Here is a 56,286-nt window from a genome sequence, read left to right as displayed (position 1 = left end):
GGTCGAAGCGTAAGCCCCGGCGTTGGTGGAAATGGTGAAAATGCGTTGGCGTGATTGGGGAAATTGCGTTGGCGGAATCGGCTAAAGTGCGATGGCGAAATTGGTTGTTTTTACAGTAGCGCTAACAGTAGTCGTCGCGGGTCGTCGGGGTGATCCTGTTCATCTCCAGGCAGAAGTCGATGAACTTCTCGAGCGCCTCGGAAAGCGGCAGCGCGGCGTAGTCATCCCGCTGTTCGGCGGGAAGCCCGGCGCCGATAGCGGCCCTCGCCTCCTCGGCCTCGGCGAGTTCCAGCTCGACCTCCGACCTGAATTCCGCGAGGACGCGCATCGCCGCCGCCTTTCCCCGCGCGCTCTGCTTCAGGCAGGGCACGCGGGTGTTCCTGGTCCTCTGGACCTTCTTCCCGGTCATCTCGTCGGCCACCGTCACGACAGCCTGCCATTTGCCCTTGTTCTTCCTCACGCCGCCGGCTCCGCATACGCGTAAGGTTTTATTGCTGCATTTCTCGTTCTGCATGTCTGCTCCTAAATCCGCAGTTGATTAGAAACAGGCGGGCCCACCTGCGGGAACCCGGAGAGGCGACGATTCGGGGCTCCTACCCCCGTTGATTAAATCATCGGCTGCACCGCGCTCCTCGAAGCCGAAAATATGCTATCTGGACAGACCGAGCTGAGCTGGTAAAATTTGCAAATGCGGAAATGCGCTACTTGCGCTATCTGCGCGTGTTTTAACAAAATAAGCACAGGTCAGGGTCATTCTGACCTCGCTGGGGGTCAAGGGGTCGCTGGTTCGAATCCAGTCGTCCCGACCAGAAGTTTGCAGGTCAGGCACTTAGTGCCTGACCTTTTTTGTTTTAATCACCATGATTATTTTGCTTAAAGTAACAACGTTCCCGATCGATGTAATCACCGAATCAAAACGTGTACATTAGCCACCAAAATCGACATTTTTCGACATGTTTGGAGGCAGATGTACACGAATGCGAAATCCCCCGCCTAATAGCGCCCTCCACATGTCTGGACTCTCTATGGCTGCGCTGGATAGACATCGCCGGAACGGGTATAGTATCGAAAGTTTTGTCGTTAACCAGCGGGGGAGTCCTGTGGGCATCAAAAAGAAGATCAAAAAGGAGCTTATCGGCACTTCCGATTACCCGTCGAATAAGATCTTTACGATCTCCAATTTCATCACCTTTACGCGCCTGATCCTCACCCTGGTATTTCTGTACCTGTTTGTGACGGATAACAACCGCGTCATCGCCATCGTTATCTACGCCGTTGCCGCCTCCACCGACTGGATGGACGGCCAGATCGCCCGCATGACCAAGACGGTCTCGTGGCTTGGCAAGGTCATGGATCCAATTTGTGATCGCGCGCTGCTGTTCACCGGTGTACTGGGACTGGTGGTTCGCGGAGAGCTGCCCATCTGGGTCTGCGTGCTCATTATTGGCCGCGACATCTATCTGGGCATCGGCACGCTTATCGTTCGTCATTATCACCGTCGCCCCATCGATGTCGTCTTCCCCGGAAAGATTGCCACAGCGCTGCTCATGACCGGATTCTCGCTCATGCTGCTCGGTTTCCCCGTTGTTGACGGCCTGCAACTTTTACCTTCAACCCTCACGGCCTTCCCGGGCCTCAACGGAAGCTCGGTGCCCCTCGGCATCTTCTTTGTGTACGGCGGCGTGATCTTCTCCATGCTCACGGCTGTCATCTACTCCATTAAGGGCGGAGCGGCCATTAAACAGGCTCTCACGCATCCCGAGGATGAGGACATCGACTTTCTGAACCCTGAAATCGAAGACTGATTCGTTGGGGTATGATTACGTACGGTTCATTATTTGCGGCACGTCCGCGATAAGTTAGGGGTTGTCATGGACAACATGGTTAACAATATGCCTCAGAATGATAAGACTGCTGACGCTACCTGCGTATTCCGCGTGCCTTCAAGCGACGTCACCGTTCCCGACCTCATGGCCAACGTGCGCATCACCGCCCCCGTTCTGTCCATCGTCAAGGGTCCGCAGACTGGTGCCGCCTTTGAGCTCGAGGACGACGTGACCACCATCGGCCGCGATCCTGCAAACGGCATCTTCCTCAATGACATGACCGTTTCGCGCAGCCACGCGCGCATTATTCGCGAGGGCCTCGGCGCTCGCATCGAGGACTTGGGCTCGCTCAATGGCACCTGGGTCGACGGTGCCATCGTCAATGCAGCCCCGCTGCACGACGGTTCTTCCGTCCAGATCGGTACGTTTACGCTCATCTACCACGAGAGCACGCCGGAGCGCATCGAAACCGGTGAGTAGGGCATGGCCGAACGCAACTATCTGAGTATCGGCCAAGTCGTCAACCTACTTCGAGGCGCATACCCCGATCTTTCGAACTCAAAAATTAGATTTCTAGAGGATGAGGGGCTCATTACCCCTCATCGTACGCCTAAGGGATACCGTCAGTACTCCAAGGAGGACGTTGATCGCCTGGAGGTCATCCTGCACTTGCAGAAGACCCGCTACATGCCGCTCAACGTGATTAAGCAGCGCTTGGAAAACGCCACGGACCTGTCAACGCTCGCCTACGAGGTGGGCTTGCTGTCCGATGTTCCTCTCAAGACGGAGCCCAAGGAGACTAAACAAAAGCTGCATCCCATCGAGACCATTCCCGATATGTTGGGCGTCGAGATTTCGTTTATCCGCTCGCTCGCCGAGAACGACCTCATTCGCATCATCAAGAGTCCACAGAATCGTGAGCTCGTCGATGGTCGCGATTTTCCGATCATCCGCTACTGCTCCGAGCTGTCACGCTTCCATATCGAGCCGCGCAACCTGCGTCAGTACGTGTCTTCCGCCAACCGCGAGTCCTCGATGTTTGAGCAGGTGCTCGTGAGCATGCTCGGAATGGATACCTCCGATGACGAGCGCGACGCCAAGCTCGAGCGTGCGTTTAAGAAGCTTCACGACCTGACGGAGGGCGTGCACACCGCGCTGCTCAAGAACCGCGTTTTTGAGTCGCTCAACGCCGTGGTCGAGGACGCCGACATCGATGCACTCGATGAGGAAATCACTCGCTCCGAGTCCACCAAGGCCAAAAACGAAGAGACAGCCGCGCCGGCTTCGCACGAGGATTCTCTCGTAAAGCCGCTTAAGGTCGTCGCCCCTTCGCAATCCGGCACCGCCACCGCGGGCATATAACCGCTGCTGAAATTTCGGCAACCCATTGAAAGGTCATGCAATGTACGACTTCGAATCTCAAATCGTCGATATCCCCGACTATCCCGAGCCCGGAGTCATCTTTAAGGACATCACGCCGCTCTTTGGCAATCCCGAGGCGCTCAAAGCCATGACCGATGCCCTCGCCGAGCACTTTGCCGGCATGGGAATCACCAAGGTCGTGGGTCCCGAGGCTCGCGGCTTTATGGTTGGCGTACCGGTGGCTGTAGCCCTTGGCGCTGGCTTTGTTCCCGCACGTAAACCGGGCAAGCTGCCGCGTGAGACCGTAAGCCAGAGCTACGAGCTCGAGTACGGCACCGATTCAATTGAGATCCATGCCGACGCTATCAGCTCTAAAGATACCGTGTTGATTCTGGACGACTTGGTCGCGACGGGCGGAACCGTCGAGGCAACAGGTAAACTGGTGCGAGATATAGGCGCAAAGCTTGTCGGTTACGGTTGTATCCTTGAGCTTGCGTTTCTCAACCCGCGCGAGAAGCTCACGCCGTCTAATGACGATGTGGAGCTCTTTAGCCTGGTGACGGTGGACTAGCCGTTACCCTTAGTTACTGGAAAGGAAGCTACATGCGCACAGCAAACACGCACAAAAACATGGCACGCTGCGCTGCTACGGCAACCATCGCTTGTGTTTTGGGCTTGGGCCTCGCGGCTCCTGCCTACGCCGATACCGCATCCGACCTTGCCGCTGCTCGTACTAAGCTCGAGCAGATCGGTACCCAAACTCAGCAGATTTACGATGAGCTCGCCACGCAGACGCAGGCGCTCGATCAGACTGCCGGCGAGATCACGCAAAAGCAGCAGGAGATCGCCGATGGTCAGGCCAAGCTCTCGACCTATGTCGCCGGTGAGTACAAAACCGGCGGTCTGAGCCTACTTCAGGTTCTGACGGGTGTCGATGACCTGAGCGATATGCTCAATCGTCTGTTCTACTACGGCAAAGTTTCTGATAAGCAAGCTCAGACCATTCAAGAGGTCAAGGAACTTAAGCAGCAGCTCACCGATAAGCAGTCCGAGCAGGAAAAGAACGTCGCCGCCACGCAAAAGAAGGTCGACGAGCTTAACGCCCAGCAGGCTGAAGCCCAGAACGTCGTAAACTCTCTGGATTCACAGCTGCAGGCCGAACTAGCCACCGAGGCCGAAGCCAACGCCGCGCTGCAGGCCGGCATCAACGCCAGCACCGCCGAGAAAGCCACGGTGAGCAACGAGACTGCCGGTACGACCGAGAACACCAACAACGGTGGCCAGACCAGCAATAACAACAACCAGGGCGGCAACACTCCGGCTCCTACGCCGGCACCTGCTCCGACGCCGCAGCCCTCCACGCCTGCTCCGGCTCCGACGCCTTCTGCTCCGAGCCAGTCCGTCGATGGCGGTTCTGTTGTCTCGCGTGCATACAGCAAGCTTGGTTGTGCTTATTCCTGGGGCGGAATTGGCCCGAACAGCTTCGACTGCTCTGGTTTTGTTAGTTATTGCCTCACTGGTCGCTATTGCCGCCTGGGCACCACGGGCACCTTTATGGGCTGGACGCGTGTGTCCGATCCGCAGCCCGGTGACGTTGTGGTCAACTCATACCACACCGGCATTTACATCGGTGGTGGTCAGATGATTCATGCTTCCGACTACAACACGGGTGTTATCATCAGCTCCGTTGCCGCCGGCATGAACAATAACTACATCTTCGTACGCTACTAAGTCATCTTACACAGCGTGTGGATGTGGACCTCGTGGCTTTAAGTCGCGAGGTCCATTCTTTTTTTCTCTCTCATCTTAGACGGCTATCTAGTATTCAAAACTAGATAGCCGTCCATTCGGTTTGCAAGAAGGCTATAATTGTTGATGAACAATTAGAAAGGACCCTCTATGAGCTGGGCACTTATCTCCGATTCAAGCTGCAACCTCCGTGATTGGCAACCGACCGCGCCCCATACCACCTTTGCATTTGCGCCCCTCAAAATTCGAGTGGGGGAGCGTGAATTCGTCGATGACCTTTCGCTCGATGTTCATGAGCTCAACTGCGCTGTTCAGGCGGAGACGAACGCTTCTTCGAGCGCTTGTCCCAGCGTAGGGGAGTGGGCCGAGCTCTTCAAATTGGCAGACAAGACCATCTGCATGCCGATCTCTGAGGGCGTGTCGGGCAGCTACAACGCAGCAGCCACGGCTCGCGATATGGTTCTTGCCGAGGAGCCCGACCGACAGATTCATCTAGTCAATTCACGCGCAGCTGGCGGCAAAATGGACCTCATTTTCTTGCTGTTCGACCGCTATCTTGCAAGCAATCCGAATGTCTCATTCGAGGATGCTTGCGCATACTTCGATAGCCTTGAACAGAACAGCAAAATCCTCTTCAGTTTGTGCAATTACGAAAACCTCGCCAAAGCCGGACGTATCCCTAAGGCAGCTGGCGTCATTGCCAACAAGCTCAATATCCGCATTTTGGGCACGGCGAGTGAGGCCGGTAAAATCGAACTCGTGGGGCACACGCGTGGCGAAAAGAAGATGCTCAACAAGATCATCGACACTATGGAAGCCGAGGGCTTTACGGGCGGTGAGGTCGTCATCGACCATGTGGAGAACGCATCGAGCGCCCAGGCGCTGGCCGATCGCATTATTGAGCATTGGCCCGACTCCAAGACCATCATTATGCCCTGCAATGGCCTGGATTCCTATTACGCCGAGATGCACGGCCTCATCATCGGCTATGGCATGGGCGTAGCTTCGGGCAAATAAAGTCCAACCAGCAAAATACGGGCGGGACAAAGCGACAGATGGCTCTTTGTCCCGCCCGTTTTATACGTCGGCTAGCTATTAAACCCGTTGAACTTGAGATAGCTCATCAGGTACGCTTTCGAAACAAAGGATGAAACCGCGCTGCGCACAAGCAGCGACTCACGCGTTACCTGATGCGCCGTATCGGGAACCGGCGTCTGCTCGACAGAAAACGTCGAACGAATCGATGCCTCGAGCTGATCGACCACATAGTCGAAGGCCGTCGGGGCATCGTAGCTCAAACGCTGAATGTTAAAGAGCGCCTGCACCGCAGCAATAGGTAGCACCTGCTTAAAGATGCAGATAGCGATCAGGCGGGCAATCTGCTCGCGGCCATATTGCTTTTTGACCGGAGCAGGCACCAGGCCGACCTTCACGTAGTTATTGATCATCGAGGGCGTAATGACAGGCTGCTCAACGCAAATGGACAGCGGCTCCATCCACAGCGCAACATACTCAATGACCTGGTCGCGGTAGAGCGTCACATTGGGCAACTGGTCATAGCGCGGCAGACTCAACGTATTGAGTTTGCGCACGATATCGGACTGAATAAATGCATCGGGCAGCACAGTGGGCTGAATATCCTCAGGCTTAATGCTGACCGACGAATCGGACATCGGGATAACACGTTTGGCGTGGTTCATAAGGATCCTCCGTTCATTAGCTATATTGTATTCTAGGTTATCTAGTTTTGCATACTATATAGCAGGAAAGTAAAAGTGATTGGGCAGCACATTGCATTGATGCGCCGTCCAACCACTTTGTTTTAAAGATAGCAACATTACATAAGATATATTATCGTACTTATCCGCGGAGAAACGCGTATGCGCTCGTTGCTGCTATGGCTCCGTCAGAAACGGCGGTCACAACCTGACGTAAGCGCTTGGAACGGATGTCGCCAGCAGCAAATAGACCTGGCGTGCGGGTCGCCATGGATTCATCAGTCAGAATGCCGCCATCAGGCGCCAGATCGACTAGATGCTCAACAAGCTCGGTATGTGGCTGCGTCCCCGTATAGACAAAGATGCCAAAAGAGCCAGGTTCAAAGGACTCAGTGTGCATTTCACCAGTCGCATTGTCCTTGAATGTAATTGTCGTGGGCATCGCTTCACCAGAAAGTTCAACAATACTAGTTTGGTACCTAACTGTAATATTGTCCTTTTCGAGTACCTTCTGAACAACACCATCAGGTGCACGGAACTGATCGCGACGCAAGACGATGGTCACGCTGCTGGCGATTTCTGACAAGAACAGGGCTTCCTCACAGGCAGCATTGCCGCCGCCAATGACAAAAACCTGCTTGCCACGGAAGAACATGCCGTCACACGTCGCGCAATACGAAACGCCACGACCGCGATACGTATCCTCGCCAGTGAAACCAGCAGATCGCGGCGTGGCACCCATGCAAGCGATAACGCTCGAGGCAAGCGTATCGCCCATATCGTGATGCACCGTAAACAGCGCTGCATCGGCATCGTAATCGATACCCGTAACCATGCTCCATGTAACCTGCGCTCCCAGCCCCTCTGCATGTTGCTGAAAACGCTCGCCGAGTTCGGCGCCACTCAAGAGCGGAATGCCCGGATAGTTCTCGACTTCATTGGTCGTGGCGATCTGTCCACCCGACATGCCCTGCTCAATCACGGTCGTCGTCAGGTTGGCACGCGCAGCGTAAATGGCGGCAGCATAGCCCGCGGGGCCTCCACCGATAATCGCAACATCAATCGGCTGATCGGTAGTCATGAAGAATCCTCTCGTCGAAACGTTGTCGTTCTTTGCGCTCATACCCAAATTTACGTGAACATGACACTCATGCACTACAATGATAAATCGCGTAACAAAGCTGAAGGGGAGTTATCGATGGATCAAACGCAGACGAGCAATAGCGCTCCCCTGCCCATGCAAGCCACTCCCCAACCGGAGCAAATGACCGTTTCACATACACAAAAACCCCTGGTAACCATTGTGCACGCATCGGTTGGATCGGGCCACAAAGCCGCCGCCAACGCGATTGCACAAGCATTTGACCTTATCCGCGGCACCAAGGGAATCCCTGAGAATATTGAAATTGAAGTGCTCGATATCCTTGATTTTGGACGTATTAAATTCGACGGCAATAAGACCGCGGCTTCTTTTACGGGAGCCACACGCCCCATTTACGACCTGACCTGGCGATATACGCTTACGGGACATCTTCTCTGGGGTGGCGGCACGGCATGGTCGCGAATTATGTTCCCCGCCTTCAACGAATATATTCGTCGTCGCAGGCCTATAGCCGTGGTCGCAACGCACATCACAGCAGCCAATGTTGCCGTGGGCGCCCGCGTCATCACAGGTATCGATTATCCGGTCATCTGCGTACCAACAGACTATGAAGTCGAAGGCTTTTGGCCCCACAAGGACACCGACCTGTTCTGCGTGGCCAACGAGTTTATGGCCGAAACGCTGCGCCCGCGCAAAGTTCCCGAGTCAAAGATCCGCATAACGGGCATCCCCATCCGAGCCGGTTTCGATACCGATTACAAACGCGAGGATGAGCTGAGCAAGTTCAATCTCCCCATAGACAAAACCGTCGTATTGGTGATGGCCGGCGCCAGTTTGCCCCAACCATACGTGCGTTTCCGTGCCGCGATGGACCACACGCTCCCCTTCTTACGCAGCTTTGAAGACATGCACTTTGTCTTTTTACCGGGCAAAGATAAGGAATACGCCGCCCGACTCAAGACGCTCTTCGACGCCATGAAGCTCGACAACGTCACGGTTCTGGACTACGTGGACGACATGGCGGCCCTCATGCACGGCTGCGACCTGGCAATCCTCAAATCAGGCGGACTCACGGTCACCGAGTGCCTGTGCGCTCATCTGCCGATGATCCTGCTGGGCAAATCATACGGTCAGGAAAAGGCCAACACCACAATGCTCACCGGCATGGGCGCCAGCATGCATGTCACCACCGCACGAGAACTCATCGTGACGCTTCGTCACCTGCACGACCACCCTGAATCGCTCAAAGCCCTACTCATCAACGGCGAAGTACTACGCCGCCCCCACGCAGCCGAAGACATAGCCATCGCCACCATGGAGCTCGTAGGCAAACCCCAAAAGCGCAAACGAGCCTTCTGCCGCTTCTACTGGGGCGGAAAACCCGCGCATATCCGCTAGCACCGGACTGTCCGCCGTGGCGCAGGCCGCCCACACATATCATTCCATGCTCAAACATTCTCGCTTCGCTTCGCTCGCTGCGAAACTGCGCGTGGAACGATATGTGTGGGCGGCCTGCGCCACGGCTATACGTACGCACTAGCAGCCATATCGGTTAGCCTACTAAAAGCAGCGAAGGGAAACTCGAAAACAAGAAATCAAAGTAATCCGATCTGACAAAGGAGCCGTCTCTTTGTCAGATCGGATTACTTGTTAGACACAGCTTCTAGATACAGCATTAGGCTTCAGATGGGAAGCCATAACCGATTGCGAGCATGTAAACGTAGCTCGCCCCTGGGAGGCCCCTATATATCGTCCCGCGCGCAGTTTCGCAGCGCAGCGAGAATGTTTGAGCACGGGATGATATATAGGGGCATCCCAGGGGCGAGCGGACATTACGGCACTCCGTTCAACGAAGCAAAAGACTAAGCGACGCCGCTGGAGCCGAAGCCTCCTTTGCCTCGGTCGGTTTCGTCTAGTTCTTCTACTTCTATGAGGTTGACCGTGGGGACTTCTTGGATGACGAGTTGGGCTATGCGGTCGCCTTTGTTGATTTGGATGTTGTTGGAGGGATCCAGGTTGATGAGGATAACCTTGAGTTCTCCTCGGTAGTGGGCGTCGATGAGGCCCGGCGTATTGACTATAGACAGGCCCTGCTTGATGGCCAAGCCGCTGCGGGGCTGGACGAAGCCGGCGTAGCCATCGGGCAGGGCGATGGCCAGCCCGGTAGAGACCAGACGACGTTCGAAGGGCTTCAGGACGCAGTCCTCGTTGGAGCGCAGATCCAAGCCGGCATCGGTGGGATGGGCGTATTTGGGAAGCTCGACGGTGGGGTCGAGACGCTTTATGTTGACGGTAATGCAGGACATGGAATCACCTTAGCTTGTCGAGCTCTTGCAGAAACTCATCGACGTCTTTGAAATCGCGGTAGACCGAGGCAAAGCGGATGTACGCCACCTTATCGATCTTGGCCAAGCGCTTGAGCACCATGTCACCCAACTCATGCGACGTGACGGCCGTCAGCGTGCGAGAGCGCAGCTCGACCTCGATATCGTCGATAATCTCATTGAGCTTCTTAGTGTCGATATCGCGCTTGATGGTGGCACGCATCAAGCCGACGAGCAGCTTATTGCGATCGAACCGCTGCTTAGTTCCGTCCGACTTAATGACCTCAATTGGGTCTTCGCATCGCTCGAACGTTGTAAAGCGGTAGTTACACGAGCAACATTCGCGACGGCGCTTAATGGTGTTATTTGACTCCTGCATACGGGAATCAACGACGCGGGTATGTGCCTTGCCGCATTTAGGACAGCGCATGGTACCTCCTCTTAAACGATAACAAGAGTACCATGCGCAGCGCGATAATGATTACGAACGAGCAGGAACCTTAAGATGCGCACTGGCGGCGAGCGAACCATGCTCCAGATGATTGACGTTACGGATCATGTCGGAAGTCTCTTGCGTGGAAAGGCCTTCGATTGGATATTCCTCGGCAAGCGACCAAAGAGAATCACCAGGCTGAACGCGAATGGTCTCGTAGGTAACGTTGGAAACGGACTCGGCATACGCGGCGTGACGAGCGCTAAAGACCGACGTAGCGAGGACAAAAAAGAGCGTGAGCGCAACGGCGACGGCAACAATCGTCGAGACCTTCAGGGCAGCGGGAGTCGGCGCGGCAACAGCATACTGAGTGCGAGCAGACTTTACGGGCAAAGGCTGATAACCGGAACGTCCACCCTTGACAACAGTAAAAGCGGGCGCGGCAGGCGTCTCGAGCTTAAGGGCGAGGTTTCCCTGGACCATATTCGTTGCGTTCATCATGTTCTCCTCTCGCGTGTTTTGCTGAGAACAGTTTTATCAAGCCGCGCGGACAAAAATGTCTAGCGCGAGAACGAATGTTCGGTTATTATTATCTTCGAACAGTTGTTCCTGTCAAGCAAAATTCGAACATTTGTTTGACATGGGTAGAGAGGATGCCCTGATGGCTCGCAAAATTACCAAGCGTCAGCAGCAAATTTACGACTTCATCAAGGAATATCAGCAGGAGAAGGGTTATCCGCCCAGCGTGCGCGAGATGGCTTCTGCCGTGGGCCTATCCTCTCCCAGCACCGTGCACGCCCATCTCTCTGCCCTGGAGGCGCGCGGGCTACTCAAGCGCGATGCCACCAAACCGCGTGCCCTGGAACTCTTTAACGAGGACGGTTCCTCTGTCTCAATTTCTAAATCTGACGAGCCCACCGCACCTCGCGGAACGGTCTCGCTACCGCTCGTTGGTCGCGTCGCGGCTGGGATTCCCATTCTGGCCGAGCAGAATATCGAAGACACTTTTACTATCCCGACCGAAATCGCCACTGATCAGGGTTCCTTTATCCTTGAGGTGCATGGGAGCTCAATGATCAATGTCGGCATCTTCAATGGCGATTACATCATCGTCCGTGAACAAAAGAGTGCCATGAACGGCGAAATTGTCGTGGCCATGATTGATGGTTCAGCGACCGTCAAGACGTTCTACAAGGAGCAGGGACGCGTACGCCTGCAGCCCGAGAATGACACCATGGAGCCTATCTATGCAACGAATCCCATCATCTTGGGCAAAGTCGTCGGCTTAATGCGCCGGTTCTCGTAATGCAAAAACGCATCACCATCTTTGATACCGTCCGCGGGTTTACGATGATTTCAATGGCAGGTTTTCACGCTTGCTACGATCTCGCCTACCTGTACGACTGGGATATGCCCTGGTTTACCCAGACCGTCTTTCAAGACATCTGGCGCGCCAGCATCAGCTGGGTATTTTTGTTTATCGCGGGTTGGATGTGCACCCTTTCGCGCAACAATATCAAACGTGCCGCCAATTACGCCTTAGCAGCACTCGTCGTCTGGCTGGCAACAACACTTGTCTCAGTCGACGATTCGGTTAATTTTGGCATCATCTACTGCATGGCCGCATGTACCGGCATCGTGGCGTTGACCGATCCCGTCCTTAAGAAGATATCGGCGAGATGGGGCATGTCGCTATGCCTTGTGTTGTTCGCCCTCACCTGGAGTATCCCCAAAACGATCTACCCTGTCCCCTACCTGGCGTGGCTGGGATTTCCGAGCCTTGGGTTTGTTTCAGGTGATTACTACCCCATCATCCCGTTTATCTTTATGTATCTTGCAGGATACTTCGCCGCACATATAGCGCAGGGAATCGATAAGACCGCCCTAAGCTGGGCCTACGCCAACCCCCTGCCGGCGCTCGCCAGCCTTGGACGTCATGCACTCCCCTTTTATCTGCTGCATCAACCCATTATTCTGGGCTTTTTGGAGCTCGTCTACTCGGTGCGATAACGCTTGAGCCGCGGCGCGATACGGGCCGGCAGCTTCGCCACAATACGAACGCCGTCCTCAAGATATTCCTCGTGCAAAAGGGTTCCCTGCTCATGCACCAGCGTGATGAGGGCGCCCTCGCGATACGGGATATCAGCAGAGAGCAACACATCGGTAGCAGCCGCCTCACGAGCAATACGGTCGACGAAATCGTCGAGTCCCTCGCCCGTCTGGGCCGAGAACAGCACGGCCTCGGGATAGCGACGACGGAAGCTCAGGCGATCAACGCTATCGAGAAGATCGATTTTATTGAATACGGTCAGCGTTAAACGCTCTCCAGCGCCGATCTCATCAAGAACGCGGTCGACAGCCTCAAGCTGCCGCTCATAGTCCTCGTCAGACGCATCTACGACTTTGAGAATTAGATCGGCACCCAACACCTCGGACAGCGTCGATTTAAAGGCATCGACCAGACCATGCGGCAGCTTTTGAATAAAGCCGACGGTATCAGTAATCGTCATGCCGCGACCGCCGGGCAGGCGATACGAACGCGTCGTCGGGTCGAGCGTAGCAAACAGCTTGTCCTGCGAAAGTACCGTAGAGCCGGTCAGGCGATTGAGCAACGTCGATTTACCGGCATTGGTATAACCGGCTAACGCGACGCGAAACGCCGGTGACTCAATGCGGCTCTTGGACTGGACATCGCGACGCTGTTCAACCTGCTTGAGCTCACGACGAAGCGCGGCAATCTTATTGCGAATCAAGCGACGGTCAACCTCGAGCTGGCTTTCACCCTGGCCAAAGCGCGAACCGATGCCGCCGCGCGTCTGCTCCTTGGCAAGATGGCTCCACATGCCACGCAGACGAGGCAACAGATATTGAAGCTGCGCCAGCTGTACCTGTAGGCGTCCCTCACGCGTCTGAGCATGCAGGCCAAAGATATCCAAGATCAGTGCTGTACGATCGATAATCTTTACCGGCTCGCCCACGGCTTTCTCCAAATAGGATTGCTGCGAGGGCGTCAGGTCGTCGTCAAAAATAACGACATCGGCATCCATGCGATGCACCAGGCCGCACAGCTCTTCAACCTTACCGGAACCGATAAACGATTTTGGATACGGCTTAACCAGACGCTGTGACAAACGCGCCACGCACTGGGCGCCAGCCGTATGGGCCAGGCGCTCAAGCTCGTCAAGCGAACGATCGAGCGGCCATGCATTGTCGCGCCACTCAACACCAACTAATATGGCACGCTCGGGCTCGGGTGCCGTGGGAACAAGGGGGAAACGGGCCATTAGGCAGCCTCAATACGATGCAGGATGTCCTCAACGACCTCATCGATCGTAAACTCGTCCATATCAAACCACACGATACGGTCATCGCGCTTAAACCACGAAAGCTGACGTTTGGCATAGCGACGCGAACGCATCTTGATGAGTTCGCGAGCCTCATCCATAGAAATCACGCCATTGAAAGCATCAATGATCTCTTTATAGCCAATTGCCTGCATCGAAGTCAGGGCATCTCCCAGCCCCTGGTCCATAAGACCGCGAACCTCATCGACAAGACCCTGCTCAAACATCAGATCGACGCGCAGGTTAATGCGCTCGTAGAGCACCTCGCGATTACGCGTCAGACCAAACCATAGAGCATGATAATGCTCGCGCGGAACACTAAACTGACTTTTTTGCTGTGCATAGGAGATACCATCATCATGCATCTCGAGCGCACGAATCACACGGCGCACATTATGGGGATGAATAACAGCAGCCGATTCTGGGTCGCGCTCGGCAAGCAGGGCATGCAGCTCTTCCTCGCCAATACGCTCGGCAAGCTCCTGATAGCCCATACGACGATCGTCCTCAAGTTCACCCGAAGGAAAGTCCATTTCATCGAGGGCGGCCTTGAGATACAGCCCCGTACCTCCGCAAAAAACCGGCAGGCAACCCGAACCAAGGAGACGTTCAACATGCGCGCGAGCGTCAGCCTGATAAAGCGCAGCAGAATATGCCACACCCGGCTCTGCAATGTCGACGAGACGCAGCGGCACCGTACACTCATCGGGCGCCATCTTTGCGGTACCGATGTCCATGCCGCGATAGATTTGCATCGCATCGCACGACAGCACTTCGGACGAAAGACGAGCTGCCAAACGGTCGGCAACATCACTCTTACCAACCGCCGTCGGACCGACGATCGCAACGGCGGAAAGTCCTGCCCTGGGAGAAACCATTAGCGCGGCTCGCCCACAACGGAGCCGGACAAATACCAGGTCTTGGCAACGTCAACGTCAACATCAACGATCTTGCCAACAAGCTGATCGATGCTGTAACCCTCGGGGATAGGCGCATGCACGGTCTGATTCTTGGGACTCTTGCCCAGCAGGACCGCGTCGTTCTTTTTACTCGTTCCCTCAATGAGCGCCGGCACCACAGTATGAAGCTCACCCTGGTTATACTCGTGTGCCGTAGTCTCGATAACCTTAACCAGGCGGTTGAAACGCTCGAGAATAACCTCATGCGGCGTAGGATCGTCAATCTCTGCGGCCGGGGTACCGGCGCGCTTGGAATAGATGAAGGTATAGGCCTGAGCATAGCGGACCGTCTCGGCAAGTGAGAGCGTCTGCTCAAAGTCCTCTTCAGTCTCGCCCGGGAAGCCAACGATAATATCGGTCGAGAGCGCGATATCGGGCATGCGGTTGCGAATGCGATCGACCAGGCCCAGATAGTCCTCGCGTGCATAACGGCGATTCATCTCTTTGAGGATACGCGTGGAGCCCGACTGAACGGCCAAGTGAAGCTGCGGCATGACGGCGGGCGTCTCGGCCATGGCGTCGATGGTCTCGGGCAGCAGATCCTTAGGATGAGAAGAGGTAAAGAAGATGCGCTCCACACCCGTATCACCAACGGCACACAGCAGATCGGCAAAACGCGGCTTGCCAAACAGATCGCGACCATATGAGTTAACGTTTTGGCCCAGCAGCGTAATCTCGCGCACGCCCTGGCGCACCAAACCGGTCACCTCGTCGACAATTTCCTCGAAGGGGCGGCTCTTTTCGCGACCGCGCACGTACGGCACGATGCAATAGGTACAGAAATTATTGCAGCCCGTCATAATGGGCACCCAGGCGTGATACTGGGTCTCGCGATGCCACGGCATGCTCATGGCATCCGTATCCTCATGCTCATTGGTGCGGATATGACGCTTGCCATCAAGGAACGCCTCGGCAATGAGCTCGGCCACATGTGCGATGGAATGCGTACCAAAGATGACATTGACGTTATCGACGTTGGTGAGCAGGCCCTCGCCATCGCGCTGCGCGATGCAACCACCAACGGCAACCACACGCTTGCCCGAGGGTGAGGGCGGGAGGCTCTTACAAGAGTTGCACTGACCGTACAGGCGAGTATCGGCGGCCTCGCGCACGCAGCATGTCATGAAGACAACAATATCGGCATGCTCGGGATCGAGCGCCATGAGGCAACCATACGAATCGAGCAGACCGCTCACGCGCTCAGAGTCGTGCTGATTCATCTGGCAGCCAAAGGTGCGGATAAAGTAGGTTTTACCGGCAAGAATATCGCGTACGAAACGCTGGTCCATGTGCATAAGTCCTAACGATGGAGAGGGGGGGGCGAATCGAGGCAAGCAGAAGCTATGCCACAGGCTTAACATCATCCATGACGACGTTATCCATAGCAGCTCGATTGATCTGGTGAACGTAAATAGAAAGACGGATGGCCGTGCGCGACTCCCCGTTAATAAGGATGTCGGAGAACACGGGCGCGCAGGAAATATCAAAACCGGTTGGAATCAAAAAACCGCGCGCGATAGCCACAGCCTTTATGGCCTGGTTGACCGCACCGGCGCCGACACACTGAATGTTGACGGGCACACCATCCTTGACCATGCCGGCGATGGCGCCGGCAACGGACGCGGGCGATGATTTGCTTGATACCTTCAGGCAATCCATGAAGAAACTCCTGCGTTTAAAAGTACGTTTTAACTGCAATAACTGTATCGTACCGAGTGGACTCGGTAAAGGCACTATTCCTCTTTGGCAAGATCGAAGGTCACAGTGATTCGATCACGCGAAACGCGAATCTTTGGGTCGCCGCAAAGGTTGAGATAGTACCGGGCGGCAAGGTCATTAAAGTCGCGCTCCACAGCACGCGAAAACTGTGCCATGTCATCCTTGGCAATACGAAGCCCGCGACGATCCTTCGCGAGATCGACAGGAGCCGGCGCATGCGAGGACGAATCACGCTCGCGCAGCAGACGCGCGGTCACACCGCGAACGGGCTTAATCTGCCCTGCCAAAATGCGATGTGCCGTACGCTCGGACATCTCAAGACCCAAACCCGAGCAGATACGAATAAAGTCCTCGGCATCAGAGGCAAGGCCTAAACGATCGACAACCGGAAGCTCGCTCTCGTCATCAATAAACAGGAGACGAGACGTATCGAGCCGACTTGACGCCTGAGCATAAAGGGTCGCGGCAATCTCAGACGGAGAACCAAGATAGACATCGCAACCACGCAGCTCCTCGAGCGCAAACTCACAGGCAGCGCGAATAATATTATGCGGGCCGCGAGCACAGACATAACGTCCGTCCTCATCCTTGACGGCCTGGGGCCAGCTGGACTGATCGGCACGCTCACTGAGGCGGTCGGCTGCAACGCTCACCTTAAAGGCTGAACCAAGATCGACGCCGGACGTGACCACACGGGCCTCGTCGGTGTTCTGCTTGATCGAAAACAATGCCATGCCACGACCGTGAACGCCCCAACGGTCCATCTTCATGCTCTCGAGCTTGGAGGTAACGCGGGCATCGAAGATTCGCTCTTGCATATCCTGCGGAACGCCCGAACCGTTATCCAGAAAGACAAGCGTGCGGACGCCATCTTCCTTGGTCGTGGCGAGATAGACCTTGTCGGCGCCGGCATCGCGAGCATTACGGAGCATTTCGATGACGATATCCTCGACATGCTGAATGTCGTGTTTTGCCTGGCGCCGCTCGGCCTCCGAAACGCGGAGGCGGACATACCCCTCGCCAAGGTTCTCCTCGACGCGAAGGTTGCCCTCCCCCGACATCGACGCGATAAATGAGATGAGCTCGTTCGCGTCGCTCATGTTAATTAGCGATATCGACAGCGCGGCTCTCGCGAATCACGACGACGCGCACCTGACCGGGATACTCCATCTCTTCCTCGATCTGATGAGCGATATCGTGAGCCAGGACCGTGGACTGGGCATCGGAGATCTTGTCCGGCTGAACCATGACGTGGACCTCGCGACCAGCCTGCATGGCATAGGTACGCTCGACGCCATCATGGGAGTTGGCGATCTCCTCGAGCTTCTCAAGACGCTTGATGTAGTTCTCGGCAGACTCGCGACGGGCACCGGGGCGAGAGGCGGAGACGGCATCGGCGGCCTGTACCAGGACATCGAGCACCGTGTTGGGGTCGACATCGGCATGGTGAGCCTCGATAGCGTGGACGATAACGGGCTTCTCACCATAACGGCGGGCAAGCTCGGCGCCGATGACGGCATGCGGGCCCTCGACGTCGTGGTCGATTGCCTTGCCAAGGTCGTGCAGCAGGCCGGCGCGCTTGGCGGTCACAACGTCCAGGCCAAGCTCGGAAGCCATCACGCCGCACAGGTCAGAGACCTCGAGGGAGTGCTGAAGCACGTTCTGACCAAACGAAGTACGGTAGCGCAGGGCACCAAGGGTCTTGACGATCTCGGGATGCAGGTCGTGAATGCCGGTATCGAAGGCAGCCTGCTCGCCAGCCTCGCGCACGCGCTGCTGAACCAGGTCGGCAGCCTTGTGATACATCTCCTCGATGCGAGCGGGGTGAATGCGGCCGTCGGCGATGAGGTTCTCGAGGGCAACACGAGCGGTCTCACGACGGACCGGGTCGAAGCTCGAAAGAACGACGGTCTCGGGCGTATCGTCGATCACGAGGTTGACACCGGAAACCTGCTCGAAGGTCCGGATGTTGCGACCCTCGCGACCGATGATACGGCCCTTGAGGTCATCAGAGGGAATGTGCACGGAGGTAACGGTGACCTCGGCTGTGTGGTCGGCAGCGCAGCGCTGAATCGCCAGGGACAGAATCTCCTGGGCGGTCTTGTGGCACTCGGCGCGAACCTGCTGCTCGGACTCGCGAATGATCGTGGCAGCCTCGTGGGTGACCTCGCCGCGAACCTTATCGAGGAGCTCCTTGTGGGCGTCCTCGCGGGTAAGGTCGGCAATACGCTCGAGCTCGGAGGTCTGCTTAGTGCAGAGCTCCTCAAGCTCGCGGGAGCGCTTCTCGACCTGACCGGCCTGGCTGGACAGCTGGTGCTCACGCTTGTCGAGAGCGTCGTTTCGGCGATCAAGGGACTCCTCGCGCTGCATCACGCGGTTCTCAAGCGTACGAATCTCGCTCTTACGCTGCTTGTCCTCGGCCTCGGCGGCCTGCTTGTTCTTGATGATCTCCTCTTTAGCCTCGAGCAGAGCCTCTTTTTTGAGGGTCTCGGCCTGACGCTTAGCATCACCGATCAGGGACTCAGCCTGTGCGTGTGCCGACTGGATCTTTTCGTCGGCCTCGTGAAGACTACCCTGCTTGGCGGTGCGCATGTAGGCAATGGCGGCGATGGCACCCAAAACGATGCCAACGAGCGCTGCGATGATAGGCATGCTCACTCCTTTTTATGGATTCGTTACACAACAAAGCGAACCGTCCTTACGAACGGCTCGCGACATTTGAGTAATATGGGCGCAGCTTATGCGGGTCGGATACAGATAAACATATAAACAAACTCATCACAGATGAGCACATATCACAAAGCAAATGACAGTGTTTATCGTACGTTGAACCACAACAACTGTCAAATAAATGGCCCCAGCACGGCGGCTAAAACGCGGTGAACGGCAGGGCAACAAAGCGCATACGCCTAAACTGCACATTCCTCGCGTTCGGCATCGAGACGTGCCTTAACGGCATCGGCGGCGATGTGATACGAGAAGCCCTTGCCCATCAAAAACCGAACCAGTTTTTCGAATCCGCGCGTCTCTGGAACACGACGCTTGGCGAGCAGGGCTGACGCACGCGTCAAATCGTCTTCGACGGCAAAATAATCCTCGGGATAACCGGGAATGTCATCGAGCACGACATGACGGCGCTTGAGCTCGGTCTCGATTTTGCGCTGTCCCCAACCGCGCCGCTTGCGCTCCTCGATAAAGTACGAGCAAAAGCGGCTCTCGTCTAAAAAGCGATACTCGGTGGCGCGCTCGACGGCGAAATCGATCGCAGGCTGGTGAAAGCCGTAGCGAGCCAGCTTGTCACGGACCTCACCCGTCGCATGGTCGCGGCGCGATAACATCTCGGTCACCATGGTAAGTGCACATTTACGCTCAATGAGCTGCACCGCCTCACGGAAGTTGTCCCAATCACAGGGAAGATCGGGGCGGTTTTTGACATACAGCCGCGCGACCCGCACGGGAATCCAAATGGACCGCTCAAAACCGCCCTCAAGCTCACAATCGATATGTGCGCAAGGCTTTTTGGACGCATACCCGCTCGAGAACGAGGAGGCCGCCTTCTTATCGGGAAAGACGACCGTGGCCTCGGTCACCGTATACGACATGAGCGTAACCGCTACTCGTCGTCATCATCGAGCATGGCGGAACCATCGATGGCGTAAAGCTCGTCAAACTCCTCAGGCGCAGGCTGATCGGTCAGCTCGACCTCGGACGGAGCATCGTCATCAAACTCAAGTCCGCAGGCAAGGCGGACCTTATGCTCAATCTCGTCAGCGCAATCGGGGTGTTCGCGCAGGAACGCCTTGGCGGCCTCGCGACCGTTGCCGAGCTTGTCCTCGCCATAGGCAAACCAGGAGCCCATCTTCTTGCAGATGCCGCACTCGACAGCCATGTCCAGAATCGAGCCCTCCTTAGAGATGCCCGTACCGTACATGATGTCGAACTCAGCAGAACGGAACGGAGCTGCCACCTTGTTCTTAACGACCTTGGCGCGCACGCGGTTACCGATAACCTCGTCCTTAAGCTTAATGCTGTCGATACGGCGAATGTCGATACGCACCGAAGAGAAAAACTTAAGGGCGCGGCCGCCCGTCGTAGTCTCGGGGTTGCCGAACATGACGCCGATCTTCTCACGCAGCTGATTAATGAAGATGCACGTCGTGTTGGACTTAGAAAGCGAGCCGGCGAGCTTACGGAGCGCCTGGCTCATCAGGCGAGCCTGAAGACCGACCGTAGTGTCGCCGATTTCTCCCTCGATCTCGGCACGCGGGGTCAGCGCGGCGACAGAGTCGACGACGATGGCATCGATGGCGCCGGAACGCACGAGCATGTCAACGATCTCGAGCGCCTGCTCACCCGTATCGGGCTGGGAAATCAGTACCTCGTCGATATCCACGCCAATGCGCGCGGCATACGTGGGATCGAGCGCATGCTCGGCATCGATAAATGCCACAACGCCACCCATTGCCTGGGCCTCTGCCAAAATCTCGAGCGAAAGCGTCGTCTTACCGGAGGACTCAGGACCGTAAATCTCGACGATACGGCCGCGCGGCACGCCGCCGATACCCAGCGCGGCATCGAGGGCCAGGGCGCCCGTGGGAATGGCCTCGACCTCGAGCTCGGGACCACCGTCGCCGTACCTCATGATGGAACCCTGGCCGAATTTCTTCTCGATCTCGGCCTTGGTGGTGGCGATCATCTCATCGCGCTCTTTACCCGTCGTGCGAGCATGAACGGTACGTACGGGACCTGAATTCTTGGCCATGAATAGCCCTCCTCTTAACAACCTGCATCGATAATAAACGAACGGCTGTTCGTGGTCAACCGTTCAGGCCAATCATATGCAGGCGGTCTTTCCAAAACCCAACCAAACGCCGACCAAACACTGACCAAATGCTTGACCACAAAGGACCAAATATGAACAAGGCAGGCAAAAATACATCTACAACCAGCACAAACGCCAAATGAGCCTAAGGTCCCTATCTCCACAATTAAGGGGCTCGAAGGCCCCTTAAAACACGTCTATACCATAGAGTTGAGCACAAGGGCAATGCGACCCAATGCCTCCGTGACCGCATGGGCACGAACACACGAACGGTCGCCCTCATAGTGGCAGCGCACAGAGTCCACAACCGGCACGCCCCCATCGGCGGAACGATGCGCCCAGCCAATATAGAAAGTGCCCGCCGGATCGTCCTCAGTGCCACCGCCGGGGCCGGCATAACCCGTTGCGCTCACTGCAATATCGCTCTGGTACAGCTCCAGCGAACCCACCGCCATCTCGCGCGCGGTCTGATGCGACACCGCGGTATAGCGGTCAAGCGTCTCCTGCTCAACACCAAGAACGCGATGCTTAATCTCATCGCAATAGGTCACCGCACCGCCACGCAGCACCGCCGAGGCGCCCGGGATATCGGCAATCGTCGAGGCGATCATACCCGCCGTCAGCGACTCAGCCGTCGAAACCGTCACGCCCCGAGCGCTCGCGCGCTCGACAATATCACGCGCCAGCTCCTCGTTATGTGCGGAAATCTGCTCAAAAGAGTCCGTCATACCCACCAGGACCTAGACCGAAAAGACGATCTTGCGGCAGTTCCAGAAGTACTGGGCGCCCGAGATAACGGTCAGGACAACGGCAACGGCGTACAGGAAGCGCGACACCGAGTAGATGCCGAGCGTTAGCGCCACCGGGCCAAGGTGCAAGCCGGCCATAGCAAAAACGCACAGGTAACCGCAAATGGAGACCATCGTGGTTGCCGTCTTGTACTTGCCGAGCTTATCGGCCGCAACGACCACACCGGCCGCACTCGCGACCATGCGAAGGGCGCTCACCAGAAGCTCACGGAACAGGATAATGAACACGGACCACACGGTCACTGCGCCAAAATCCAAGAACAGCAGCAGGGCCGAGAACACGAGCAGCTTATCGGCGATGGGGTCCAAGAATTTACCGAAGTCGGTGATCTCGTTGCGCGAACGCGCCAGATAACCGTCGACCTTATCGGTGCACGACAGGATGACGTACAGAATAAAGGCAGCGGCGGCGAGCGGGCCGTCGAAGGTGCTCCAATCCGTACCGGCAACACTCGTGTGAGAAAGCGCCGACACGATCATGAACACCGGGATAAAGACGATGCGAACGCACGTCACGATGTTGGCGGGCGTCCAGACACTCGTCAGTTCCTTATTACTCTCGTTAGCCACGACGCTCTCCTACTCCACAACATGACCGATAAGCTCGTAGCAGAAGCTATCGGTAAACTCGACGGTCAGAATATCGCCCACGGACGCCTCGCTGGCGTCCAGATGCACCGCGCCATCGGAATCGGGCGCCTGGAACCAGGCATGGCCGATCAGCTCGGCGCCATCCTCGGTCTCTTCGATACCGTCGACGATTACCTGGGCTCGCTCGCCCACATGGGCGGCGGTGGCGGCAAAACCGAGCGACTCGGCCAGGTCCATGGCCTCCTGGGCGCGCTCGAGCTTAACCTCCTCATCGACCTGGCCCTCCATCTTGGCGGCCAGGCTACCTTCCTCACGCGAGTAGGCAAAGACACTCGTGTAGTCAAAGCCGACGGTGTCCATAAAGTCGATAAGGTCGCGGAACTCGTCGTCGGTCTCGGTCGGGAAGCCGACCATGGCCGTGGAACGAATCACGATGCCGGGGATGCGCTCGCGAAGGTCGCGGAACAGATCCTCGAGCTCCTGGCGCGAACCGGAGCGACGCATGGCCTTAAGAATGCGCGCGTCGCAGTGCTGCACGGGGATATCGATATAGGGCAGCACCTCGGGCGTATCGCGAATCGTCTCGATGAGTTCGTCAGTCATGCCCTCGGGCTGCAGATAGAGCACGCGGACCCAGACGTTGTGCGGGTGTACGGCCTCGGCGACGGCACGCAGCAGCTGCGCCAGATTGCGCGGCGAGCCATCGGCGACGTCCTCGTCGGCAAAGTCGGTACCCCAGATGCCCGTGTCCTGGCCGATCAGCACGATCTCGCGCACACCGCCGGCAACCAGGTCGCGCACCTCGGAGATGATGCTCTCGGCATTGCGCGAATGATAGCGGCCGCGGATGTAGGGAATCATGCAGAAGCTGCAGAAGCGGTTGCAGCCATCGGAAATCTTGACGTAGGCGACAGCACCCTCGACGGTACGTTTGACCTGCGGGATATAGGCTGCAATCTCACGCTCGACACCCAGCACGCCATCGATGACCGCCACGATGCCGTCTTCCTCGTCGGCCTTCACAAAGGCAGCGACCTCGGGCAGCTCGTCAGGCAGGTCATCGCCATAGCGCGACGGCACGCAGCCGCACATGACGATGGGGCAAGAACGAACGCCGTCCTGAACCTCGTTGGCGAGCTCGAGCGTGGTCTCGATGCTCTCGGACGTTGCGGAGGCGAGGAACGAACATGTATTGACGATGGCGATATCGGCATCCTGCGGGTCGAATGCCTCCTCGTAGCCCGCGGCGGTCAAAAGAGAACGCATGCGGTCGGTGTCAACCTCGTTCTTAGCGCACCCGAGGGTGATGTAGAGCACGGAGCCCAACGGTGTATCCATGTTGGAGAGCGGTCCTTTCGATTGATATTAGCGGTAGTTGGTGAACTGCAGCGGCTGGCCGTAGTCCTGGTCGCGCAGGAACTGGATCACGGTCTGCAACGCGTCCTTCGAAGCAGAGGAAACACGCAGTTTGTCGGCCTCGATGGTCACCTTGACCTTGAGCTTTTGGTCCTTGATGTCCTTGTTGATCTTCTTGGCGGTCGCCTGGTCGATACCCTCGACGATATGGCCGAGCACGCGCACGGTGCCGCCCGACGCCGCCTGCGGAGCATCCCACGAGACAGCCTTGAGGTCGATGCCGCGCTTGATGAGCTTGGAGCTCAACACGTCGATAATCTGTTTGGAGACAAAGTCGGCCGGGGCGTTGATCGTAAAGAGCTTGTCGCCCTTCGAAAGCTCGATCGTGGCGCCAGAATCCTTAAGGTCATAGCGCTGGGAAATCTCGCGCGTGGTCTGCTGGAAGGCGTTGTCGACCTCTTGCATGTTGACCTCGGACACGACGTCGAAGCTGGAATCTTTAGCCATGATGTTTCCTTTCGCGTACGAGCGGCTTAGTAGCTATCGTACGAATAGTCGGTAGAATCGGTGGGCGTCTGACCGTCAGTTGCGGTATCGGCGCCATCCGTGGACTGGCCATCGGTACCGTCGGTGGTATCGGTACCATCGGTGGTGTCGGTACCATCAGAACTTTCACCATTCTCGGAATCAGTCGTCTCCTTCTTGGGAACGGTGATCGTCACACGCGCCACGCCCGAGGTCTTGGTATCGTAACGAACCTTTTCACCGTTCTTGGTAACGGTGACATCGGAAGGCTTGGACGTGGTGATCTCGATCGAGGACTCGGGCGTGTACTCCTGCTCAAAGGGGCCAGTCGCCTGGGCGCCATAGACCGACTTGCCGTCGACCTTGACCTCAATCCACGCGGTCTTTCCCTTGGCAACGGAGACCTTGACCTTCGTTACCTCGTTCTCTTCCTTTTTAGCCGTCGTCTTGGTGGCGTCCGAATCGGTCGACTCATCCGTCGCCTCATCGGTGTCTTCGTCCTCGTCAACCGTTTCGGTCTTCTTAGAAGACTTCTTGGTCGTCGTCTTGGTAGCAGCGGGCGTCTCGAGCGTGGTCTCGGGCGTCGAAGATGCGCAGCCACGCAGAAGCACCACGATGAGCACAATCAACAGCAGCGCAACGGCACCGATGCCGGCGTAGATGATACGCGGATCGAGCCCGTTGTTTTGAGGAGTACGTGACCCGCCGCGTCCACGACCGGAACTGCTGCGGCCGCCTCCCTGAGGCATACGACCGCGATTGCTATCGGGACGGCCGCGATAGCCGCCCTGGCCCTGAAGGCTGCGTTGACCCGAGCGGGGCGCAAGCTCACCGCGGCATTGATAGCCACGCTGGCCCGAACGCGGAGCCGAAGAGCGCTGGCCATACGGCTGTGATTGAGAGCGAAGACGCGGCGTCACCTGCGTGGTATCGGCATCCGCATAGCCACCGCGAGAGCGTCCGGCGGAGGCACCACGGTAACCGCGATCGGAATAGCCGCCGTCGCCGTAGCCGGCACGAGGGTCACGCGCCACGCCGCGGGCAGCGGGAAGTGCACGGTCCTCGGGCATCGGCGTACTGCGGAACCGGTCACGCTGTGAGCGAATCTCCTCGCCCGAACCCGTCTCGGTAATATAACCGGCCTGCTGAGGACGCTGTCCATAGCGGGTCGAACGACCGCCCTGAACCATCAGGAAGCGCCCGTTGTCGACCGAGGAACGCGAATTGACGTAGCCGGCGGCGTCCTGAAAACGACCGCCCTGCTGCGACGTCTCGCGTTCGTATGCCATCAGGTCGTCAAAGTAGGCATTGACGACCTCGCGCGGATTGAGGCCCAAAAAGCGAGCATAGCTCGAAATCATGCCCTGCGCATAGCCGCGCGGCGGCATCGAAGCAAAGTTACCGGTCTCGAAAAACTCGATGATCTGCGGCCTGATTTTGATGGTGTTGGCGACCTGCTGAATGGAAAGGCCCATTCGGCGACGCTGCTCGAGCAGCATGTCACCAAAGCGTGCAGCCATCAGAATCCTCCAAACTCACGATCTTCACGTGCCATCTCGGCGTCGACAGACTCCAGCGCGGCAAGCCCCTCCTCGTCCAACAGGACCTCGCGCGGCTTGGAACCGTCGGGCGGGCCGACGACACCCTTTTCTTCCAGCATGTCCATAATACGCCCGGCACGCGCGTAGCCAACCTTCAGACGACGTTGCAGGCCAGATGTGGAGCCAAGCTGCGATTCCACCACAATATGGGCGGCTTCCCAAATGAGCGGATCATCGTCTTGCGGCTCGGCGACTCCGGTGCGGACAATGCCGCCGCCACCCGCCATGGACATGGAAGCGGGCGCCACGGCAGACAGAATCTCCTCGTGGTAGTCGGGCTCGCTCTGCGACTTGACGAACTCGACAATCTCATTGATTTCATCGTCCGAGACAAAGCAGCCCTGGATACGGCGAGGCTTGCCCCAGTCGACCTTGGAGAACAGCATGTCGCCCAAACCGGTAAGCTTTTCGGCACCCATCTGGTCGATGATGACGCGCGAGTCGATGCCCGTGGCGACGTTAAAGGCGATGCGATTGGTGATGTTGGCCTTGATGAGGCCCGTCACCACGTTTGAGCTGGGACGCTGCGTGGCCACGATAAGATGAATACCGGCGGCACGGCCCAGCTGTGCAATACGCACGATCGAGGCCTCGACATCCTTACCGGCGACCATCATCAGGTCCGAGAGCTCGTCAATGATGATGACCAGGTAGGGCATCTTTTGCGGCGGATTGTCGTAATGCTCAAACTCGCCGGCGGCCTGCTTTTCGTTATAGGTCGAAATCTTACGAACGTTAAGGCGCTCGAAGACCTTCAGGCGACGCTCCATCTCGGACACGGCCCATTGCAGAGCGCTCGCGGCCTGCTTGGGCTCGGTCACTACAGGCACGTAAAGATGCGGCAGACCGTTATAGCCCGCAAGCTCGACGCGCTTGGGGTCGACCATGATCAGGCGAACGTCCTCGGGAAGGGCGCGCATGAGCAGGGTCGTGATGATGGAGTTGATCATGACCGACTTGCCGGAACCCGTGGTACCGGCAATCAACAGGTGGGGCATCTTGGCAAGGTCGGCGACGACCGGCGTGCCCTCGGCGTCGCGGCCGATGGCGAGCTCGAGCGGACCGCCCTTCACATAGGGCAGCACGTCGCCCAGGTTGACGTTCTGGCGCTTGCGGTTGGGAATCTCGATGCCCACGAGCGAGGTGCCGGGGATCGGGGCAAAGATACGCACCGACTGGGCAGCGAGCGAAAGCGCGATATCGTCCTCGAGGCTCGAAATCTTACTCACGCGCTCGCCCTCGCCGGGCTGAAGCTTAAAGGTCGTAACCGTGGGGCCGGCGATCCAGCCGACCACGCGGGCACTGCGGCCAAACTCAAGCAAGGTGGATTGCAGTGACTCGGCAGTCTGTTCCAGCTCCTTGTCCGAAGACGCGGAGGACGCCGACTGCGGGTTGGCATGCAGGATCTCGAGCGGCGGAAGCTTGAGGCCGTCCTCTTCTTCGCCCTCGTTATCTGCGGCGCCGCCGTCCGCTCCCCCATCGCTAGCCGCAGCCGATTCGACAGCACTCGAGGCAGACGCATCGGCAACCTTGGGATGCTTCAAGAAGTCGGGGATCTGAGGTGCTGCCGAGACAGGATTCACGGCAAACGGCGGCTCGGACTCGTCGATCTTATCGGGGTCGTCTTCCATCGAAAGCTGACCGGTTACCTGGTCGCGCTTTGCATGGCGGCGCGGCAGCAAAGTTGTCTTTGCGGTCTCAATCGGAGCCTCGTCATCCTCGTCATCGCCCTCGGTGAGCTCAATCTCGCTATCGGACCAAGACGGGTCGGGCTCGCTTGTATTGAGCTTAGGCGCAGCCTTGCCCTTCTTGGCATGGCGGCGCGGCAGCAGCGTCGTCTTAGCGCGCTCAGCCTCAACCGACTCGGACACGTCGACAAACGGATTCTCGTCCTCGTCGTCATCGTCCAAAACCGGGTCCACATCGTTGCCCATGACCGTGGTCACGGCAGCATCGGAGCCCTTTTGACGAAGAATGCTCAGGTGCGGACGGGCAACGCCGGGCACCGACAGGGCTTCGTCGTCACCCCACGGACTCGCGTTAACATCGGCACGACGGCGCTCGGCAAAATCGGCCGCGCGGTCGCGAGCAGAGCGCAAAACGCCGCCAACCGAAAAGCCGATGATGACCAAGCCCACGACGACAAGGCCCAACAGGACTACCATCGCGATAGGCTTACCCAGGGCATTCTGCAGCGCACTCGCAATAAACGCACCGATGTAGCCACCCGAGGCGGACAAATTTTGCGGCGTGAACATAAGGTCACACGAGTCGCTCGTACCCGGCACCATCAGCGAGAGAATGGAGACGACGGCGATAAAGACCACGGCGCCGCCCGCAACAGAGCGCACGTTGAGCGGCGAGTCCTCGCCTAAAAAAAGCGTGGCGGCAAACAGCAAAATGACGATCGGCAGCACGTAGGCGCCCAGACCAAAGCCCAGGTGGTAGAAACCGGCAACCGCAGCCGTAACGGGTGCGGTCGCCGGCGAAATCACGGCAATGAAGGACGCAATCGCCAAAACGGCTATGACCACGCCGGCGATATCGCGGTTGGCCGAGGGCTCGACCAAGGGCTCAAAATCGTCAAAGTCCGCCTCGTGGCCCTTATTGGCACGCAGATGGGAACCGGCACCCTTAGCAGATGCCGGTTGGTTGTTGGCCTTATTGCCTTTGGCGTTTTGTGCAGATCCGCGCGCCAAACTAAACCTCCATGACGACCGGGATGATCATCGGACGGGTGCGCGTACGGCTCCAGATAAAGTTAGAGAGCGAGTCGCGCACGGCCTTGCGAATGGCATCGGAACCGCTGCTCGTAAAGCTGAACTTGCCCTTCTCGATCGTCTTCATGATGGACGCGGAGGCATCCTCGGAGAACTGGTCGTCGATGGCAAACGAGACGCCGCGGCCCGAGAACTCGATGGCCTCGATCTTCTTGTGCTTGAGCGAGACGATGGCAACAGCGGTAACCATACCGTCGTTGGCGAGCTTCTGACGATCGCGCAGGACGATGGGGTCGGTATCGCCGATACGCAGGCCGTCGACGTAGACGACGCCGGACTCGACGGGCGTACCGCGTTTGACGATACCGCCGCGCATCTCGAGCGTGTCGCCGTTATCGAGGATAAAGATGTGATCGTCCTTGATGCCCATCTTACGAGCAAGCTGGGCATGGGCACGCAGATGCACGGCCTCGCCGTGAACCGGCATAAAGTAGGTGGGCTTGGCCATGGCCATCAGGAGCTTGAGTTCCTCCTGGCTACCGTGACCGGAGACGTGAACGAGAGCGCGGTTCTTATCCCACACGTCGCAACCGAGTTTGGCCAGGCTGTTGACGACCTGCTGGACGGCTTTCTCATTGCCAGGAACAGGAGTTGCTGAGAGGATGACGGTATCGCCCTCGTGGATAGAGAGCGTCTTGTGCTCGCCGTTGGCCATGCGAGACAGGGCCGACAGCGGCTCGCCCTGCGAACCGGTGCACATGACAACGATCTTGTCGTCAGGCAGGTTATCGATGTCGAAGGCATCGATAATATCGGCATCGTCGATGTTGAGGTAGCCCAGCTCGCGCGCCACACGGGTGTTAGTGAGCATGGAGCGACCGGTCACAACGACCTTACGACCGCACTTGCGGGCAGCATCGCAGATCTGCTGCAAACGATGAATGTGACTCGAGAACGACGCGACGAACACACGACCCGGGGCGTTCTTGATGGCGCGCAGCAAGTTGGGACCGACCTCGGCCTCGGACTTGGTAAAGCCGGGAACAGTGGCGTTGGTGGAGTCGGACAGCAGCAGGTCGATGCCCTGCTTGGCAAAGCGGCTGATAGCGGCATAGTCGGGCGTGACACCATCGATGGGCGTCTGGTCAAGCTTAAAGTCGCCGGTGTGCATAACGGTGCCCTGGTTGGTGCGGATGAACACGCCCAGAGCGCCGGGGATGGAGTGCGTCATCGAGAAGAAGTCGAGCGAGATGCCGCCGAGGTTGACATGGCTGCCGCCCTTGACCTCGCGGAACTTGGGTGCGCGGATGCGGAACTCAGAAAGCTTGCCCTCGATAAAGCCAAGCGTCAGCTTGCTCGAGAAGATGGGCACCTTATTGTTGAGGTCCTGCAGCAGGTACGGAAGCGAACCGGTGTGGTCCTCGTGGCCGTGGGTGACGACGATACCGCGGAGCTTCTCCTCGTTCTCCAGAACATAGGTGTAGTCGGGAAGAACCAGGTCGATACCGGGCTGGGAGTCATCCGGGAACATGAGACCGGCGTCGACGAGCACCATGTCGTCGCCGCACTCGAAGACCGTCATGTTCTTGCCGATGCCGTCAAGGCCGCCGAGCGGGATGATCTTCAAGGGAGATGATTTTTTAGCTGCCATAGGTTAGTGTGGTTTCCTTTCTTCGAAACGGGTCTGGAACAACCGACGGGGCGCTTCTGGCAAACCGACCGCCGGGAACGTACAAACATGCATCACAGAGTCGATGCAATAACCACAGTATGATACCCATTTGCACAACAACAGACCACCCATGCATCAAAGCCCCATCTGAACTGGTCCATCCCGCCGGTTTCCCGTGGGGCGGGCACTGATGAAGTTTCCTGCTCTACAGTCCTGCTCACGACGGAGGCCACATTAAGTGGCCTCCTGTTCGTGCGGAACTCGCGATAAACTTCATCAGTGCCCGCCCCACGGGAAACCTGCCAAAAGGGAACGGGTTTATTTGGGCGGTTTTATCTGGGAAGATGCTGCTGCGGCTATCTACAGATCTGAAATCTGTCTACTGAATAGACTGTCTAACTAAATAGCGAGCGGCACTAACCAGCCCTTTTGCTTGCGCCCGGGAGGGGCGCATATGAAGTTTATCGCGAGTTCCGCACGCAAAGGAAAGCACTTAATGTGCTTTCCGTCTTGCGCAGGACTGTAGAGCAGGAAACTTCATATGCGTCCCTCCCGGGCGCAAGCAAAAGGGCGACCCCGCAGTGGGGTCGCCCTTGTTGAACTGCTTATGTGTAACTATTACTCGGCGTCGTGGTGACGGCGGGGCTTGCGGCCTCCGTTGTCGCCGGGACGGCGCGGACGATCACTGCGCTCGGAGCGCTCGCGACGCGGACGCTCACGGCGCTGGAAGTGCTCGCCGTCGCCCTCAGAGGCACCCTCGGCGCGAGCCGGGGCCTCGGGCTTGTCAAGACGATCGAGCGAGATCTTGCCGCGATCGTCAACCTCGATGACGACGACCTTGACCTCGTCGCCCACGTTGAGGACGTCCTCGACCTTCTCCACGCGGCCCTTGGCAACGCGGGAGATGTGCAGCAGGCCGTCCTTGCCGGGCAGCAGGTTCACGAAGGCGCCGAAGGGCTGGATGGAGACCACGCGACCGGTGTACTCCTCGCCCGGCTCGGGAACCTTGATGATGAGCTTGATGCGCTCGACAGCCTGGTCGACGGACTCGCCGGTGCCGCCGACAAAGACGGTGCCGTCCTCCTGGATGTCGACCGAAGCGCCGGTCTCATCCTGGATACCACGGATGACCTTACCGCCGGAACCGATGACGTCGCGGATCTTGTCGGTCGGAACCTGGATGGAGACGATACGCGGAGCGGTGCTGCGCGTGGTGTGACGCGGCTCGGGGATCACATCGAGCATCTTCTGCAGAATGAAGGCGCGACCCTCCTTGGCCTGCTGCAGGGCGCGGGCCAGGATGTCGAAGGTGAGGCCGGTGGCCTTGTTGTCCATCTGCAGGGCGGTGATGCCCTCGGTGGTGCCGGTGACCTTAAAGTCCATGTCGCCCAGGAAGTCCTCGAGACCCTGGATGTCGGACAGAACCACGGTCTTGCCCTCCTCCTGGATCAGGCCCATGGCGATACCGGAGACCGGGCGCTTAATGGGCACGCCGCCGTCCATAAGGGCGAGCGTGGAACCGCAGGTCGAAGCCATCGAAGAGGAGCCGTTGGACTCCATGACCTCGGAGACGACGCGGATGGCATAGGGGAACTCGTTCTCGTCGGGAAGCACCGGAAGCAGAGCGCGCTCGGCCAGATTGCCATGGCCGATCTCGCGGCGCTTGGGGCTGCCCATGCGGCCGGTCTCGCCGGTGCAGAACGGCGGGAAGTTGTAGTGGTGCATGTAGCGCTTGCCCTCGGTGGGCTCGATGGTATCCAGACGCTGGCCCTCGTTGAGCATGCCGAGCGACAGGACGGAAAGCACCTGGGTCTGGCCACGCTGGAACAGACCGGAGCCGTGAACGAGCGGCAGGTAGTTGTCCTTCACCATGATGGGACGAATCTCGTCGGCGGCACGGCCGTCGACGCGCTCGCCGGTCTCGACGACCATGGTGCGCATGGCCTTCTTCTCGAGCTTCTTGAGCGCCACGGGGATCTCGCGCTCCCAAGCGGCCTGCTCCTCCTCGGTGAACTCGGCACGGATGGACTCCTTCAGAGCCTCGACCTTACCGATACGGGAGAGCTTGTCGGCGTCGCGAAGGGCGGCTGCCATCTCGTCGTAGTGGGCGAAGATGCGCTCCTGGACCTCCTCGACGGGCTGGTCGAGCGGGTACTCCTTCTTGACGATGGGGCCGTTGACCTGCTCCCACTCGGCGACGAACTCGTCCTGAGCCTGGCAGAAAGCAGCAAGGGCCTCCTGGCCAAACTTCATGGCGGCGAGCATGTCGTCCTCAGAAATCTCCTCGGCACCGGCCTCGACCATCGAGATGAAGTCAGCAGAGCCGCCCAGCTCCAGGTCCAGATCGGAGTTCACGCGCTCCTCGTAGGTGGGGTTGACGATAAACTCGCCGGTCTCCACGTTACGGCCGATGCGCACGCAGGCAAGCGGGCCCTCGAAGGGCACGCCACCGAGCGTCATGGCCAGGGAAGCACCCATGACGTTGATGACGTCGAAGGGGTTGACCTGGTCGGCGACGAGCGAGGTGGCGACGATGTGCACCTCGTTGCGGAAGCCGTCCGGGAAACTCGGGCGAATCGGACGGTCGATCATGCGCGCGGTGAGCGTGGCCTTCTCGCTGGGACGGCCCTCACGCTTGAGGTAACCACCCGGGATGCGGCCGGCTGCGTACATCTTCTCGTTGAAGTCGACGGTCAGCGGGAAGAAGTCGTAGTTCTTGCGCTCCTTGGAGACGACCACGGTGTCGAGCATCGTGGTGTCGCCCTGCTTGACCAGGCAAGCGCCGGTGGCCTGCTTGGCAAGCTCGCCCGACTCAAAGGTGTAGGTCTTGCCGTACAGCTCAAAGGTCTTGGATACGAGTGTCATTGTTCTCCTTTACCCCACAGGCCCCTTGCCTGCGGGCTTCTCATGTGACGCGAGCCCCCTGCCCCCGCCACGCTTCAGAGCGTGATTGTTCGCGCCCTTACACAAAAAGAGCGCCCCGCTGCGCAGGACGCTCTTAGCATGTACAAATCCTTACTGGATGTTGTCGCGAATGCCCAGAGCCTTGATGAGCTCACGGTACTCGACGATGTCGTTCTTCTTGATGTAGGAGAGAAGACGACGACGACGGCCGACGAGCATGAGCAGGCCACGACGGGTGTGGAAGTCCTTCTGGTGGGACTTCATGTGCTCGGTCAGCTCCTTGATGCGCTCGGACAGGATGGCGACCTGAACCTTGGGGTTGCCGGTGTCGACCGGGGTGTTACCGAACTGGGCAGTCAGCTCCGCCTTGCGCTCTTTGGAAACAGTCATTGTTTCACCTTTCGTTTCTTGTCGCCCTCGGGCGACGCTATTCGCCTCGGACTGGGAAGCCGCCGGTGGAGCGAGCATCCAAGATCGAGGTACCAACAGGTCGGTATGTTACCACAAGCAGCCCGCGACTGCGCATCATCACCGACCCAACATGAATTCCATCGCACGGAGGCGCTGATCGGTGTGCGTCGCAGCCCAAACATGCGAAAGCCCCAACAAAAAGGCAGCGGTATGGGGATCGACCCTCTCGGCCATGAGTGCATCGAAGGTCATGGACATGAGGGCGCGCAGCCACGCGACCTCACCGGTCGACACCAACTCGGCACCCGGAACGCTCGACGCGCACGACCCGCACAGAAGACCGCCCGCCCGGGGCGAAAAATACGACAGCATGGGGTCTCCGCACAGCACGCAGGCAGAAAAATCGGGTCGATAGCCAACGTGCGACAGCAGCTTAAAGACATATGCCGCCACAAGCAGATCCATATGCGCCGTGTCGAGCCCGCTGCCCACCAGGGCAAGCGCCCGCTGCGTGATGGCAAAGGTAAACGGGTCCTCGGCGTCCTCGAACGAGCACACGCGCGCGACCTCGGCGATCGCGCTTGCGGCGCAGGTCGTCTCGTAATCGGGCGCAGCGCCGAGCGGCGCCTCCATAAGCTCTGCCTGGGAAACCACGTCGAGCGACCGTCCATGCGCGAGCAGCATATCGACGGTGCAGAACAGCTCGCAGCGCGCAGCCAGGCGCCCACCGGGTTTGCGGGCGCCCTTTGCCACGGCGCGAACCTGCCGACCCCGTTCGTCAAGCATCGTCAGGATCAGGTCCGTCTCTTTGAGCTTGGTCTTATCGAGGACGAGCACCTTCGTACGATATGTCCGGGAGCCTGCCATGCGCGCCGCGCGTCCTTAGTCCTCGGCGTTGTAGCCAAAGCGGCGAATCTGGGCCTCGTCGTCACGCCAGCCGGCCTTGACCTTCACGTCCAGCTCCAAAAAGACCTGCGTGCCAAAGATGCGCTCAAGATCGCGGCGGGCGTCGATACCGATATGCTTGATCATCTCGCCGCCCTTGCCGATGATGATGCCCTTTTGGCCCTCGCGCTCGACGTAAATGGTGGCGTGCACGCGCAGCACCTTCTTGGTCTGCTCGAGCGCATCGCAGATCACGCCAACGGAGTGCGGGATCTCATCACGGGTGCGGCGCAAGACCTTCTCGCGCACAAACTCGGCAACGAGGGTCTCGTCGGACGCGTCGGTGCCCATGTCCTCGGGGAACCAACGCGGACCCTCGGGCAAAAAGTGAGCGACAGTCTCGATAAACGCATCGACGTTGAAGTTCTTGACCGACGACGTCACGATCTCATCGTCATATTCCATGAGCTCGTGGGCGGCCTTAAGCTGCTCCATGACCTGTGCGGGGTCGGCCTCATCGGCCTTGGTGAGCACCAGGACCTTCTTGGAACGGGCATTCTTGACGCGCTCGGCAACCCAGGCGTCTCCCCTGCCGATCGGCTTGGTGGCATCAATCAAAAACGCGACGACATCGACATCGTTCAGCTCGAACAGCGCGCTCTTGTTGAGCTCGGATCCCAGACCGTCCTTGGGTTTGTGAATACCCGGGGTATCGACAAAAACCAGCTGGTAGCCAGGACGGTTGACGACGGCGCGCATGCGACGGCGGGTCGTCTGGGCCACCGGCGAGGTGATGGCAACCTTTTTGCCATAGCAGGCATTAAGCAGCGTGGACTTGCCGGCGTTGGGGCGTCCGACCAGGGCCACAAAGCCGCTGCGGAAACCGGGTTCCACGTCACCAAAGCCCATAGGACCGTCGTCCTCGTCGCAAAGGGCGTCGAGGTCCTCGTCGCTCATGCCCTCAAACGGGTCGAACTCCTCGACATCCTCGAGCCCCTCGGTATCCACCGCGTCCAAAGTCTCGTCGTCCAGGATCTCATCGGTAGGCTGCATATTGTCGGACATGGGAATCCCTTTCTAAATAAAGCCGAGCGCGTGGGCAAATACCAGCACGCCCACAATCGCGGCGGTGATGGAAAGAATGTATACAGAGGCGGCGGCGATGTCCTTCGCACGCTTGGCCAGCGGATGGAGCTCCTGGGTCGCTAGGTCGACGATAGCCTCCATAGCGGTGTTGCACAGCTCGCCGTGAATCACCAGGCCACAACAGATGATAATCGTGGCCCACTCGGCAATGTCGAGGCCCACGATACAGCCGGCAATGACGGTGCACACGCCCGCCAAGAGCATGACCTTAATGTTGCGCTCGGTCTTGACGGCGGTGACGAAGCCCTCCATGGCGTAGGAAAACGACTTTAAGAAGGACGGATGGTCCTTGTTCGATCCGGGAATCATAGACGGCTCCTAGTCGTGGGCGTGGTTGGTGATGGGGCCGACGTGGACTAGCTTGGGGTCCTCGCCGCGCTCGAGCGCCAGATCGCGCAGGATGGCGTCCTCGCGGGCCTCCATGACCTCGGCCTCGTCGTCATCAATATGGTCATAGCCCAGCAGGTGCAGCATGCCGTGTACGAGCATCAGACGACACTCGTCAGCGGGGCTATTGCCAAAACCGGGGGCCTGACGGGCAATAACCTGCGGGGCCAAGATAATATCGCCGAGCTCGAGCGTCTCATCGGCGGGAATATCCTCGTCAAAGGCCGAGTCGCATTCAAACGAGAGCACATCGGTGGTGCGGTCGATACCGCGCCACTCGTGGTTGAGCTCGTGCATCTCGTCCTCGTCGACATACGAAAGGGAAATCTCGACTTCACGCTCAACGCCCTCGGCGGCAAGCACAACCTCGCAGATGTGCTCCACCTCCTGGGCATCGAGCAGCGTATCGAGCTCGGCATCGTTGCTGATCAATACACTCAACGGGACTCCTTTCGATCGTGTGCGCGCTGCTCGCGCGCATCGTCGTATGCATCATAGGCCTCAACGATACGGCCCACCAGGGCATGGCGCACCACATCGGCGCGCTCCAGGTGAGAAAACGCCACATCGTCGACACGGCCCAAAATCTGCTCAACGTCGGCAAGACCACCACGACGACCCACCAGGTCACGCTGGCTCAGGTCGCCGGTAATCACGAACTTGGAGTTGAAGCCCAAGCGCGTCAGGAACATCTTCATCTGCTCGGGCGTGGTATTTTGCGCCTCGTCGAGCACCACGAAGGCATCACTCAGCGTGCGGCCGCGCATGTAGGCAAGCGGGGCGATCTCGATCACGCCGCGCTCCATAAGCTCATCGGTGCGCTCGCGATCCATCATGTCAAAAAGGGCGTCGTAAAGCGGACGCATGTAGGGATCGATCTTTTCCTCGAGGGTGCCGGGCAAAAAGCCCAGATTCTCCCCCGCCTCGACAACCGGACGCGTCAAGATCAGACGGCCCACCTCGTGACGCTTGAGCGCGGCAACGGCGAGCGCCATAGCCAGATAGGTCTTACCGGTACCGGCAGGACCCAAGCCAAACGTGATGGTATGCGAGCGGATGGCATCCACATAGCGCTTTTGCCCGAGCGTCTTGGGGCGAATGACGCGGCCGCGATACGAAAGCAGCACGTCATCGCGAAGCGACGTAGCCTCGTGCTCACCGTCGCGCAAGACAGCCAGGCAGCGAGAGACATCGTCGACAGACAGCGTGCGCCCGGCGGCCGCCTCGCGAAAAGCGTGTTCGAAAAAACGCGCCACGAGTTCGACCTCATCCGGGTCACCGCTCACGGCGATGCTATCGCCACGGGCGACCACGTGAGCGCGAACCAAACTCTCAAGCGCACGAAGAACGCCGTCGCCGACGCCCAAAACGCGCGAGGGATCAATTCCCTCGGGAACGGTAAGTCTAATCTTCGAGGCTTCCATGAACCCCCCTGCGTGCATGGACCAAGCCGGAATCATCGACTCCGATGATAGCAACATCGAGCAGGCACGGGGCTGTAAGTCCACAGGTATCGTCAAGACGGGCATGATGGAACGAGCCGAGCGTCAGGTTGTCACCATACTCGAGCACGGCACGCTCGACCGTGCCCACGCGACGACGAGCGTCGGCAATAGCAAGCTCCTGTGCGGCGGCCCGCATACGGCGGCTGCGCTCGGCCATAACCTCGGGTGGCACCTGGTCGGGCATGTCGGCAGCAAGGGTACCGGGACGCTTGCTGTAGCGGAACACGTGCATACGCGAGAAACCCACACGGCGGCACAGCGCCAGCGATTCCTCGAACTCCTCGTCCGTCTCACCAGGAAAACCGACGATGACATCGCACGAAAGGGACGCCTGGGGCAAGATGGCACGAATCATACGCACCGTGTCCTCAAAGGCCTCGGCGCTATAGGGACGGCCCATGCGATGCAGGGTCGCCGTGCAGCCGGACTGCACGGGCAGGTGCAAAAACGGGGCGATACGCTGCGGATAGCGCGCCATAACCTTAAGCAGGCGCTCAGAGATATCCATGGGCTCGACCGAGGAAATGCGCACATGCGGAATAGACGTGCGCTCCATGATGGCCTCGAGCAGCTCATCGATTTCGACATGCTCGTCGGTCGCGCTCTTGCCATCGTAGGCACCCAAGTTCACACCGGTCAGCACCACCTCGGGAACGCCGGCCTCCTGGGCCTCACGAACTTGCTCGAGCACGGACTCGACGGGCACGGAGCGCTCGGGGCCGCGTGCCTTCCACACAATGCAATAGGTGCAGCGATGGTTGCAGCCGTCCTGAATCTTCACGCCCAGGCGAGAGCGACCGAGCGCATCGACCACCTCGCCATCGCTGCAGGCGGGAACGCTATCGGACTCAACGCCCAACACCTCGCAGACACGTTCGGCGACATCGATCTTGGACGGCTCGGCGATCACGCGATCCGAAAGCTCCAGCAGCTCCTCGGGATGTAAATTGACCACGCAACCGGTCACGAGCACATAGGGCTCGTTAGGATGGGCCAGCGCATGACGGACGGCCTTACGGGTCTTGGCCTCGGCCTCGCCCGTAACGGCACAGGTGTTAATGACGATCAGATCGGCATCCTGGGGATCCACAATAGCAAAGCCCAGGCGCATAAGATCGGCAGTGATACGGTCAGACTCAACCCGGTTGACACGGCAGCCGAGGTTGACGACGGAAATATGGGGTGCGAGCACGCGTGCTCCTTAATCGAGGATATCGTCGAGGGCACTCTTGATACGGTCGGTCACCGACTTCTTACCAGAAGCGACGTCATCGCCCATCTCATCGGCAAAAGCACGGAGCAGCTCGCGCTGCTTATTGGAGAGATTGGTGGGAACGACCACGCGCAGTTGCACGACCAGGCGGCCACGCGAACCGCCACCGCCAATGCGCGGCATGCCGTAATTATTGACGCTCACGGTGTCGCCGTACTGGGCGCCGGCGGGAACCGTCACCTTAACGACCTCGTCGGGCATAATGCCCTCGACCTCGATCTCGCAGCCGAGTGCAGCCTGCGCAATCGAGATATCGCTCACCAGGTACAGGTCGTCACCGTTGCGCTTAAAGCGCTCATGGTCGGCAACACGCACGTTGACAATCAGGTCGCCCGAGGGCTCGCCGCGAAGGCCGGCCTCGCCAAAGCCGCCCACACGCAGCTGGCGACCGGTCGAAACGCCGGCGGGAATATCGATGTCGATCTTTTCGTGCGAAGGCGTGCGGCCCTGACCGTCGCAGGTCTCACAGGGATGGTCGATAACCGTGCCCTCGCCATGGCAGTCGGGACAAGGCGAGGAAGACTGAACCTGGCCCAAAAAAGAGCGCTGGACCGTGGTGACATAGCCCGTGCCGTGGCAGCGGCTGCACTGTTTTTCGGTCGCACCGTCAGCCTTGCCCGTACCGTTGCAATCCTCGCAGGGAGCAAGGCGGTCATAGCTGATCGTCTTTTTGCAGCCGAGCGCCGCCTCCTCGAGCGTCACCGAAAGCGAGATGGCCATGTCACGTCCGCGACGACGCTCACGACGGCTGCGGGCGCCACCGCCGGCACCGCCGCCAAAGAACGACGAGAACAAGTCGTCCATACCCATGCCACCAAAGATATCGTTGATATCGACGTAGCCCGAACCACCAGGGCCGTCGGCAGTGCCGTAACGGTCGTAGTTAGCACGCTTCTGCTCATCGGAAAGAACGGAATAGGCCTCGTTGAGCTCCTTGAACTTGGCCTCGGCCTCGGGGTCGTCCGAAACATCCGGATGTACGGTACGGGCCTTCTTTAGAAACGCGCGCTTAATCGTCCGCGCGTCGGCATCCCTGTCGACGCCAAGCACCTCGTAGTAATCCCTATTTTCCGACACGACCTAATCCTTCCGACTTTCATTATTGTCACAGTGCGTCCTATACCCAAGCTGGGCCGACCGCAAACAGAGGGTTTGATGTTATTGCATTTGGTACGGCGAAAGCATGGCCCGTTGCGAGCAGCTCGCGAACCAAACCGACACGAGCGCGAACATGAAGCCGTTGGCAAAACCGTTGGCAAACTGCATCGCACCGCGCTTCCACCACAGCAGACTACGATGAAGCACACCGTCCGAAAGCACCATGAACAGACCCATGGTAAACGGAATAAAGCACATCACGGCAAAGGCCGAGAACACGCCCGAGATGGCCGAGAGTACCAAAAACGGCGCCACGATGCCCATCAGGTAAAAACCGGTACGAGCTTTGCCTTCCAAGCGCTCGGCCTCAACATGGGCGCGGCCGACCAGGTCGCCGCCCGCGGCACCGTTGGTGCCAGCATGACCCAAGCCGCTAATGCGGACCTCGTCGCCATCGTGCGTGCCGGCAGGAAACTCAATCGTCTGCTCGGAGGTTACGCGAGTACGACCGCTGCCACCGCAATCAGGGCAGGGGTCGGCCACGACCTTACCGGAACCGCCGCACTCGGGGCAGACCGACTGGAACGTGCCCGCACCAAACAGAAAGGACAGGTCGACGTCGATATGGCCGCGGCCGCCACAGCTTGGGCAGGTATGGGCATGCTCAGACGAAACGGAGCCCGAGCCGCCGCAGTGACCACAAGTATCGAAGCGCGTGTAGCGGACGGTCTTGCGGGCACCGCCCTTGGCCTCCTTGGCGTCGAGTTTGATATCGACGACCACGTTGGCGCCGTTCTCGGGATTGTAGGCAGCCTGCCCGCGACGCGGCTGGCCCCAGGCGCCACCAAAGGGAAAACCGCCCTCAAAGGGATTGCCATAGCCCGCGCTACCGGCGTAGCCGCCGCCATAGGGCGAAGCCGTAGGAGCGCCGGCGAAGGGGTTGCCCGAACGCATGGCGTCGTAGCGCGAACGCTTCTGCTCGTCCGAAAGCACGGCGTAGGCCTCGGAAACCTCTTTAAACTTTTCCTCGGCATCCGGCTCTTTGTTGACGTCCGGATGGAGCTTGCGGGCCTTTTGCTGGAAGGCCTTTTGAATATCACGCGAGGTGGCGTCCTTGGAGACACCCAGAATCTCGTAGTAATCTTTTTCGTTCATCGTCGCCATGCGCGGCAACCTCCTGCTCACAGCAGCGTATATATTCCGGTAATTCTACCCGAGCGGCCTAGGCTAGATCCCAAAACAGCTCGAACAGAACATTTCCATCGAGCCAGCCCAAGTGTGTCGGCGCCAGACGAGCTCGAACATGGCCCGCGAGGACGTCTGCCGAAGTGAAGGGTCCCTCATGGACCCCGAGCGTCTCGGGAACCCAAGTGGCAAGACCCAATTCGAGCGCGCGATCGCAGGCAGCTGCCAGCTCGCCCGTTGGGATGACGCAAGACGCACGAACCAACAGGTCGGACACAATACCGCGCGTCATGCGACAAGCGAGCATCAGGTCTTCGGCCGCAGCCTCGCGCTGCGACAGGTATTCGGCCTCGAACGCCGTCGCTACATCGTCACGTTGCACCAGTCGCACGCGGTACGCATCGCCTCGAGAAGACACACCGGGGAACAAACCTGCAAGACGGTCGAAATCCTCGGCGTCGAGCATGCCCGCGGCAGAGCGACCCAGACCCAGGTAGCCCCGTCCGGTCCAGTAGGCAATGTTATGGGCGCACTCATGGCCGTCGAGCGCATAGCTTGCCACCTCATAGGGGTGATAACCGGCCGCACCCAAACGCTCACGCGCCACATCCATGCACGAAGCTTGAAAATCCTCATCAGGCTCGAGCAACTCGTCGCGGCACGCCATGCGATAAAGGGGCGTCCCCTCCTCAAGCGTGAGCGGGTAGACCGACACATGATGCGGAGCCGCCGCCAGCACGCCATCGAGTGTGCGCTTCCAACTCGCTGCGGTCTGCCCGGGAAGTCCGCACATAAGGTCGCACGACACGTCAAGCCCAGCGTTCTTGACCGTCGCGATGGCGGCGAGCGCCCGATCGGCATCGTGAATACGGCCGATGGCGGTAAGTTCGGTGTTATCGAGCGTTTGCACGCCCAGAGAGACGCGTGTGACACCAACCTTGGCAAGCGCAGCGGCAAGCTCGGCGGTCAGCGACTCAGGATTGGCCTCGCAGGTAAACTCAACAGGGGCGCACGACGCACGAATACGCCGCGCCAGCTCCACCAAGCGCTCCCCCGCCAGCGACGGCGTACCGCCGCCAACATAGACGGTGCGGATCTGGTCAAGGGCCCCAGCTTTGCCAAAAGCATCGAGGCGCGCGTACAACTGCTCAAAATAGGCATCGAGCGCAGCGCTCAGGTCGCACGGAGCAAAACTGCACGAGTCAAAGTCGCAGTACCGGCACTTTTGAGCGCAAAACGGCACGTGCACGTACAGCGCGGTAACGGCCACCCTTAAGCCTCCAGCGGATGAGGGGGCACCGATTCGCCGGCGGCAAGTGCGGCCTCGCAGGCCACCACATCGCGCTCGATCTCATCGACCAGCACCATAAACTCCTCGTATGTGGAACAGCGCACCACATGGGCACGCCAAGCGGCGGCATGGGGCATGCCTTTTAAGTACCAGCTTGCGTACGTGCGGGCACGCGACATGAGCGGCAGAAGCTCGTGCGTCAGCGTTAGGTGTTCACGCAGGGCGTCCAGGCGCTCGACGGAGCTGCGCGCCGGCACCGGTATGCCATCGAGCGCAAGGGCGCGAGCATCACCGAACACCCAGGGATTACCGTAGATGCCGCGCGCGATAAACACCGCGCTGGCACCAGAACTGCGCAGATGCTCCGCGGCATCCTCGGCGCAGAACACATCGCCCGAACCAATCACGGGAATCTCGACAGCATCTGCGACCTCATCGACGACAGACCAATCGGCCTGCCCCGTATAGAGCTGCGTGGCACAACGACCGTGCACGGCAACTGCGGAGGCGCCCGCCCCTTCGAGCATCTGGGCAAACGTTGCGGCATTACGGTCCTCGGCGTAAAAGCCCTTGCGGATCTTTACGGTCACGGGCACGTGAGCCGCGCCCACCGTGGCCTCGACGATCTTCTCGGCCAAATCGGGCGTGCGCATAAGGGCCGAGCCCTCGCCCTTGGTGACAACCTTGCGGGCAGGACAGGCCATGTTGATGTCGATGAGCGACAGGCGATCGCCAACGCGCTCCTCGACGGCGGCGACGGCGCTCGCAAACTGATCGGGCTTGGAGCCAAAGAGCTGCACGCAAATCTGCTGCTCCTCGTCGGCCGGTAGCACCAGGCGCCAGGTCTTGTTGCTGGCATAGGCAAGGCCCGCCGCGCTCACCATCTCGCTGTAGGCAAGGTTGGCACCGCGGCGGCGGCACATGATGCGGTAGGCAGGGTCGGTCACGCCCGCCATGGGAGCCATAAGGAACGGCTGCTCGGCATAAGCGCCCAGCAGCCGCTTGCTGTATTCAGAAAGCGCCATAGACCTACTCGTCCACCTTGAGGATCGCCATAAAGGCCTCCTGCGGGACCTCGACCGATCCGATGGCCTTCATGCGCTTCTTGCCCTCTTTCTGCTTCTCGAGCAGCTTGCGCTTACGCGAGATATCGCCGCCGTAGCACTTGGCAAGCACGTCCTTGCGACGCGCCTTGACGGTGGAGCGGGCAATGATCTTGTTGCCGATAGCACCCTGGATGGGCACCTCGAACAGCTGACGCGGGATGATCTCCTTAAGTTTGTCGCACAGACCACGGGCCAGGCCATAAGCCTTGTCCTTATGGACGATAAACGACAGCGCGTCCACCTCGTCGCCCGAAAGCAAGATATCGAGCTTCACAAGCTCGGAGGGACGGTACTCGTTGAACTCGTAGTCGAGCGAGGCATAGCCCTTGGTACGGCTCTTGAGCTGGTCAAAGAAGTCCAAGATGAGCTCGGCGAGCGGCATATCGAAGCGCATCTCGACCGATTTGCTCGTCAGGTGGATCATGTCGGTCGTAACGCCGCGGTGCTCGATGGCGAGCTGCATGACGGCACCCGTGTACTCAGGCGGGCAGATGATCTTTGCCTTGAGGTAGGGTTCCTCGATACGCTCGATGCGCGTGGCCTCGGGCAGATCCTGCGGGCTGCGGACATCAATCATCTCGCCGTCAGTCTTGTAGACGTGATAGTCCACCGAAGGGCTCGTGGCAATGAGGTCAAGATTGAACTCACGCTCCAGGCGCTCCTTAACGACCTCCATATGCAGCAGGCCCAAGAAGCCCACGCGGAAACCAAAGCCGAGCGCCACCGAGGTCTCGGGCTCCCACACCAACGACGGGTCGTTGACGTGCAGCTTATCGAGCGCGTCACGCAGGTTCTCGTAGTCCTTGTTATCGATCGGGAACAGGCCCGTATAGACCATGGGCTTGGCCTCGCGGTAGCCGGGAAGCGGCTCGGGGCAGGGATTCGACGCCCACGTGAGGGTATCGCCCACGCGAACGGCCTCGGGGTCCTTCAGGCCCGTGACCACGTAACCGACCTCGCCGACCGTCAGCGCGTCAACCGGAGTCTCGGCGGGACGCTTGACGCCCACGCCATCGACCAAAAAGTCGCCCTTTGCCTGCATCATGCGCAGGGTATCGCCCTTTTTGATGGAGCCGTCAAAGATGCGCACCGTGGCGACGACGCCACGATACTCGTCGAAGTATGAATCCAGAATGAGTGCCTTAAGCGGTGCATTCGCATCGCCCTTGGGCGGAGAGATCAGAAAGACAATGGACTCCAGCAGATCGTGAATGCCCTCGCCGGTCTTGCCCGAGACACACACGGCATCATCGGCAGGGATCGCCAGGTCATCCTCGATCTCGGTCTTAACCTCGTCGGGATGAGCCGAGGGCAGGTCGATCTTGTTGATGGCCGGAACAATGTCCAGATTGGCGTTCATGGCGAGCGTCGCGTTAGAGACGGTCTGCGCCTCAACGCCCTGCGTGGCGTCGACAACGAGTACCGCGCCCTCACAGGCTGCCAGCGAGCGCGAGACCTCATAGGTAAAGTCCACGTGGCCCGGCGTATCGATCAGATTGAACTGATACGTCTCGCCATCGTCGGCGTCATAGGACACGCGAACGGCATTGGACTTGATCGTGATGCCGCGCTCGCGCTCGATATCCATGGTGTCGAGCAGCTGCGACTCCATGTCGCGTTCGTCGACTGTATGGGTGAGTTCGAGGATACGGTCACTGATCGTGGACTTGCCATGGTCGATGTGCGCAACGATTGAGAAGTTGCGGATGTGGGAAATGTCAATTGAAGTATTCATGCGGACTATCTTACCCGAGCGGTACAAAAAATGGAGCCTGTTCCATAAAACAGGCTCCATTTATGCGCGTAATCTGTTTGGTGTGAAATTTACAACTTAGGCGTTGATGCTGTTCACGAGCTTGGCAAGACCGGACTTACGGTTGGAAGCCTGATTCTTGTGGATAACATGCTTGGCGGCAGCCATGTCGAGACGCTTGGTGACGGTCTTGAGGGCAGCCTGGGCCTTCTCGGCGTCGCCCTCGGCGACGGCGGACTGGACGTGCTTGGTCAGCGTCTTGAGCTCGGACTTGACAGCCTTGTTACGCATGCGAGCTGCCTCATTGGTGCGGATACGCTTCTTCTGAGACTTGATGTTTGCCACTTCTGGAGTTCCTTTCGAGTTCCTTGCAAAAAATGTATGACACCTCTGAGACACGGTGAGGTCATGCAAGCGCCTACTATAGCACGCTCCCCCTCAAAGGGATAGAACGAATTTGTCAAATAGGCAGGTATCATCACGATTTTCTCAAGATGTTCGTAATCCAGAGCAAAAGCGCGGTCTCAGAATCGGCCGAACCCTTGAGCGCGAGCTCCACATCAACGGCACCCTCGAGCGCTGCGACGAGCTCTGCCATCGAAAAGCGACGTGCCCAGGTCAGGTGATTCTTGACCTGCCAGGACTGGAGTTTGAGCGTTGCGGCCAGTTCACGACCCTGTCCGCGCGCATCGAGCGCCTTGGCAACGATAAGCTCGCGAATGCGGCCGCACAACAATGTGTACGTCCACACGTAGCTCTTGGCGGGCAGTAGATTGAAGAGCTCGAGCGAGCGGCGCATGTCACGGGCCGAGACTGCATTGAGAAAGTCCCAGGGTTGAACCTCGGCCGTACGTACAATCCAGCGCTCAACGTCGGCAAGCTCAATCTGGGGCGCCTCGACCATCTGGGCAAGCTTAGCCAAGTCGTTATCGAGCATGCGAGTGTTTTCACCCGACCGCGAGACGAGCTCCTCGGCGGCCGCCGTCGAGATCGACTTGCCGTGCTGCGTCGCCATCTGTTGCACGCGGCGCGGTAGCTCCCAGCGCTTGGTGCCGGAGCAATCGATCACGGCCTTCTTGTCGATTTTGGCGATCGCCTTATGCAGGCGCGTGTTCTTGGCAAGCGAGTCAGCGATGATGAGGCAGACCGTCGTGGGGCTGGGACTCGCCAGATAGTCGACAAGCGGCTCCGAGACCGCCTTAGCAAGCTTTGAGCAGCCATCAAGGATTACCAGGCGAAACTCGCTGCCCATGGGAAAGGTGTTAAGCGATCCGATAATGGACTCGATATCGGGGTCTTTGGTCATATCGCGCTCGTCGAGGTTGAACTCGACCATGCCCGACTTTTCCAGACGTGCCTTCATGCGCGAGACGGCGTGATCGCGCTTGACTCCATCGGTACCGACGATCAGATATGCCGGCAACAGCCCGGTTTCGGACATCGCGCTCCCCTCTCGCAAGCTCCCATATTCGTACCGTGTCATTTTAGCCCAGGGTCCCACCGCGCGCCAACGATGTCATCACGACCGTTGGCAACGCATCGTAAAGCCCTTCGCGGTCGGCGTGATGGTGATATCACCGCGTTCGATAGTGCATGCGAACGCACCACCAGACTGCTTCACGGCATCGATACACTCGTCGGACGGATGGCCATAGCGGTTGCCCTCGCCCGCGCTCGCAAGGGAAAGCTCGGGTCTCAGGACGTCCAGCAACTCACCATCAACTGAAACCTTGGAGCCGTGATGCCCAAGTTTAAGTACATCGATATCCCCCACCTCCTGCACGAATTCCCGTTCTTGATCGAGCTCGGCATCACCGGTGAGGAGCACACGCAGGCCCTTGCCTTCCTGAACATAAGAGAGCAGCAGGACAAGCGAGTCCTCATTTCCCTCGCCATCCACGGACTCGAATGGCCACATCACGCGGGCGCAAAATGAGCCGATGTCGACCGTATCCCCACGGCGCACCTGCCGATACTCCACGCCAGGTCGGTTCAATACCTCGGCAGGAGCATCCTCCAGCGCATCCGCCGCCACGGCAATCGTTCTGACCGAAAACTGTTCGAGCAAGGCAGGCAGACCACCCCAGTGGTCCTCATCCCAATGCGTAACAAAGACGGAATCGATATGGTGCACGTTATTGCGAACCAACGCCGCCACCACGCGCTCGTCGAGCCCGCAGTCGACGAGTGCCACTGCGCTGCCCTGGCGAATAAGAATCGCATCGGCCTGGCCCACATCGAGCACCGTCACCGAAGGCGGCGCGAATCGATCCCAGTAGACGTACGGAATCGCAGCCAAGAGCACCAGGCATGCAAGCCCCACCGCCATAGGACGTGCGCGGGGACGCGGCCACCAGACCAGCAGAACCGCCAGCACACACGGCACTAGGTAAATCCACATGCTATCGGGCGGCACGCTCACGGATGCACCCGGCACGGCGGCAAACAGCTGCTCGAAGAACAGCGCGCAACGGGCGGCAATCATGGGCACAACGAGCGCCCAAGTCCGCAACGGCGCCACGAGCGAAAAGGGAACCAGCACGATCGACACAGCAAGCAGCACGCTCACCACCGGACCGATGACCGCATTTGCCAGCGGAGCAATGAGCGAGAACGTACCGAAGGCGGGAATGGTAATGGGAAGAGTCGCCAGTTGCGAGCACAGCGTGACGGAAAGCATGCTGGCAACGCCCGATGACACACCCAGCTCACCCAAAGCGTAGGTCGCATAGGGGCAAAAGCACAGAATGGCTAAGACGCTGGCACATGAAAGCTGAAAGCCCATCTCGAACAGCACCGTCGGTCGCAGTAGCACAAAGATGGACATGGTTACGAAGAGCGCCGATGCGCCGTGCCGGCGACGCCCCGCGCCGTTTACAACAAGCGTAGCGAACACCATGCAGCACGCGCGCACGGCCGAGGGAGACGCGCCCGTAAAGGCAGCGTAGCCCACAAGCGCCATCGCCAATATCGCCCGCTGAACACCACGTGAGCAGCGAGTTTTTTGCAATACACCCTCGATTACAAATCCCACGATAGCCAAATGGCTGCCGGAGACGGCTATAAGATGCGCCGTTCCCGTCACCGAAAACCAGTCGCCCGCCGGCTGGGCGCGTAGCTCGGCCGAACGACCGCAGACGACACCGGCTATGAGCGCACGCGCCGGGTCGGTCGCAGGCGCGATGGACGCTAGCAGCCCATTTCGCAGCCGAAGCAGCGGCCCCGGAGAGCCCTCATCGACCGGCACAATCCGAACGGCTTGAACCTTGCGCACCTCGCCTCGGAGCACGCGCGATCGTCCATATGCATCGTTCTCAAAACGTGAAACGCGACCGATAACACGCGCGTGCGCCCCGACCTTGAGCTCGAGGTCGCACGATAGGCGAACCGTTGCCAAGTTCTTACCGTCCGCACGTGCCTCGCAGGTATAGGAATACACGTCGTCGTTTATGGATGGATCGCCCTGCACGACAAACTCGAGGCCGCTTGCCGCTCGAGCGTCGAGCGCCTTCGAGGCGTTGAGCGCGCCCGCAGCCCACCACGCCGAGACGACCGCTCCCGCCACGAGACCGACGGACGCGGCATACAGCCACCGCTTCCAAGGAGCAAGCGGTGCACAAAATTGAGCCAGCACAACGAATACCGCCGCCGCAACGGGAATGGCCCATAGCAGCCCGACCGCCGGCGCCTGCTCCCTCAGCAGCACATCAGCGGCCACGTTGAGCACCAAAGCGCAGCTCATGCACACGCCGGCACACAGGGCCATCGTCCACGGCATCAGGGGCCGCGGAGGCATCACATGCTCACGCTCGGTCGCACTCATACGCAGATGCAATCTTTGATTTTGGCAAGCTTCTTCTCGCCGATTCCCGACACACGCATCAGATCGTCAACCGAGGCAAAAGCACCGTTCTTTGCACGCTCATCGATAATCGACTGGGCCATGGAGGGGCCGATGCCCGAGAGCGTCTGCAGCTCTGCCGAGCTTGCCGTATTGATGTTTACTAGGCCTGTTGCGCCACTCACACCCGATGATGCGGAAGCCCCACCATCAACACCGGCTTCCGCAATGGACGCCTGCTGTTCCCCTACCGTTGGAACGTGAATTTTTTGTCCATCAGTGACCTTAGACGCCCGATTGAGCCCCGTAACGTCTGCCTCGGGCGCCAGCCCGCCGGCGGCATCAATCGCCTGAGCCACCCGCGCGCCGTCCTTGAGGCGATATACGCCGGGCGACACAACGGCGCCATCGACATCGACATAGACCTCTGCCGCGGCAGAAGCCTTTGTCGAAGAGCCTTCGGATGCCTTTCCGCTCGAGGCATCGCCGGATCCCGGCTTCACCAACGAGCCTGAACCGTCAGTGCGCTCAAACGACACGCCGCCGGCACCGCCGCCAAGGTTCGCCATCGCCAAGCCGCTCGCCATCGCAATGACGACCAATATCGCCATCACCACTGTCTTATGACCGAACAGCTTGTCCGCCCAGTGGTCCATCTTTTTGACCCGTTCGTGTTGTTCGCGCTGCGCCATAGCAAAACCTCCCAACACCATCGTGTCAGGAAAGGAGTCCCGCAACAGCCACGCCCCAAAACCGGTTTTAGCGGTCAAACCAAAAGCCGACCAAAACCTTGCACAAATCTGTCCATTTATTCAGGCACACGTCAGCAAATGAACACTTAGCCGCAAAATGCCCAGATAGCAAAAGACCGACGATGCAAGCGCATCGTCGGTCTATGCACAAATTTACTCGTGATCTTGGTAAATCTCACGCGGAGAAAGCTCCGAATGTTTGCGTTTTAAGGTCTTAGGGGCCTTATACGTGTTGCTCTCAAAATCGATGTACTCGGTCTGCTTGAGCAGGCGCTCAATCATCTCCTCGTGATCGAACAACTCCCAGGCCTCATGCACGGCATCGAGTTTAGCGTGCGTCTCGGGACGGCGCGGCATAAACAGCGTGCAGCAGTCGGGAGCGGCCTCAGTCGAGATATCAAACGTACCGATCTCCTCGGCGCGCGCGATGATCTCCTGCTTGTCAGAACCGATGAGAGGGCGGAACACGGGGATCTTCACGGCCTCGTTAACGGCCATGATATTCTCAAGCGTTTGGGAGGCAACCTGTCCAAGCGATTCGCCCGTCACGATGGCCTTGGCGCCCTCGATGTGTGCAATGCGCTCGGCAACCGAATACATAATGCGGCGATACATGATCACGCGCAGGTTGCTGGGACAGGTGACCGAAATCTCACGCTGGCAGTCGCCAAACGGCACCACGTACAGGCGGCCGATCTGGACACCCGGCTCAAGCGCACGGATGATGTCCTGCACCAAATACTCGCTCGTGTCGGGCGTCTGCGGACGACCGGAGAAATGTACCGGCACGCACACCGCGCCGCGACGCGCGAGCATCCAGGTCGCTACCGGAGAATCGATGCCCGACGACAGCAGCGTCACGACCTTGCCGGCAGATCCCACCGGCAGACCGCCCACGCCGCGCTCGGAGCGCGCGTACACATAAACGCTACCCTGGACCACCAGTACGTGCACCATCGCATCGGGGTCGTGCATTTGAACCTTTTTATCGGGGAAGGCCTCACACAACACCTCGCCCACCTGACGGTTGATGTCAATCGAGGTGAGCTCATAGTCGGTATTGGAGCGCTTGGCGTGCACCTTAAACGAATCGAAGGAACCAAACTCGCGCAGCGCCTTCACGGCGGCGGCACAGTACTCCTGAGGGTCGCGATTGGTGTGATACGCCAAAGACACGCGAGCAACGCCGGGAACGGTGCGAATGACACGCGCCGCCTCGTCGGCCTGATGCTCGTTAAAGGTCACGAGGATATAACCGGAAATTCGAGACACGGCATTCACGGAAAAGGCGGCCAAGGCCGCCTTGATGTTATCCATGAGGATATGCTCAAAATGTGCGCGGTTCTTACCCTTCAGTCCAACCTCGTGATAGTGGACCAGGCAGACGCGAGCCGCCATTTAGGCTTCAGCAACCTTGTGGCCGAGCGCCTTCTCGTAACGGGCCTCGTCGTAAGAGATGTCGCCGTCGACAATCTCGTCCATAGCCATCGAGATGGTGTCGGCACCAGAAAGCCCGATGGTGATGTCATCGACATCCTGGACGGCAAGCACGCGGTTGTGCTGGCCACGCAGCATGCTATTGATGTCGCAGGCGCGCTTGGAGGCAAGCGAAGCGAGCAGGAAGCGGTTGTGATCGGTCTTCTCCAGAAGATCGTCAATGCAAGGCTTTACAACGGACACGGACCTCAGATCCTTTCATGCATATCGAGAACGCGAACGAGCTTATCGGTCGCGCGGTCGAGATCGTCATTTACCACGACGTCGTCGTAGCGGTCGGCAAGGGCAAGCTCATCGGCGGCGTTTGCCATACGCAGCTCAATCGTCTCGGGCGTCTCGGTACCGCGACCGACTAGACGCTCGCGGAGCACCTCAAGCGAAGGCGGCTTGATAAAGATCAGCACGGCCTCGGGGAAACGCTCCTTCACCTGCAGGGCGCCCTGGACATCGATCTCCAAAATCAGAGAAGCGCCCGAGGCGAGCTTGGATGTGACCTCGCTCACCAACGTGCCGTAGCAGTTACCGTGGACCTCGGCCCACTCAACAAACTCGCCGTTTGCCACGCGGCGGTCGAACTCCTCGCGCGTCAGAAAAAAGTAGTTGACGCCGTCGACCTCACCTTTGCGTGGTGCTCGCGTGGTAGCCGAAACCGTCAGGCCCAGGTTCGAGCGGCGCTCGCGCACACGAGTGACGAGCGTACCCTTCCCTGCGCCTGACGGCCCAGAAATCACAAAGAGCTTGGAATCCTGAGCGCTCACTTATTTGGTCAGCTGCTCGAGGAGCTGCTCGCGCTGACGGACGCCGAGGCCCTGGACGCGACGGGTAGCGGAGATACCGAGCTCCTCCATGATCTTGGCGGCCTTGGCCTTGCCATAACCAGGGAGAGACTCGATGAGAGTGGAAACCTTCATGCGGGAAGCGATGGGATCATCGGAGTTGAGCACGGACTCGAGGGACTTCTCGCCCTTCTTGATCTGCTCGCGAAGCTCAGCGCGAGCGTGACGTGCGGCAGCAGCCTTCTCAAGAGCCTGCTTGCGCTGCTCATCGGTAAGCTGAGGGAGTGCCATTCGTACCTCCAAATAGTTGGGTTATATCTGATTCAATAATTGGCATTTTAGCACGTAGAACGTACAAAATGCCCAATCGCGGCTCCATAGGTTAGACGATACCTGCAAAAAGTGCAATATATCGGTGGCAAAGTTAAGCCCCCGACCCACGATTCCACACAATAGATGGGAAAGTTTTCGCAGGCACGGGGGCTAATTTGTGCTAATGGCACTCAAAAGTGGTGACTTAAGGAAATCTTTTACGCGACGTTTTCGACCAGCTCGGCGACAATGGCGTCAAAAGCGGCAACCGGGTCGTCAGCACCGGTGATGGGACGGCCCACCACGATATGGCTCGCGCCGCGCTCGATAGCCTGAGAAGGCGTGGCAACACGGGACTGATCGCCCAGGGCCGCGCCCACTGGACGCACGCCCGGGGTCACGATCAGGGCATCAGGACCCAGCAGCTCACGCATGTCGTGAGCCTCCATCGGCGAGCACACGATGCCATCGATGCCGTTGGCCTGAGCGAGCTTTGCCAGGCGGGCGGCCTCCTCGGCCACGGGCGACTCGACGCCGATCTCGCTCAAGGCATCCTGATTCATGCTCGTGAGCACGGTGATGGCGACGAGCTTGGCGCGGTCCTCGCGCGCCTCCTCGGCACCCTCGCGGCAGGCAGCGAGCATGGCGCCCGAGCCCAGGCCGTGGACCGAAAGCAGGTCGGCACCGGCAAACGAGGCCGAGCGGGCAGCGCCGCGCACCTGATGCGGAATGTCGTGGAACTTAAGGTCGAGGAAGACCTTAAAGCCCAGGTCCTTAAAGGTCTTGACGATCTGGGGACCCTCGGCGTAATAGAGCGTCATACCCACCTTGAGCCATGCGGCATGGCCCGAAAGCTCGTGGGCGAGCTCGAGCGCACGCTCACGGTCGCAGTCGAGGGCGACGATAACGCGGTCGCGGGCATCGGTCTCTAGCATTCGAAAGCACCTACCAGCTCGTTGATGTCCTTCACGCCCTGAGACTCCGCCCAGGCCTCGAGCTCGTGCGCGATCTTGAGCGAAGCGCACGGGTCGACGAAGTTGGCCATGCCGACCGACACGCAGGTAGCGCCAGCCAGGATAAACTCAGCCGCATCCTCACCGGTCATGACACCGCCGACACCGTTGATGGGGATATCGACGGCCTGGGCAACCTCCCAGACCATGCGCACGGCGATGTGGTGACACAGCGGGCCCGAAAGGCCGCCCTTGGGCTTGGCCACGCGGGACTTACGGGTATGGACGTCGATGGCCATGCCCTGGATGGAGTTAATGACCGAAAGGCCGTCGGCTCCAGCGGCCTCGAGCGCCTTGGCAATCTCGGCGACATTAACCGGAGCCATCTTTACGAACAGCGGTTTATCGGTCACCTTACGGCAGGCAGCCATAACGGCAGAAGCGCCCTCGGGCGAGGAGCCCATGGCAGCACCGCCGGCGGCAATATTGGGGCAGCTCACGTTGATCTCGTAGCCGGCAGCCCAGGGGCACAGCTCGACATACATCTCGAGCGCGCGGACAAACTCGTCAACGGAGTGGCCGGCAACCTGACAGATGACCTGGCAGCCGTCCTTGGACAGCTGTTCGAGCCACGGACCGGACTCGCGGGCAAAGGCGGCCACGCCGGGGTTCTGAAGGCCCACGGAGTTGATCATACCGCCGGGGATCTCGGCCATGCGGGGCGCGGGGTTGCCGGGCCAGGGCTCGGCAGCGCAACCCTTGGTGGTGATGGCGCCCAGCTGGGAAACATCAAAGAAGTTCTGGAACTGCCAACCGTAACCAAAAGTACCGGCTGCGGTGTTGATGGGGTTCTGCATCTTGACGCCGCCGAAATCGACGGCCATGTTCACGGTACCCACTAGAAGACCACCACCTTGGAAGCATCGAACACGGGGCCGCACATGCAGGCGCCCTTCATACCGTCAACCGTCTCGACATTGCAGGTGTTGCAGGCGCCAAAGCCACAGCTCATCATGCGCTCGAGCGACACCTCGCAGTACGCACCGGCCTCGGCGGCAGCGGCGGAGACTTTCTTCATCATGACGGCGGGGCCGCAGCTAGCGACGTAGTCGTAGCCGCCCTCGCCGAGCAGCTCGGCTGCCGGGTCGGTGCAAAAACCGTGCGTGCCCAGCGTGCCATCATCGGTGCACACGTTAACCGTATCGCACAGCGCGCGGAACTCATCGACGCCCACGGCCTTGGACGCGGTGCCAAAGCCCAGGCACACGTCGACGGCCACACCCTGCTCGGCAAGCTTGTCGGCAAGGCACAGCACGGGCGGAACACCGATGCCACCGGCGACGAGCAGGGCCTTCCTGGTGCCCTCGGGTACCATCCAGCCACGGCCACCGGGGCCCAGCAGGTTAGAGGTGGAGCCAGGGCCCATCTGGGACAAACGACGGGTATCGTCGCCCACGACGGCGTACCACAGCTCGACGGTGCCGGCCTCGGCGTCGGCGCGGTAGTAGCTCAGGGGCACGCGAAGCAGCGAGGACGCATCGCCGGGTACGGCGATGTTCACAAACTGACCGGGCTTGAGCGCACTTGCAAGCTTGGGGGCCGAGATGACGAGCGAGAAGATGCCGTCGGCAATCTCCCGGTTCGAGACGACCTCGAAGTCGTGCATGCGTGCAGTGGAAGGTGTGGGCATAGACGCTCCAATCCCCCATGCGGTTGCATGGTCCAAACTAATAGAAAGCGCGGCACCGCAAGGGCGCCGCGCACAAAAGCGATAAGGCTATGCTAGCAGATGCAGCCGTCGGCAAGCGTCTGCTTACCGCCGACGAACACATCGGTGGCACGGCCGGTGAGCGTGCGGCCGGCAAAACCGGAGTTCTCGGCGCGCGACTCGTAACCGTCCTCGCCAACCGTCCAGGTTGCGGAGGGGTCGAACACGGTCAGGTCGGCAACGGAGCCCGCCTTGACCTGAACCTGGTCGAGACCCAGGATCTCACGCGGCTTGATGGCCATGAGCTCGACCATGCGGCCCATGCTCATCTTGCCCGTGTTGACCAGCTCGGTGAGTACGAGCGACAGCGAGGTCTCGAGGCCGATCATACCAAAGGGCGCAAGCTCGAACTCACGGGCCTTCTCCCACGGGGTGTGAGGAGCGTGATCGGTGACGATAACATCGACGGTGCCGTCGATGACGCCCTGACGGATGGCCTCGGCATCCTCCTCGGTACGCAGCGGCGGATTGACCTTAAGCGAGGTGTTGTAGGTCTCGTCCAGGTCGTTCTCGGTCAGGAACATGTGATGCGGGGTGGCCTCGCAGGTAACCTGAACGCCAGCGGCCTTACCGGCACGCACGATCTCCAGGCCATGGGCGGTGGAGATGTGCTGGATGTGCAGCTTGGCACCAGTCAGCTTGGCGATCTCGATGTCGCGGGCGATCTGGAGCTCCTCGCCGGCAGCCGGCCAACCCTCGAGAGCCAGACGGGTCGAGACCTTGCCCTCGTTGATCTGGCCGTGGCCGACCAGGTCCTCGTCCTGGCAGTGGCTCATAAAGACCTTGCCGAACATCTTGCCGTAGTCCATGC

At 59.2% G+C, this 56,286-nt stretch carries 55 protein-coding genes (1 of these 55 running past the window's edge); 9 read left to right on the top strand and 46 right to left on the bottom strand.

Annotated features, from left to right (window positions below):
* Positions 1 to 121: 121 nt before the first annotated feature.
* On the bottom strand, positions 122 to 514 hold the full coding sequence (locus AAAX72_RS03415) for a hypothetical protein (protein ID WP_349129030.1): 393 nt from the start codon (positions 512 to 514) through the stop codon (positions 122 to 124).
* 586 nt (positions 515 to 1,100) lie between these two features.
* On the opposite strand from AAAX72_RS03415, the gene AAAX72_RS03410 reads away from it, so the two are divergent.
* From AAAX72_RS03410 to AAAX72_RS03385, 6 genes are all read left to right on the top strand, one after another.
* The gene (locus tag AAAX72_RS03410; RefSeq protein ID WP_260699275.1) at positions 1,101 to 1,805 is read left to right on the top strand and encodes a CDP-alcohol phosphatidyltransferase family protein; all 705 of its coding nucleotides are present in this window, start codon (positions 1,101 to 1,103) and stop codon (positions 1,803 to 1,805) included.
* 66 nt (positions 1,806 to 1,871) lie between these two features.
* Complete coding sequence (locus AAAX72_RS03405) at positions 1,872 to 2,306, top strand: FHA domain-containing protein (protein ID WP_006236002.1); 435 nt, start codon at positions 1,872 to 1,874, stop codon at positions 2,304 to 2,306.
* Between the two features lie 3 nt (positions 2,307 to 2,309).
* Complete coding sequence (locus AAAX72_RS03400) at positions 2,310 to 3,188, top strand: MerR family transcriptional regulator (RefSeq protein WP_035138472.1); 879 nt, start codon at positions 2,310 to 2,312, stop codon at positions 3,186 to 3,188.
* Between the two features lie 40 nt (positions 3,189 to 3,228).
* The gene (locus AAAX72_RS03395) at positions 3,229 to 3,759 is read left to right on the top strand and encodes an adenine phosphoribosyltransferase (RefSeq protein ID WP_349129028.1); all 531 of its coding nucleotides are present in this window, start codon (positions 3,229 to 3,231) and stop codon (positions 3,757 to 3,759) included.
* A 32-nt stretch (positions 3,760 to 3,791) separates the two neighbouring features.
* Entirely contained in the window at positions 3,792 to 4,919 is a 1,128-nt protein-coding gene (locus AAAX72_RS03390; RefSeq protein WP_349129027.1) for an NlpC/P60 family protein, read from the top strand.
* Between the two features lie 168 nt (positions 4,920 to 5,087).
* Entirely contained in the window at positions 5,088 to 5,954 is an 867-nt protein-coding gene (locus tag AAAX72_RS03385) for a DegV family protein (protein WP_349129025.1), read from the top strand.
* 71 nt (positions 5,955 to 6,025) lie between these two features.
* On the opposite strand, the gene AAAX72_RS03380 is transcribed toward AAAX72_RS03385, so the two are convergent.
* Positions 6,026 to 6,637 (bottom strand): DUF1836 domain-containing protein, encoded by a 612-nt coding sequence (locus AAAX72_RS03380; RefSeq protein WP_349129024.1) that lies wholly within the window; start codon positions 6,635 to 6,637, stop codon positions 6,026 to 6,028.
* A 160-nt stretch (positions 6,638 to 6,797) separates the two neighbouring features.
* Entirely contained in the window at positions 6,798 to 7,736 is a 939-nt protein-coding gene (locus tag AAAX72_RS03375; protein ID WP_349129023.1) for an FAD-dependent oxidoreductase, read from the bottom strand.
* Between the two features lie 117 nt (positions 7,737 to 7,853).
* Between AAAX72_RS03375 and AAAX72_RS03370 the strand changes: the two genes are divergently transcribed.
* On the top strand, positions 7,854 to 9,155 hold the full coding sequence (locus AAAX72_RS03370) for a glycosyltransferase (RefSeq protein WP_349129022.1): 1,302 nt from the start codon (positions 7,854 to 7,856) through the stop codon (positions 9,153 to 9,155).
* Positions 9,156 to 9,619: 464 nt separating this feature from the next.
* Here the strand turns inward: AAAX72_RS03370 and dut are convergent, their stop codons facing one another.
* Genes dut through AAAX72_RS03355 form a run of 3 tightly spaced genes read right to left on the bottom strand, consistent with a single transcriptional unit; the run spans position 9,620 to position 11,012 of the window.
* Complete coding sequence (dut, locus tag AAAX72_RS03365) at positions 9,620 to 10,063, bottom strand: dUTP diphosphatase (RefSeq protein ID WP_349129021.1); 444 nt, start codon at positions 10,061 to 10,063, stop codon at positions 9,620 to 9,622.
* Between the two features lie 4 nt (positions 10,064 to 10,067).
* On the bottom strand, positions 10,068 to 10,511 hold the full coding sequence (gene nrdR, locus AAAX72_RS03360) for a transcriptional regulator NrdR (RefSeq protein ID WP_022093781.1): 444 nt from the start codon (positions 10,509 to 10,511) through the stop codon (positions 10,068 to 10,070).
* A gap of 51 nt (positions 10,512 to 10,562) precedes the next feature.
* Complete coding sequence (locus AAAX72_RS03355) at positions 10,563 to 11,012, bottom strand: LysM peptidoglycan-binding domain-containing protein (protein WP_035138484.1); 450 nt, start codon at positions 11,010 to 11,012, stop codon at positions 10,563 to 10,565.
* A gap of 163 nt (positions 11,013 to 11,175) precedes the next feature.
* On the opposite strand from AAAX72_RS03355, the gene lexA reads away from it, so the two are divergent.
* The gene (gene lexA, locus AAAX72_RS03350) at positions 11,176 to 11,820 is read left to right on the top strand and encodes a transcriptional repressor LexA (RefSeq protein ID WP_035138488.1); all 645 of its coding nucleotides are present in this window, start codon (positions 11,176 to 11,178) and stop codon (positions 11,818 to 11,820) included.
* Positions 11,820 to 12,524, top strand: coding sequence for a heparan-alpha-glucosaminide N-acetyltransferase (locus tag AAAX72_RS03345; RefSeq protein ID WP_349129019.1), 705 nt, complete (start codon positions 11,820 to 11,822; stop codon positions 12,522 to 12,524). The genes lexA and AAAX72_RS03345 overlap by 1 nt, the downstream gene beginning before the upstream one ends.
* Here the strand turns inward: AAAX72_RS03345 and hflX are convergent.
* From hflX to AAAX72_RS03145, 40 genes are all read right to left on the bottom strand, one after another.
* A complete protein-coding gene (gene hflX / locus AAAX72_RS03340; protein ID WP_161115798.1) occupies positions 12,509 to 13,798 on the bottom strand; it encodes a GTPase HflX in 1,290 nt (429 codons plus the stop codon). The two genes, AAAX72_RS03345 and hflX, sit on opposite strands and share 16 nt — an antisense overlap.
* Positions 13,798 to 14,736, bottom strand: coding sequence for a tRNA (adenosine(37)-N6)-dimethylallyltransferase MiaA (gene miaA, locus AAAX72_RS03335; RefSeq protein ID WP_349129017.1), 939 nt, complete (start codon positions 14,734 to 14,736; stop codon positions 13,798 to 13,800). Before miaA ends, hflX begins: the two co-directional genes overlap by 1 nt.
* Entirely contained in the window at positions 14,736 to 16,106 is a 1,371-nt protein-coding gene (gene miaB, locus AAAX72_RS03330) for a tRNA (N6-isopentenyl adenosine(37)-C2)-methylthiotransferase MiaB (RefSeq protein WP_349129015.1), read from the bottom strand. Before miaB ends, miaA begins: the two co-directional genes overlap by 1 nt.
* 52 nt (positions 16,107 to 16,158) lie before the next feature.
* The gene (locus tag AAAX72_RS03325; RefSeq protein WP_006235982.1) at positions 16,159 to 16,476 is read right to left on the bottom strand and encodes a stage V sporulation protein S; all 318 of its coding nucleotides are present in this window, start codon (positions 16,474 to 16,476) and stop codon (positions 16,159 to 16,161) included.
* 74 nt (positions 16,477 to 16,550) lie between these two features.
* A complete protein-coding gene (locus AAAX72_RS03320; RefSeq protein WP_006235981.1) occupies positions 16,551 to 17,636 on the bottom strand; it encodes an ATP-binding protein in 1,086 nt (361 codons plus the stop codon).
* Between the two features lies 1 nt (position 17,637).
* A complete protein-coding gene (gene rny / locus AAAX72_RS03315; RefSeq protein WP_349129014.1) occupies positions 17,638 to 19,188 on the bottom strand; it encodes a ribonuclease Y in 1,551 nt (516 codons plus the stop codon).
* A 257-nt stretch (positions 19,189 to 19,445) separates the two neighbouring features.
* The gene (locus tag AAAX72_RS03310) at positions 19,446 to 20,138 is read right to left on the bottom strand and encodes a regulatory protein RecX (RefSeq protein WP_082437769.1); all 693 of its coding nucleotides are present in this window, start codon (positions 20,136 to 20,138) and stop codon (positions 19,446 to 19,448) included.
* 11 nt (positions 20,139 to 20,149) lie between these two features.
* Positions 20,150 to 21,298 carry a recombinase RecA gene (gene recA / locus AAAX72_RS03305; protein ID WP_022094695.1) on the bottom strand — a complete coding sequence of 383 codons (1,149 nt, stop codon included), beginning with the start codon at positions 21,296 to 21,298 and terminating at the stop codon, positions 20,150 to 20,152.
* 257 nt (positions 21,299 to 21,555) lie between these two features.
* Positions 21,556 to 22,086 (bottom strand): CinA family protein, encoded by a 531-nt coding sequence (locus AAAX72_RS03300; RefSeq protein ID WP_035138501.1) that lies wholly within the window; start codon positions 22,084 to 22,086, stop codon positions 21,556 to 21,558.
* A 12-nt stretch (positions 22,087 to 22,098) separates the two neighbouring features.
* A complete protein-coding gene (pgsA, locus tag AAAX72_RS03295; protein ID WP_040359858.1) occupies positions 22,099 to 22,737 on the bottom strand; it encodes a CDP-diacylglycerol--glycerol-3-phosphate 3-phosphatidyltransferase in 639 nt (212 codons plus the stop codon).
* Between the two features lie 9 nt (positions 22,738 to 22,746).
* Complete coding sequence (gene rimO / locus AAAX72_RS03290) at positions 22,747 to 24,096, bottom strand: 30S ribosomal protein S12 methylthiotransferase RimO (RefSeq protein WP_035138503.1); 1,350 nt, start codon at positions 24,094 to 24,096, stop codon at positions 22,747 to 22,749.
* A 27-nt stretch (positions 24,097 to 24,123) separates the two neighbouring features.
* Positions 24,124 to 24,621 (bottom strand): YajQ family cyclic di-GMP-binding protein, encoded by a 498-nt coding sequence (locus AAAX72_RS03285; protein WP_022094699.1) that lies wholly within the window; start codon positions 24,619 to 24,621, stop codon positions 24,124 to 24,126.
* A gap of 26 nt (positions 24,622 to 24,647) precedes the next feature.
* On the bottom strand, positions 24,648 to 26,159 hold the full coding sequence (locus tag AAAX72_RS03280) for a helix-turn-helix transcriptional regulator (RefSeq protein WP_349129013.1): 1,512 nt from the start codon (positions 26,157 to 26,159) through the stop codon (positions 24,648 to 24,650).
* Positions 26,159 to 28,939, bottom strand: a complete 2,781-nt coding sequence (locus tag AAAX72_RS03275) for a DNA translocase FtsK 4TM domain-containing protein (protein ID WP_349129011.1) — start codon at positions 28,937 to 28,939, stop codon at positions 26,159 to 26,161. Before AAAX72_RS03275 ends, AAAX72_RS03280 begins: the two co-directional genes overlap by 1 nt.
* 1 nt (position 28,940) lies before the next feature.
* On the bottom strand, positions 28,941 to 30,611 hold the full coding sequence (locus tag AAAX72_RS03270) for a ribonuclease J (RefSeq protein ID WP_349129010.1): 1,671 nt from the start codon (positions 30,609 to 30,611) through the stop codon (positions 28,941 to 28,943).
* A 639-nt stretch (positions 30,612 to 31,250) separates the two neighbouring features.
* Complete coding sequence (locus tag AAAX72_RS03265) at positions 31,251 to 33,497, bottom strand: polyribonucleotide nucleotidyltransferase (RefSeq protein WP_349129009.1); 2,247 nt, start codon at positions 33,495 to 33,497, stop codon at positions 31,251 to 31,253.
* A 150-nt stretch (positions 33,498 to 33,647) separates the two neighbouring features.
* Positions 33,648 to 33,926 carry a 30S ribosomal protein S15 gene (rpsO, locus tag AAAX72_RS03260; RefSeq protein ID WP_035138510.1) on the bottom strand — a complete coding sequence of 93 codons (279 nt, stop codon included), beginning with the start codon at positions 33,924 to 33,926 and terminating at the stop codon, positions 33,648 to 33,650.
* A 138-nt stretch (positions 33,927 to 34,064) separates the two neighbouring features.
* The gene (gene recO / locus AAAX72_RS03255) at positions 34,065 to 34,814 is read right to left on the bottom strand and encodes a DNA repair protein RecO (protein WP_349129007.1); all 750 of its coding nucleotides are present in this window, start codon (positions 34,812 to 34,814) and stop codon (positions 34,065 to 34,067) included.
* 15 nt (positions 34,815 to 34,829) lie between these two features.
* The gene (era, locus tag AAAX72_RS03250) at positions 34,830 to 35,897 is read right to left on the bottom strand and encodes a GTPase Era (RefSeq protein ID WP_349129005.1); all 1,068 of its coding nucleotides are present in this window, start codon (positions 35,895 to 35,897) and stop codon (positions 34,830 to 34,832) included.
* A 12-nt stretch (positions 35,898 to 35,909) separates the two neighbouring features.
* Positions 35,910 to 36,287: a diacylglycerol kinase family protein gene (locus tag AAAX72_RS03245; RefSeq protein WP_195239272.1), complete on the bottom strand. Its 378-nt coding sequence runs from the start codon at positions 36,285 to 36,287 to the stop codon at positions 35,910 to 35,912.
* A gap of 9 nt (positions 36,288 to 36,296) precedes the next feature.
* Entirely contained in the window at positions 36,297 to 36,806 is a 510-nt protein-coding gene (gene ybeY, locus AAAX72_RS03240; RefSeq protein WP_349129003.1) for an rRNA maturation RNase YbeY, read from the bottom strand.
* Positions 36,803 to 37,789, bottom strand: coding sequence for a PhoH family protein (locus tag AAAX72_RS03235; RefSeq protein ID WP_349129001.1), 987 nt, complete (start codon positions 37,787 to 37,789; stop codon positions 36,803 to 36,805). Before AAAX72_RS03235 ends, ybeY begins: the two co-directional genes overlap by 4 nt.
* On the bottom strand, positions 37,770 to 39,062 hold the full coding sequence (locus tag AAAX72_RS03230) for a MiaB/RimO family radical SAM methylthiotransferase (protein WP_349129000.1): 1,293 nt from the start codon (positions 39,060 to 39,062) through the stop codon (positions 37,770 to 37,772). Before AAAX72_RS03230 ends, AAAX72_RS03235 begins: the two co-directional genes overlap by 20 nt.
* 9 nt (positions 39,063 to 39,071) lie before the next feature.
* Positions 39,072 to 40,220: a molecular chaperone DnaJ gene (gene dnaJ / locus AAAX72_RS03225; RefSeq protein ID WP_349128998.1), complete on the bottom strand. Its 1,149-nt coding sequence runs from the start codon at positions 40,218 to 40,220 to the stop codon at positions 39,072 to 39,074.
* A gap of 81 nt (positions 40,221 to 40,301) precedes the next feature.
* Entirely contained in the window at positions 40,302 to 41,405 is a 1,104-nt protein-coding gene (locus AAAX72_RS03220; protein WP_349128996.1) for a DnaJ domain-containing protein, read from the bottom strand.
* 58 nt (positions 41,406 to 41,463) lie between these two features.
* Positions 41,464 to 42,696 (bottom strand): radical SAM family heme chaperone HemW, encoded by a 1,233-nt coding sequence (hemW, locus tag AAAX72_RS03215; RefSeq protein ID WP_349128994.1) that lies wholly within the window; start codon positions 42,694 to 42,696, stop codon positions 41,464 to 41,466.
* A gap of 2 nt (positions 42,697 to 42,698) precedes the next feature.
* Positions 42,699 to 43,742 (bottom strand): tRNA dihydrouridine synthase DusB, encoded by a 1,044-nt coding sequence (gene dusB, locus AAAX72_RS03210; RefSeq protein WP_349128993.1) that lies wholly within the window; start codon positions 43,740 to 43,742, stop codon positions 42,699 to 42,701.
* 4 nt (positions 43,743 to 43,746) lie between these two features.
* Positions 43,747 to 45,558, bottom strand: a complete 1,812-nt coding sequence (lepA, locus tag AAAX72_RS03205; protein WP_055285150.1) for a translation elongation factor 4 — start codon at positions 45,556 to 45,558, stop codon at positions 43,747 to 43,749.
* Between the two features lie 96 nt (positions 45,559 to 45,654).
* Positions 45,655 to 45,921 carry a 30S ribosomal protein S20 gene (gene rpsT / locus AAAX72_RS03200; RefSeq protein ID WP_022094714.1) on the bottom strand — a complete coding sequence of 89 codons (267 nt, stop codon included), beginning with the start codon at positions 45,919 to 45,921 and terminating at the stop codon, positions 45,655 to 45,657.
* A gap of 133 nt (positions 45,922 to 46,054) precedes the next feature.
* On the bottom strand, positions 46,055 to 47,017 hold the full coding sequence (gene holA / locus AAAX72_RS03195) for a DNA polymerase III subunit delta (RefSeq protein ID WP_349128992.1): 963 nt from the start codon (positions 47,015 to 47,017) through the stop codon (positions 46,055 to 46,057).
* 78 nt (positions 47,018 to 47,095) lie between these two features.
* A complete protein-coding gene (locus AAAX72_RS03190; protein ID WP_349128991.1) occupies positions 47,096 to 49,399 on the bottom strand; it encodes a DNA internalization-related competence protein ComEC/Rec2 in 2,304 nt (767 codons plus the stop codon).
* Entirely contained in the window at positions 49,396 to 50,109 is a 714-nt protein-coding gene (locus tag AAAX72_RS03185; protein ID WP_349128990.1) for a helix-hairpin-helix domain-containing protein, read from the bottom strand. The genes AAAX72_RS03190 and AAAX72_RS03185 overlap by 4 nt, the downstream gene beginning before the upstream one ends.
* Positions 50,110 to 50,322: 213 nt before the next feature.
* Complete coding sequence (gene thiI, locus AAAX72_RS03180) at positions 50,323 to 51,567, bottom strand: tRNA uracil 4-sulfurtransferase ThiI (RefSeq protein ID WP_349091224.1); 1,245 nt, start codon at positions 51,565 to 51,567, stop codon at positions 50,323 to 50,325.
* The gene (locus tag AAAX72_RS03175; protein ID WP_035138532.1) at positions 51,568 to 51,849 is read right to left on the bottom strand and encodes a DNA-directed RNA polymerase subunit omega; all 282 of its coding nucleotides are present in this window, start codon (positions 51,847 to 51,849) and stop codon (positions 51,568 to 51,570) included. It lies immediately after the preceding gene.
* Between the two features lie 5 nt (positions 51,850 to 51,854).
* On the bottom strand, positions 51,855 to 52,424 hold the full coding sequence (gene gmk / locus AAAX72_RS03170; RefSeq protein WP_349128988.1) for a guanylate kinase: 570 nt from the start codon (positions 52,422 to 52,424) through the stop codon (positions 51,855 to 51,857).
* The gene (mihF, locus tag AAAX72_RS03165; RefSeq protein WP_006236130.1) at positions 52,425 to 52,733 is read right to left on the bottom strand and encodes an integration host factor, actinobacterial type; all 309 of its coding nucleotides are present in this window, start codon (positions 52,731 to 52,733) and stop codon (positions 52,425 to 52,427) included.
* Between the two features lie 239 nt (positions 52,734 to 52,972).
* Positions 52,973 to 53,689 carry an orotidine-5'-phosphate decarboxylase gene (gene pyrF, locus AAAX72_RS03160; protein ID WP_349128986.1) on the bottom strand — a complete coding sequence of 239 codons (717 nt, stop codon included), beginning with the start codon at positions 53,687 to 53,689 and terminating at the stop codon, positions 52,973 to 52,975.
* Entirely contained in the window at positions 53,683 to 54,591 is a 909-nt protein-coding gene (locus AAAX72_RS03155; RefSeq protein ID WP_199411071.1) for a dihydroorotate dehydrogenase, read from the bottom strand. Before AAAX72_RS03155 ends, pyrF begins: the two co-directional genes overlap by 7 nt.
* 14 nt (positions 54,592 to 54,605) lie before the next feature.
* Entirely contained in the window at positions 54,606 to 55,373 is a 768-nt protein-coding gene (locus AAAX72_RS03150) for a dihydroorotate dehydrogenase electron transfer subunit (protein WP_349129041.1), read from the bottom strand.
* A 116-nt stretch (positions 55,374 to 55,489) separates the two neighbouring features.
* Positions 55,490 to 56,286, bottom strand: the 3' portion of a protein-coding gene (locus tag AAAX72_RS03145) for a dihydroorotase (RefSeq protein WP_349128985.1). The gene runs 493 nt beyond the window's last position; the window shows 797 of its 1,290 coding nt (coding positions 494–1,290); its start codon lies beyond the right edge, outside the window; the stop codon is at positions 55,490 to 55,492.

This window comes from Collinsella sp. CLA-ER-H8, assembly GCF_040092335.1.
Classification (GTDB): Bacteria; Actinomycetota; Coriobacteriia; order Coriobacteriales; family Coriobacteriaceae; genus Collinsella.
The sequence above is the reverse complement of the archived record's forward strand: the minus strand, read 5'-3'. Positions and strand labels throughout refer to the sequence as shown.

What these genes read in the sequence shown, in the direction of transcription:
- AAAX72_RS03415 (WP_349129030.1), bottom strand. Translation starts at nt 514, where the DNA reads ATGCAGAACGAGAAATGCAGCAATAAAACCTTACGCGTATGCGGAGCC.
- AAAX72_RS03405 (WP_006236002.1), top strand. Translation starts at nt 1,872, where the DNA reads ATGGACAACATGGTTAACAATATGCCTCAGAATGATAAGACTGCTGAC.
- AAAX72_RS03400 (WP_035138472.1), top strand. Translation starts at nt 2,310, where the DNA reads ATGGCCGAACGCAACTATCTGAGTATCGGCCAAGTCGTCAACCTACTT.
- AAAX72_RS03395 (WP_349129028.1), top strand. Translation starts at nt 3,229, where the DNA reads ATGTACGACTTCGAATCTCAAATCGTCGATATCCCCGACTATCCCGAG.
- AAAX72_RS03390 (WP_349129027.1), top strand. Translation starts at nt 3,792, where the DNA reads ATGCGCACAGCAAACACGCACAAAAACATGGCACGCTGCGCTGCTACG.
- AAAX72_RS03385 (WP_349129025.1), top strand. Translation starts at nt 5,088, where the DNA reads ATGAGCTGGGCACTTATCTCCGATTCAAGCTGCAACCTCCGTGATTGG.
- AAAX72_RS03380 (WP_349129024.1), bottom strand. Translation starts at nt 6,637, where the DNA reads ATGAACCACGCCAAACGTGTTATCCCGATGTCCGATTCGTCGGTCAGC.
- AAAX72_RS03375 (WP_349129023.1), bottom strand. Translation starts at nt 7,736, where the DNA reads ATGACTACCGATCAGCCGATTGATGTTGCGATTATCGGTGGAGGCCCC.
- AAAX72_RS03370 (WP_349129022.1), top strand. Translation starts at nt 7,854, where the DNA reads ATGGATCAAACGCAGACGAGCAATAGCGCTCCCCTGCCCATGCAAGCC.
- dut (WP_349129021.1), bottom strand. Translation starts at nt 10,063, where the DNA reads ATGTCCTGCATTACCGTCAACATAAAGCGTCTCGACCCCACCGTCGAG.
- nrdR (WP_022093781.1), bottom strand. Translation starts at nt 10,511, where the DNA reads ATGCGCTGTCCTAAATGCGGCAAGGCACATACCCGCGTCGTTGATTCC.
- AAAX72_RS03355 (WP_035138484.1), bottom strand. Translation starts at nt 11,012, where the DNA reads ATGAACGCAACGAATATGGTCCAGGGAAACCTCGCCCTTAAGCTCGAG.
- lexA (WP_035138488.1), top strand. Translation starts at nt 11,176, where the DNA reads ATGGCTCGCAAAATTACCAAGCGTCAGCAGCAAATTTACGACTTCATC.
- AAAX72_RS03345 (WP_349129019.1), top strand. Translation starts at nt 11,820, where the DNA reads ATGCAAAAACGCATCACCATCTTTGATACCGTCCGCGGGTTTACGATG.
- hflX (WP_161115798.1), bottom strand. Translation starts at nt 13,798, where the DNA reads ATGGCCCGTTTCCCCCTTGTTCCCACGGCACCCGAGCCCGAGCGTGCC.
- miaA (WP_349129017.1), bottom strand. Translation starts at nt 14,736, where the DNA reads ATGGTTTCTCCCAGGGCAGGACTTTCCGCCGTTGCGATCGTCGGTCCG.
- miaB (WP_349129015.1), bottom strand. Translation starts at nt 16,106, where the DNA reads ATGGACCAGCGTTTCGTACGCGATATTCTTGCCGGTAAAACCTACTTT.
- AAAX72_RS03325 (WP_006235982.1), bottom strand. Translation starts at nt 16,476, where the DNA reads ATGGATTGCCTGAAGGTATCAAGCAAATCATCGCCCGCGTCCGTTGCC.
- AAAX72_RS03320 (WP_006235981.1), bottom strand. Translation starts at nt 17,636, where the DNA reads ATGAGCGACGCGAACGAGCTCATCTCATTTATCGCGTCGATGTCGGGG.
- rny (WP_349129014.1), bottom strand. Translation starts at nt 19,188, where the DNA reads ATGCCTATCATCGCAGCGCTCGTTGGCATCGTTTTGGGTGCCATCGCC.
- AAAX72_RS03310 (WP_082437769.1), bottom strand. Translation starts at nt 20,138, where the DNA reads ATGTCGTATACGGTGACCGAGGCCACGGTCGTCTTTCCCGATAAGAAG.
- recA (WP_022094695.1), bottom strand. Translation starts at nt 21,298, where the DNA reads ATGGCCAAGAATTCAGGTCCCGTACGTACCGTTCATGCTCGCACGACG.
- AAAX72_RS03300 (WP_035138501.1), bottom strand. Translation starts at nt 22,086, where the DNA reads ATGACGGACTCTTTTGAGCAGATTTCCGCACATAACGAGGAGCTGGCG.
- rimO (WP_035138503.1), bottom strand. Translation starts at nt 24,096, where the DNA reads ATGGATACACCGTTGGGCTCCGTGCTCTACATCACCCTCGGGTGCGCT.
- AAAX72_RS03285 (WP_022094699.1), bottom strand. Translation starts at nt 24,621, where the DNA reads ATGGCTAAAGATTCCAGCTTCGACGTCGTGTCCGAGGTCAACATGCAA.
- AAAX72_RS03280 (WP_349129013.1), bottom strand. Translation starts at nt 26,159, where the DNA reads ATGGCTGCACGCTTTGGTGACATGCTGCTCGAGCAGCGTCGCCGAATG.
- AAAX72_RS03270 (WP_349129010.1), bottom strand. Translation starts at nt 30,611, where the DNA reads ATGGCAGCTAAAAAATCATCTCCCTTGAAGATCATCCCGCTCGGCGGC.
- AAAX72_RS03265 (WP_349129009.1), bottom strand. Translation starts at nt 33,497, where the DNA reads ATGACACTCGTATCCAAGACCTTTGAGCTGTACGGCAAGACCTACACC.
- rpsO (WP_035138510.1), bottom strand. Translation starts at nt 33,926, where the DNA reads ATGACTGTTTCCAAAGAGCGCAAGGCGGAGCTGACTGCCCAGTTCGGT.
- recO (WP_349129007.1), bottom strand. Translation starts at nt 34,814, where the DNA reads ATGGCAGGCTCCCGGACATATCGTACGAAGGTGCTCGTCCTCGATAAG.
- era (WP_349129005.1), bottom strand. Translation starts at nt 35,897, where the DNA reads ATGTCCGACAATATGCAGCCTACCGATGAGATCCTGGACGACGAGACT.
- AAAX72_RS03245 (WP_195239272.1), bottom strand. Translation starts at nt 36,287, where the DNA reads ATGATTCCCGGATCGAACAAGGACCATCCGTCCTTCTTAAAGTCGTTT.
- AAAX72_RS03235 (WP_349129001.1), bottom strand. Translation starts at nt 37,789, where the DNA reads ATGGAAGCCTCGAAGATTAGACTTACCGTTCCCGAGGGAATTGATCCC.
- AAAX72_RS03220 (WP_349128996.1), bottom strand. Translation starts at nt 41,405, where the DNA reads ATGGCGACGATGAACGAAAAAGATTACTACGAGATTCTGGGTGTCTCC.
- dusB (WP_349128993.1), bottom strand. Translation starts at nt 43,742, where the DNA reads ATGGCGCTTTCTGAATACAGCAAGCGGCTGCTGGGCGCTTATGCCGAG.
- lepA (WP_055285150.1), bottom strand. Translation starts at nt 45,558, where the DNA reads ATGAATACTTCAATTGACATTTCCCACATCCGCAACTTCTCAATCGTT.
- holA (WP_349128992.1), bottom strand. Translation starts at nt 47,017, where the DNA reads ATGTCCGAAACCGGGCTGTTGCCGGCATATCTGATCGTCGGTACCGAT.
- AAAX72_RS03190 (WP_349128991.1), bottom strand. Translation starts at nt 49,399, where the DNA reads ATGAGTGCGACCGAGCGTGAGCATGTGATGCCTCCGCGGCCCCTGATG.
- AAAX72_RS03185 (WP_349128990.1), bottom strand. Translation starts at nt 50,109, where the DNA reads ATGGCGCAGCGCGAACAACACGAACGGGTCAAAAAGATGGACCACTGG.
- thiI (WP_349091224.1), bottom strand. Translation starts at nt 51,567, where the DNA reads ATGGCGGCTCGCGTCTGCCTGGTCCACTATCACGAGGTTGGACTGAAG.
- mihF (WP_006236130.1), bottom strand. Translation starts at nt 52,733, where the DNA reads ATGGCACTCCCTCAGCTTACCGATGAGCAGCGCAAGCAGGCTCTTGAG.
- pyrF (WP_349128986.1), bottom strand. Translation starts at nt 53,689, where the DNA reads ATGCTAGAGACCGATGCCCGCGACCGCGTTATCGTCGCCCTCGACTGC.
- AAAX72_RS03155 (WP_199411071.1), bottom strand. Translation starts at nt 54,591, where the DNA reads ATGGCCGTCGATTTCGGCGGCGTCAAGATGCAGAACCCCATCAACACC.
- AAAX72_RS03150 (WP_349129041.1), bottom strand. Translation starts at nt 55,373, where the DNA reads ATGCACGACTTCGAGGTCGTCTCGAACCGGGAGATTGCCGACGGCATC.